General features: G+C 46.1%; 31 protein-coding genes. 5 read left to right on the top strand and 26 right to left on the bottom strand.

The genetic code is table 11. From position 1 onward, the window contains the following. The 17 genes from ONB37_17705 to ONB37_17785 all read right to left on the bottom strand — a co-directional run. The coding region (locus ONB37_17705; protein ID MDZ7401998.1) for a hypothetical protein at positions 1–853 on the bottom strand (853 nt) is incomplete at its 3' end. Between the two features lie 4 nt (positions 854–857). After that, the gene (locus tag ONB37_17710; protein MDZ7401999.1) at positions 858–2,324 is read right to left on the bottom strand and encodes an oligosaccharide flippase family protein; all 1,467 of its coding nucleotides are present in this window, start codon (positions 2,322–2,324) and stop codon (positions 858–860) included. 1,520 nt (positions 2,325–3,844) lie between these two features. After that, a complete protein-coding gene (locus tag ONB37_17715) occupies positions 3,845–4,996 on the bottom strand; it encodes a glycosyltransferase family 4 protein (GenBank protein MDZ7402000.1) in 1,152 nt (383 codons plus the stop codon). Then, positions 4,993–7,410 (bottom strand): FG-GAP-like repeat-containing protein, encoded by a 2,418-nt coding sequence (locus tag ONB37_17720; GenBank protein ID MDZ7402001.1) that lies wholly within the window; start codon positions 7,408–7,410, stop codon positions 4,993–4,995. The genes ONB37_17715 and ONB37_17720 overlap by 4 nt, the downstream gene beginning before the upstream one ends. A gap of 75 nt (positions 7,411–7,485) precedes the next feature. Further along, positions 7,486–8,271 carry a class I SAM-dependent methyltransferase gene (locus tag ONB37_17725; protein ID MDZ7402002.1) on the bottom strand — a complete coding sequence of 262 codons (786 nt, stop codon included), beginning with the start codon at positions 8,269–8,271 and terminating at the stop codon, positions 7,486–7,488. Positions 8,272–8,313: 42 nt separating this feature from the next. Then, positions 8,314–9,627: a glycosyltransferase family 4 protein gene (locus ONB37_17730; GenBank protein MDZ7402003.1), complete on the bottom strand. Its 1,314-nt coding sequence runs from the start codon at positions 9,625–9,627 to the stop codon at positions 8,314–8,316. A gap of 480 nt (positions 9,628–10,107) precedes the next feature. Further along, positions 10,108–10,443, bottom strand: coding sequence for a hypothetical protein (locus ONB37_17735; GenBank protein ID MDZ7402004.1), 336 nt, complete (start codon positions 10,441–10,443; stop codon positions 10,108–10,110). Further along, positions 10,440–10,748 (bottom strand): hypothetical protein, encoded by a 309-nt coding sequence (locus tag ONB37_17740; GenBank protein ID MDZ7402005.1) that lies wholly within the window; start codon positions 10,746–10,748, stop codon positions 10,440–10,442. Before ONB37_17740 ends, ONB37_17735 begins: the two co-directional genes overlap by 4 nt. Positions 10,749–10,768: 20 nt before the next feature. Beyond that, positions 10,769–11,914, bottom strand: coding sequence for a glycosyltransferase (locus tag ONB37_17745; protein ID MDZ7402006.1), 1,146 nt, complete (start codon positions 11,912–11,914; stop codon positions 10,769–10,771). Then, positions 11,911–13,014: a glycosyltransferase family 9 protein gene (locus ONB37_17750; GenBank protein ID MDZ7402007.1), complete on the bottom strand. Its 1,104-nt coding sequence runs from the start codon at positions 13,012–13,014 to the stop codon at positions 11,911–11,913. The genes ONB37_17745 and ONB37_17750 overlap by 4 nt, the downstream gene beginning before the upstream one ends. A 211-nt stretch (positions 13,015–13,225) precedes the next feature. Then, positions 13,226–13,453 (bottom strand): hypothetical protein, encoded by a 228-nt coding sequence (locus ONB37_17755; GenBank protein MDZ7402008.1) that lies wholly within the window; start codon positions 13,451–13,453, stop codon positions 13,226–13,228. Beyond that, on the bottom strand, positions 13,450–13,686 hold the full coding sequence (locus ONB37_17760) for a hypothetical protein (protein ID MDZ7402009.1): 237 nt from the start codon (positions 13,684–13,686) through the stop codon (positions 13,450–13,452). The genes ONB37_17755 and ONB37_17760 overlap by 4 nt, the downstream gene beginning before the upstream one ends. Before the next feature lie 210 nt (positions 13,687–13,896). Then, a complete protein-coding gene (locus ONB37_17765) occupies positions 13,897–14,865 on the bottom strand; it encodes a glycosyltransferase family 2 protein (protein ID MDZ7402010.1) in 969 nt (322 codons plus the stop codon). A gap of 119 nt (positions 14,866–14,984) precedes the next feature. Beyond that, positions 14,985–15,755 (bottom strand): DUF4292 domain-containing protein, encoded by a 771-nt coding sequence (locus tag ONB37_17770; GenBank protein MDZ7402011.1) that lies wholly within the window; start codon positions 15,753–15,755, stop codon positions 14,985–14,987. Positions 15,756–15,990: 235 nt separating this feature from the next. Next, positions 15,991–17,688 (bottom strand): tetratricopeptide repeat protein, encoded by a 1,698-nt coding sequence (locus ONB37_17775; GenBank protein ID MDZ7402012.1) that lies wholly within the window; start codon positions 17,686–17,688, stop codon positions 15,991–15,993. 351 nt (positions 17,689–18,039) lie between these two features. Next, complete coding sequence (gene nhaC, locus ONB37_17780) at positions 18,040–19,443, bottom strand: Na+/H+ antiporter NhaC (protein MDZ7402013.1); 1,404 nt, start codon at positions 19,441–19,443, stop codon at positions 18,040–18,042. Continuing rightward, positions 19,440–19,565, bottom strand: a complete 126-nt coding sequence (locus ONB37_17785) for a hypothetical protein (GenBank protein ID MDZ7402014.1) — start codon at positions 19,563–19,565, stop codon at positions 19,440–19,442. The genes nhaC and ONB37_17785 overlap by 4 nt, the downstream gene beginning before the upstream one ends. Positions 19,566–20,302: 737 nt before the next feature. Here ONB37_17785 and ONB37_17790 point away from each other — a divergent pair. The 5 genes from ONB37_17790 (at position 20,303) to ONB37_17810 (ending at position 30,950) form a co-directional block, all read left to right on the top strand. After that, entirely contained in the window at positions 20,303–22,912 is a 2,610-nt protein-coding gene (locus ONB37_17790; protein ID MDZ7402015.1) for a hypothetical protein, read from the top strand. Between the two features lie 47 nt (positions 22,913–22,959). Next, the gene (locus tag ONB37_17795) at positions 22,960–24,726 is read left to right on the top strand and encodes a CHAT domain-containing protein (protein MDZ7402016.1); all 1,767 of its coding nucleotides are present in this window, start codon (positions 22,960–22,962) and stop codon (positions 24,724–24,726) included. Between the two features lie 516 nt (positions 24,727–25,242). Continuing rightward, on the top strand, positions 25,243–25,683 hold the full coding sequence (locus tag ONB37_17800) for a (deoxy)nucleoside triphosphate pyrophosphohydrolase (protein MDZ7402017.1): 441 nt from the start codon (positions 25,243–25,245) through the stop codon (positions 25,681–25,683). 138 nt (positions 25,684–25,821) lie between these two features. Next, on the top strand, positions 25,822–28,464 hold the full coding sequence (locus ONB37_17805; protein ID MDZ7402018.1) for a tetratricopeptide repeat protein: 2,643 nt from the start codon (positions 25,822–25,824) through the stop codon (positions 28,462–28,464). Between the two features lie 341 nt (positions 28,465–28,805). Continuing rightward, complete coding sequence (locus tag ONB37_17810; protein ID MDZ7402019.1) at positions 28,806–30,950, top strand: VWA domain-containing protein; 2,145 nt, start codon at positions 28,806–28,808, stop codon at positions 30,948–30,950. On the opposite strand, the gene ONB37_17815 is transcribed toward ONB37_17810, so the two are convergent. From ONB37_17815 to ONB37_17855, 9 genes are all read right to left on the bottom strand, one after another. Next, positions 30,903–31,523, bottom strand: a complete 621-nt coding sequence (locus tag ONB37_17815) for a stage II sporulation protein M (GenBank protein ID MDZ7402020.1) — start codon at positions 31,521–31,523, stop codon at positions 30,903–30,905. The two genes, ONB37_17810 and ONB37_17815, sit on opposite strands and share 48 nt — an antisense overlap. A 176-nt stretch (positions 31,524–31,699) precedes the next feature. Beyond that, positions 31,700–33,010: a GWxTD domain-containing protein gene (locus ONB37_17820; protein MDZ7402021.1), complete on the bottom strand. Its 1,311-nt coding sequence runs from the start codon at positions 33,008–33,010 to the stop codon at positions 31,700–31,702. Between the two features lie 48 nt (positions 33,011–33,058). Next, on the bottom strand, positions 33,059–36,145 hold the full coding sequence (locus tag ONB37_17825; protein ID MDZ7402022.1) for a peptidase MA family metallohydrolase: 3,087 nt from the start codon (positions 36,143–36,145) through the stop codon (positions 33,059–33,061). A 245-nt stretch (positions 36,146–36,390) separates the two neighbouring features. Beyond that, positions 36,391–37,179, bottom strand: coding sequence for a tetratricopeptide repeat protein (locus tag ONB37_17830; GenBank protein MDZ7402023.1), 789 nt, complete (start codon positions 37,177–37,179; stop codon positions 36,391–36,393). 64 nt (positions 37,180–37,243) lie between these two features. Beyond that, positions 37,244–38,002 carry a hypothetical protein gene (locus ONB37_17835; GenBank protein MDZ7402024.1) on the bottom strand — a complete coding sequence of 253 codons (759 nt, stop codon included), beginning with the start codon at positions 38,000–38,002 and terminating at the stop codon, positions 37,244–37,246. Next, positions 37,999–38,574, bottom strand: coding sequence for a sigma-70 family RNA polymerase sigma factor (locus tag ONB37_17840; protein MDZ7402025.1), 576 nt, complete (start codon positions 38,572–38,574; stop codon positions 37,999–38,001). The genes ONB37_17835 and ONB37_17840 overlap by 4 nt, the downstream gene beginning before the upstream one ends. Before the next feature lie 977 nt (positions 38,575–39,551). Further along, positions 39,552–40,319 (bottom strand): ABC transporter ATP-binding protein, encoded by a 768-nt coding sequence (locus ONB37_17845; protein ID MDZ7402026.1) that lies wholly within the window; start codon positions 40,317–40,319, stop codon positions 39,552–39,554. 240 nt (positions 40,320–40,559) lie between these two features. Then, positions 40,560–41,456 (bottom strand): ABC transporter ATP-binding protein, encoded by an 897-nt coding sequence (locus ONB37_17850; protein ID MDZ7402027.1) that lies wholly within the window; start codon positions 41,454–41,456, stop codon positions 40,560–40,562. Positions 41,457–41,694: 238 nt separating this feature from the next. Further along, positions 41,695–42,555, bottom strand: a complete 861-nt coding sequence (locus tag ONB37_17855) for a branched-chain amino acid ABC transporter permease (GenBank protein MDZ7402028.1) — start codon at positions 42,553–42,555, stop codon at positions 41,695–41,697. Between the last annotated feature and the right edge of the window lies 1 nt (position 42,556).

The following is a 42,556-nucleotide window of genomic DNA, read 5'->3' on the forward strand; positions in this document are numbered from 1 at the left end:
CGCCGCCACGGATAGAGTAGTGGGAATATTCGTAGACCGAAAGATAGAGCACGGACGACAGCATCAATCCCGCCAGGACGGCTGCCGCCAACAGCGCCCCCGATTTCAAAATCGGCAGCGGCTTTCGGTTTTCTTTGAATTCCAGGATGGCCTGAAAAATAAAATAGATGCCGATCATTAGATAGGTGTAATAACAGACCTGAATGTGGGCCCGCAACAGTTGGAAGCCAATGACCAGCGCTGTGATCGCAAAGTAAAATAGATTTTTCTTTTCGAGTAATTGCTTCACCGACCAGAAGATGAGGGGGATCAGCACTACGGAATAGAATTTGGTGTTATGGCCGAAGGCGGTGAAGGCGATGAACTGCGGCAGGAAAGTGACCGCAATGGCCGAAAACAGACAGGCGTAGCGATTGAGGTTCAGCGACTTCAAAAGAAAATAGGTCAGAAATCCCAATAAAACATAATTCAGAATGATCACCATGAACGGCGTCAGTGGGATGATCTGGCTGATGCCCAGGAGGATATAATTGACGATGGTATCGACGATGTTGATCAGCGGTGCTGTGAGGCTGCCCAACGATGGCATGCCCGAAAAGATGTACGGATTCCAGAGGGGATAGATGCCTCGATTCAGCGCATCATTGATAAATGGTTTAAAACTTCGAGAATTGAGTGCGTCTGGCGCTAACAGGGTTTTCCCTTCAAATACGACCTGGTAATAGAAAATAAGCAATAGGATGAACAAAATGATTGCCGTGGCCCAATTGGGATGGCGGGTGAAGAAGCTCTCCTTCGGTTGTTTGGGAGCGGTTTTGACAGCAGCAAATTTTTTGGATTTCTTCTTGGCCATAAAATTATCTCCTTACTCGATTGATGGTCTCGGTTATAATTTTCTGATAGCCTGCAATTTCGGTTGCCCGAAAGAATTTGAATACATATAAAATCACTGGGTAACTCAACACCAGCATGAATTTCACAATGAGAGAAAGAACCGTCGATTCAAAGGTCAGCCTGTTGCCCAGCAGATAGAGCGCTGCACCGATGATGATAATTTTTATGATGCGAAGCCACTCGTAAGGTACAAAATGCAGCCGCTGGGAGACGAAGTACATGGTGATCAACGTGATGCAATAGGCGATGGTGGTGTTCACTGCCGCCGCCATCATACCGTATTGGGGGATGAAAATGATATTCAAGCCGATGTTGATGATCGCCCCCAGGCCGTAGATGATGGTGTAATAGAACGTTTTTACTTTCAGCAGGACGCCGATGTCGACGATCAAAAACAGCCCATAAAATATGTACGCCAGTGCCACCAATGGCACGGCCTTCACGCCGACCAAATACGCTGGAGTGCTGAACAACAGGATGATCTCCCTGGCGAACAGGGAGACAGCTAAAAAGAGCAGCGTTCCCAGTAGCAGAAAATAGGTAAACGCTCCCGCATAGATTTTATTGGCCTCGGGCTTGTGCTGAACGGAAAAGATGAACGGCAGCCAGGCAGTTCGGAACGGCGTTACCAGCAGCATGTTGATGATCATCCCGAACTTGTAGACGATATCGTACTGCCCAACCTCAGCGGCTGAGCCGTACCAGTTCAAGAGATAGCGATCGGCGATGGTGAGGGCGAAGCTGGCCACGGCACCAGGCACCATGGGCAGGCCGAAGTGCAGCAATTTGCCCAGCATCTCTTTTGAAAACGAAAAACCGATGGGCTTGAAAACCGTGATGGCCGCAATAACGAACACGCCGATGGCCGAATAGAGGCTGCTTTTGACCACGCCCAATACGCCCTGGTGCAACACCAGAATGTAGTACAGATTCAGGCCGACCAATAATATGAAATGAACGATATTCAATAGCGAATAGAAAACAGGCCGCTCGATGGCCCGAGCATACGCCAGGGCGAACTGCCGAAACAGATTGAACAAAACCGAACCGAAGATGAATTTCAAATAAATCGCCTGCTGCGCCGATTTGAAGATGAGCAGCGAAATAAATTCGGCCTGGATGAACAAAATGGCCAGGACGATGATCGTCACCGCACCCGAAAAAATGGTGGCTGTGGAGAAGACCGTCCGCCGCTCTGCCTCGGTGGCGCCCTCGTGGTAAAATTTGAATACCGCCGAGGCCAGTCCCAGCGTCAGCACCAGCAGCAGGGTCATCTCAGTGTAGTTGAGCAGCGCAATATCGCCGACCTGATCCGTGGGCAACTTTTTGGTGTACAGCGGAATCAGGAAAAAGGCGATGGCTTTGATGATGGCATCGCCCAGGCCATAGATCAGCGTTTGGCTGGATAGGCGTTTGAAATATTCGATCATGAAAAATTAGGCTTCAATTATAAAAGAGTCTACTCTAAAAAGGTCGGTTTTCACCGAAATTTGTATGAGCCAGTCATTGCGATCTGTCCGCCAGTTGGCGGGCGGAAAAGCGATCTCAACTGGCAGAAGGGATTGTACTCTGGCCAGCATCTTCGACTTCGCTTTGTTTCACTGCGCTTGGAACGACTTCGTCCCAAAATTGATTTTTAGATTGGACTCATAAATCTTATTCAAATTGGCTGCCTTCACGATCCGTTTGTCAATTAGTGGATCGCAAGGGTGCTAATTAGAGCTAAGGCTGAACATCCCCCTGGCCCCTTCAAAGGGGGGAATCGAACATCCCCCCTGGCCCCGCTTCAAAGGGGGGAATTCGAATGGCCCCCTAACCCGCTTCAATGGGGAGAATTCAAACATCCTCCTGAATCCATTGAGCATTTGCAAGGATATTCAAAATTTTCAGCGAGTGCAATATAATAAAAAATTGGTTCTTTTGCAAGCTAAACTCTTGTTCTTAGAACAATCGTCTTGAAATGGGTATGGTATCAAATGATGAAGGGTGAATTTTTAAAAGCCCAAGGAAGAGCCTTTCGTTGGGAGCTCAGAGGATGCGTGAAAACGTCTGCTGTTTCGGTTATTCCGAACGGATCCGTCTGCCATTCGGCGGATGGACGGAGGAGTGAGCAATCTTTATGTCTCAAAAACATCGTCCATTAACCAGTTTCTATGGCAAAATTCCTCCAAACGATAAAATGTCAGGCCGTCCGCCAGTTGGCAATTAAAGTTGACCTTGGTATCCCGAATGTTAGCATTTCATTTAACCTCATTCGCTTATTTCTTGCCTGGGTGTAGTTTTCGTTTTCGATCCTGGATAAGGTAATAAGGTTTTGGGGGTGGGGTTTTTTTAGGCTACTAAGGTTGATAAGGTTTTCCGTTGGCTCAATGAGCTTATTTTCTCAGATCAACCTTAGTAGCCAGGGCGAATCCCATCCAATGAACCTTATTACCTTATTTTCGATCTACTGAAAAACCAGATTTCAAAATAAGCCAATAGGGTTTCGGGATGGTTGGTTTACATTAGCAACTGAGGTCAATTAGGTTTTGTGTTGGCTCAATGAGCTTATTTTACCAGATCAACCTTAGTAGCCAGGGCGAATCCTATCAAATGGACCTTATTACCTTATTTTCGATCCACGGAAAAACCAGATTTCAAAATAAACTAATAAGGTTTTGGATTGGTTGGTTTTCATTAGCAACTGAGGTTAATAAGCTTTTGTGTTGGCTTAATGAGCTTATTTTCTCATATCAACCTTAGTAGCCAGGGCGAATCCCATCCAATGAACCTTATTGCCTTATTTTCGATCTGCGGAAAACCAGATTTCAAAATAAGCTAATAAGGTTTCGGGATGGTTGGTTTTCATTAGCTACTAGGGTTTCAAAAGCCAAATAAGGTTTTTATGATCGCTATTATTCAGTTGTGTTATTGCTTCCGCATTGCCACAGCGTTCCTAAACCTCCGAGGTTTAGGAACGCTTAGCGAGGCCAAGATACAGTTCTTCGATCCTTTTCATCCAGATGCGATGATCGGCTCGTTCGGTGACGAGCTGCCGATTCCGCTGGGCGATTTCCTGGCAGAGAGCGGGATTTTTGAGCAGGTGAACAATGGCCTGGGCGGTGGCGACTTCATCTCGGACGGGAACGATCATGCCATTTTCTTCGGGAACGATCCAATCCCGAAACACGGGCAGATCGCTGACCACGGGCACAGCACCGCAGGCCATGGCCTCGGTGAGCGAGCCTGGCATGCCCTCGGACGAAGTGACCGAGACGAAAATATCGGCCAGATGATAGTATTCGGCAATGCGCTGATTGGGCACGGCTCCGACCAGCAGCACTTCATTGGTAACTCCCAATTCCTGGATCAGCCGTTTCAGCGCCTGCTCCTGCTCCACGGTGCCACGATAGAGGAAGACAAATTTCACTGCTGGAAATTCTCTTTTGACCAAAGGGATGGATCTCACGATGATGTCCAGGTTGTACACTTTACCCAGCATGCGGGTGCTGAGTACCACCTTTTCATCTGTCAGTCCTAACTGGCGGCGCAGGGAGTCATTGCCTCGACGGAAGGGAAATCGGTCCAGCTCCAATCCGCCCTGGATAACCTGCACTTTGGTCTGGTCGATGCCGAAGGCGATAATCTTCTGGTTGAGATCATCGGAATTGGCGGTGATGAGATCGGCTCGGCGCAGGGCTTGGCGGGTGAGATAGCGATACATTGTCGAGCGATTTGGATCGACGTTGATATCCGAGCCCCAGGCGGTAAGCACCAGGGGATGAAAATTGGCCATAGCGCCGATCCAGCCGCAGGCGGAAATGTAATGGGCGTGCAGAATATCAAAATGAGAGCGATGCAGCAACGATCTGGTACGGAGGATGTTCTCGACGATCAGATATTTGGAATAGAACCCTCGCCAGCTTCGCAGGCGTTTCCTTGGCCATGAGTTTTTGCCACCATGAATTTGAACACCATCGAATGTGCCCGCAGGGACAGCCGCAAAAGTATCGGGATAAGGCACGAAATGCACCTCATGCCCAGCCTGCACAAAGTAGCGCAGCCAGCGCTGCACATGGATGGCAGCAGGATCGCCGAGGAATAGGAGTTTGAGAGGGGTCATTTTAGATACAGAACTTTTCGTACTTGTTCAAAATTTTGAGTTCGCATTCGGATCAAATAAACTCCAGATACGACCGATTGGCCTCTTTCATCACGTGCGTCCCAAGTGGCGATTTCGATGCCTGCATTCTTTTGGTCGTTAATGATATTCTTGACCAATCGCCCCATCAAATCATAGACATCAATGGTCACAGGCGATGTGTGCGGTATCTGGAATTCTATATGTGTAAAGCTATTGAATGGATTCGGATAAACATTAGAAATAGAGAATGACTCAGGTAAGGATGGTTCGTCCTGACCCAGAACATTTGTCCCAATAATGCTCAATGATAGGGTATCGTTGCTCGGATTTTCATCTTCCATCAAAGACGAGAAAAACTTGACGAAAAAGGGACCCTGTCCAGAAACATGCCAGCGACCGAATTCAATCTGCAATGTATCCTGAGCTGGGAGAGCGATTACAGTCTGAATGCCTCGATAAACAAGGGATTGCACATCATAAATTTCGCAGGTTACATCAAATAATGACTCTCCAAAATAGCCGCAATTTTCAATGGTGGCAATGGGAATGATGCTTGATTCAAAAAATGAGCTACTGGGGGAAATAATGCGAAGCATCTTTATATCGTGATTGTACGCAGCATAGACTTTCTTAGAAATTTGGTCATTTCTCGAGTTCAGATCATTGGCTAAAGAGACCATAAAACGAATTTCATATTCTGTTCCCCTTATCGGGCGCCATGGAGAAAAGGAAATCGCTATCTGGCTCAGGCTGGATAAGTGATCAACTGTTTTTATATCATTGTAAATGATTGTTCCAAGTGAATCAATTATGCATCTAACAGAGAAATTAGCTTCGTCGTTTTTTCCAATGTTTTTAATAACGACCTCAGGAATAATCGTGCCTGCGACAATCTGAGACGATGGATTCGTTATTCTCACGATCATCATATCATGTTGAAGCCTTTCCTCGTAAATTGTCAAAATTTGATTCGCTGACACATTGGTTGTATCCCATATAATTCCCGATGGCCAAAAAATAATCAGACTGTCTATTTTTTGCGCCTGGCCCAGGCCGAACTCTAATGGGAAACTGTCTTGGGAATAATAGCCCGCACCACCACTCGCCTCTCGAATTTGTTGTTGATTTTTGCTGATTATTTTTGCTCTGGCACCAATAGCACACTGATTGCTTAATGTTCCAATCAAGTGAAGGATAAGCCAATTGTTATGGTTGCCATTATTTTGATAGAGGTGAGTCCCTGTTGCTGTATAGGTTGTTGTTAGTAAATCCAGGTCGCCATCGTTATCATAGTCGCCAAAGCTGGCTGTATTGCCACAGGAATAATTGGTTATGCCCGATGTACCAATTGTTTCAACAAATTTTCCATTGCCCTGATTGTGGAATAGATATTCTCTGCCGCCCCAAGCGTTATAAAGATAAAGGTCCAAATAACCATCATTATCCAGATCGCCCCAGGCGCAGCCACATACCCCTTCAGCAAGGTCCAATCCCGAGTTGACGGTCGCATCGATAAAAGAAATTCCTTGCTGATTCTGAAAGAGGACGCCATGATTATAATTGTTTGCTACAAAAAGATCCAGAAACCCGTCGTTATTGTAGTCCCCCCAGGCACAGCCATATCCATTTCCTGAATCGAAAATACCGACTTGCTCGGTAACCTCTGTGAACGTTCCATCATGATTGTTTTTATATAATACATCCTCAGCCTGGTTATTTACAAAAAGATCGAGGAAGCCGTCATTGTTATAATCTCCCCAGGCCACGCCTCGACTCTTAGCGTAAGCATGTCCGTCGACACCTGCTGCAAAAGTGACATCAGAAAATGTCCCATCCCCATTGTTGCGATAAAGGATATTCGCTTGGCCGAGCTCAAAATTCACCACATAAATATCGACAAAGCCATCGTTGTTATAATCGCCCCAGGCACCAAAATAGCTGTTCAGATTGCAGCCTACTTTGGCTTGAACGGTAACATCTTCAAATGTGCCATTACCAAGATTCAAATAAAGGATATTGGGGAGATCTCGATTGCAAACATAGAGGTCGATAAAACCATCATTGTTGAAATCCGCCCATGAAACGCCAGTGGTCCACCCTCGAAATCCAACTCCAGCAGTCTGTGTAACATTCGAGAATGTGCCATTTTGATTATTCATGAATAACGCATTTTCGCCAAAACGATTCCCAAGATAAAAATCTAAAAATCCATCATTGTTGAAATCACCGAAAGCAGTTCCGCTATCCCATGGACCAGTTACTTTTGCCAACTCGGTGACTTCAGAAAAATTAATGAAAGAAGTTGGATTGGCTTGAGCGAGTAAAATTTCAAATTGCGCCAGCAATGATATGGTAAGCAGTAGCGCTGTGGCTAATATGTGATTCTTGCTCATGGCGAAACCCTCCTCAATTTCTCTAAAGGCCAGTAAAATTTATCGGAAGTTTACGCTTGAAGCATCTCAAATGATTTAATCTTTCTCTGCAACCCCAAAAAGATAAAGCCCCCACCGCTGTGAAGCTTTCGTGGAAGAAAGCGCATGAAATAGATTTGACGGAATATTGAGCTTACCCAGTGAATAAAAAATCAATGGCGACAATGTATAAAAGGTCGTGATTTCAATTTTTTTTAGACCAACTCGATCAAAAAGTCGGGCCAGGTAATCTGGACGCCAACGCTCTTCATAGCCATAATTGGTGGAAACAAAGCCTCGATTGGTAAACCGCATTTTAATGCGGGCTTTTTGTTTGTACCATTTAAATAGAATATCAGCGAACATCCAATCCCAACGCAAGCCATTGGGAACTGAGATGACTATTCTTCCCCCTGGCTTCAGAAATTCTGTCCAATATTTTAGCACTTCCTTATGATTCGGGAAATGTTCCAATAGACCAAATGAGATGATCCCATCAAATCGATTTTTATCAAAAGGCAATTCTGTTGCCGAATAGTTGAAGATAACATTTTTGTGACCCTTTTCATGCAAGAGATTTTGGGCTTTTTCGACAGCGACTTCAGAGGAATCTATGCCGATGCAATCAATTCCCTTTTGCAATAGATAGAGAACCCATTTGCCGATTCCACAGCCGATATCCAAAACCCGATCACCTTTATTGAGATACTTGTCAAGCACTCCCATCACATTTTGGGTATAGGCTCTTTCTGTATAAATTTCTAAGATTGATGGAGTCTTGCTTGCCTGCAAAGAATCCGCAATGTTGTATTCTAACCAAATGTCTTTTTTATCAGCATCCATGATTTTATGACTCTCTTGAATGACGACTGGCAAACATTTTTTCTATTGAATTTTCCCCCCAACCTCTCTCATTACCTCCCCCAACCTCCTCGTCAATTCCCGCCGATCGAACGACCGAACTTTGGTCTCGTCCAATTGAGCATTATTCAGCTCGTTTTTCTTCCATCGCAGATACAAATTTCTCAACGCTTCTTTGATCTGCTGGATATTCGATGGATGAACCACGATTCCCGCCTTCAGCTCACAGATCAGCTCGGCGGCGTCGCCCTCGGGGGCCAGGGCCAGAATGGGCTTGCGGGCGCCCAGATATTCGAACAATTTGCCCGTCAAAATGCCCTTGTTGGCTGGCGCATCATCGATAATCAACAGCAGGACATGGGAGGCCAACAGGTACTGAATGCTCTGCTGATGCGGCACATAAGGAATGATTTCGACCATGCCCTGGAAGGTCGGCTGGCGCAACATGTCCTCGATGAACCCGCCGATGCGGCCTACAAAGGTCAGTTGGAGCTGCTGCTGCAACTCGGGCAGCTCGGTCAGCAATTCGGCCAGGGCTTGCAGCAATGACTCGGGATTGCGATGGCCGTAGAGCGAGCCTGTGTAGGTGATGACCATTTTGTCGTTGGGCGGATAGGCTGAAACGCCCTCGAAGTCGGCGCCATCGTAGCCATTGGGCAGCAACAGCCAACGCCCATCCACCAGTTCGGGATGGCGGCCTCCCAGGTCCTGGGCAATGCCGCTGGATACGGTGAGGATGCGATCGGCGGATTTGAGCACCGAATGTTCCAGATAGCGGTCGAATTTATCAGGCCATTTGGGCCGTTTGGCCGAGGAGAGCCAGCCGACCCATGAGTCCCGAAAATCAGCCACCCAGGGCCTTCCCGTGAGCTTCTTCAGCCAATAGCCGATGAGGTGACAGGTATAGGGCGGCGCCGAGGAGTAGATGACATCGATCCCTTCGTGTTTGATCGCTTTGAGGCCCAATGCCACGGCGAACGGCAGCCAGCCCACACGGGCATCGGGGATGAAGAAACTGCCCCGAATCCATTCGGCCAGCCGCTCGCTGAATTTTTTCTTCTGCACAGCGTCCCGTGATAAAGTGGCGATGTCCACCGCCTCGTTCATCTGGCGGCCCGTGAGCTTGCGATAGAGCTGGTACGGCTCAGGGATGTAGCTGCGATAGACGGTCAGCTTCGGGGGCAGCTCGGCCAGCAACGATTCATCGTAAGCGGGATAGTCGGCATCACGGGCGGTGAGCACCACTGGCTCCCAGCCCACAGATGGGAGATATTTGACGAATTTCAGCGTCCGCTGTACGCCAGCCCCACCACTGGGCGGGAAGTAATAGGCGATCATCAGGACTTTATTTGGGGATGTCATAATTTTTAGGCGTTAATTTTTTTCTCCAACGGATAGAAACAATCCAACGGATGCTAATTCCCCACGGATGATAAGACAGCCACGGATTTTCTTTTTATGAAAATTATCCGTAGAAGACTTCTCATCTGTGAGAAACTTCATTTATCATTTTCTCGAATGGAGTAAAACAGGCTAATGGATGTTAATCTCTACGGTTCATAAAACACCCACCAATGTTTTTATTATGAAAATCATCCGTGGAGGTTGTATTATCCGTTGGGAAGATTTTGCTGCACTTTTTCAAACGGATTTTCATTTCCACGTATTATGAGATAGCTACGGATATTTTTTAATGAAATTCATCCGTAGGAGAAGCTGTAATGCAATTTGGCAAATTGCGTTACAGCCTTTGACCGCAGGCAATACATAAAGAATCAAAGGTTGAAAATCAACGTCATTTTTTTGCTGCCATCAGGCTCAGGGCGATATCTGATAATGCTGCTCAATCGCTTTGATAAATTCGGCAAATGTCATGGCGGTTGTGAGGGGGAGATGATTAGCGGGATTTTCGAATGGATGGATATGCCATCCACCTGTATTATCGGCGCCAAAAATGCGATTACCACTTTCGATCAGCGCATAAGCGATCCTATCGGATTGTCGATTATAAAAAATATCAATGAAGTTGCCGATCGTCAAAGGCACCCTTATGCTAATAGAGGCTAAACCAATCTGGCGAACGATGGGGACATCGCAAATCCGAGCAGCAGCAGCTACCTCAAATATGTGATGCTGAAATTCTCGGATTGTCATTGCAATTCCTCGAGCAGATGTTCCAAATTTTGACGTTCTAGCACGGCAGCTTCCCACTCCCAATAATCTTTCTCGACCTCGTACGAACGCTTATTCGGGATTTGATCCTTGTCCCAGGCAATTTTGAATTGATCGAAGGTCATCCGATAGCGCTCCTCAAACCTGGCAATTTGTTCAGAATAGTTTTTGAGTTTTAATTGGATCAAGTCCCTTGTTGCCAAAGGCAGCGCTACATCGATCCGCTCTTCCCCTGTCAAATGAGTTAATATTTTATGAATTGGTTTGCTGATAGTGACTTCGCTCATGACATTTGAATTCCTGATTGTTATTCGTTCGCAACTAAAGCTGGCGTTAGAAATTCCTCAATCGCCACCGCCAGCCGCTCCCAGGAAAATTGCTTCTTCTGCTCTTTGATATTTTCCGTGTAGGTCTCTTCTTTTTTCTCTTTAAAAAAACGAAGTATGGCCTGAGCCAGCGCCTGGACATCCTGGGCGGGAACCACCAGGCCTGTCACATCCTGCGCCACAGCTTCGGGCAGGCCCCCCACATCGGTGGTGATCACGGGCTTGTTGTAATTATAGGCGATCTGCACGATGCCGCTTTGCGTGGCGGAAACATAGGGTAGCACCACGACATTGGCCGCCGCAAAGTACAATCCCACTTCCTCGTTGGGGATATAGTCATCGAAAATTTGTACTGAATTCTGCAGCCCCAATTGCTCGATCTGGCGCAGATATTTGGTCTTGTCGTCGTAAAACTCGCCCGCCACCAGCAGCTTGATTGGCATCTGCTCTCGAATAATTGGCAGCGCTTCAACCAGAAGGCTCAGGCCCTTGTAGGCTCGGACATAGCCAAAAAATAGCAACACATGTTCGTCCAGGCCGATGCCCAGTTTCTGTCGGGCGGCTTCTGCGGTGTAATTCTGTTTAAAAATTTCATAAACGGGATGCGGCACCTCTTTGAAGTTCGCCTGGGGTCGGAAGCGCAGCAGATCAGATCGAACGATGCTCGATTGGACGATGAAATAATCCACAAAAGCCAATCCCAATCGATTCAGCAGAGTATCTCCCAATTTCCTCTCGTGCGGGACGATGTTGTCGCAAATGTACAGCACCCTCGTTCGAGTGAACAGTCGGGTTAAAAAAGCGATACTGGCATAAGCAGGCGCAAAGAACGGCAGCCAGTATTTGAAAATGATCAGATCAGGCTGCTGGCGACGGATCTCCAGAAACGTCCTGATCCAGCTCAACGGGCCGATCGAATCCAACAGCGGTTTACTCGGGATCGGCTCGACCTCCTTGCTCGAGTCCTGCTGGGTTTTGCCAGGGAAAAAAATGCTCGGATACTGGCGTTTGAACGAGATGATCTGCACCTCGTGGCCCCGTTGTCGCAGGGCTTTATAGAGCAGGGCGACGTAATGGGCAATCCCACCCCGCATTGGATAAGATGTTCCGAGGATGATGATCTTCATAATTGGCTCAAGAGACGCTCACATGTTGTTAGAACCGTTGGCACATAGATATGTTCCATGCTGTGGTGCGGGCATTCACGGGCGAAAAAGCAATCGCATTTGATGGCAGGCTCGAGGATTTCGCCCAGGCCGTACAGCTCAAACTCGTGCTTATTGAAAATATTATTGAACAGAACGATCTTTTTGCCCAGACCGATGGCGATATGGGTGGCCATGGTCACGGCGGTGACGATCAGATCGCATTGGTCCACCAGATTGATGAACTGCGGCAGCGGGAAATGCCCCAGATAAGTGGCGCCGCTCTGTTGAGCGATGCGGAGATTTTTCTCATGTTCCTCAGGGCCACCCAGGATCAGCACGCCGTTGCCCTGTGCTTTCAACTGGCGAGCCAGTTCGATCCAGTTCCTTTCGGGCCACAATCGGGAGGGCCAGCGACCGCCGCAGCCCGTGTTCAGCCCAACGATCGGTTTTGGCTCCGAAATGTTCCATTGATAATTGCGATCGGCAAAGTTGCTCAGAATATATTTCTCACCCTGAAATTCAAACCCGCAGATCTCGAAGATCTCCTGGGGATAGCTTTTGGTATTGGCTTTGTTGGCCGAATCGAACACGCCCGTGAGAAATTTGGCCTCAGCATTTTGATCCAATGGATAGCAGCGATTGAATTGGTTCAATCCAAACCCCTGCTTCTTTCGGGCAGCAATTTGATTGGCCAGGGCACAGGCCTCCCGATCCTTATCGAGATTGATCAGCAGATCGAACTGGGAGGCTTGCAAGGCGACGATATTTTTCAAATCGAACGACAGAATTTGATCGACCCAGTCCGCTGGCACCAGTTCGGGCGATTGGGTGAGCCAGGTGATATGTCTGGCGGGATAGACCTGCTTCAGCTTGCGCAGCAATGGTGTGGTGCGAATCACATCGCCTGCTGCTCCCAGCTTGATGATCAAAATTCGTTCTTTAATGGGATCGTAGTGCGGGCAAGTTTCGCAGATGACGTTCTCTCGCTTGTGCGGAAGGCAGGGTACATCGCCCTTGAAGTGGCGGCAATCCTGGTTGATTTTCAGGTCCTTAATTGGAGTCATGATGTTCGTGTTCAAGTTAAAGCTGCCAGATGAAAAAGTATTCCTCAAAATGTTCCAGTGGATCTAGCCCAAAATCAACATCCAACTTTGGTCTTGGGAGGCAAAATATCAATCAAATATCTAAAAAATGCATCTTTGTTTCAGACTAGGATCATGAACTTTTTCGGTCACACTACCAGGCGTTTGGGATTTCATAGAACCTCAAATAAGAAAGCATTTCCTTTAATCAAGCGTACGCTGCGGCTAATGCCTGCTCCGCCACATCAGGTAGATCAATGGACACAAACGAAGCTGCTGGATAAAGATAACCGTCTGGTTCTGATTTATCTTCATCAATAATCCGAATCATGCCATGCGCCTCTGCTTCGGGATCTGGTAGTTGACGGTAAACTTTGCCCACAATGAGGCTTGCTTGATTGCCTGAATTATTGATACAAAGTACATATTTATTCATCGTATCAACCTCTTGATCTTAAAATCTTTTTGTCCTATACCATGCGCTTCAAACCAATGAACCTCAGCCTCGCAAATGGTACCATCGGCAATTCGCACAGTCGCTTTGCCCTTCATCTTTCTCCAATGACCTTTACCGTATGTTCGCTCCAGATAACGCCTGATGTGCACCCCCCGTCCAGTTGCAATTGTCGTCACCTCTCTTATCTCGCCGACAATTTCAAATTGAGCCATGATGGTTGCTCCTATTAAATCGGACAATATGCAGGAGAATACAAAAAATCGAGAGATGCATTAATAATGGTTCCGTCCCACAAGATGGATCTTTAATATCGTCATTGCGACTCACCTATTGCCGAAGAGTAGGCATGTTTTGATGGCAATTAATGCGTTCTTCATAAAGCAACTGCCAAAACTTCTTCCAACCTTTTTGCAAATGACACGTTACTGTTTGCTCAAAATTCTTTTAATCGAATAATCCGCCTTTTTCTGCTGCGTCTCGGTAATCATCTCTCCCAGCAATCCGATGGACACGAACTGGATACCCACGATCACCAATAGGATGCCCAAAAACAGCAATGGCCGATTGCTCAAAATCCCTTTGGCCACGATCTTATCGATCGCCAGGTAGAGATTGATGATCATGCCGATGAGGAAGGTGATCAGACCGATACTGCCAAACAGATGCAAGGGCCGTTTGCGGAATTTATTCAGGAACACCACCGTGAACAGGTCGAGCAGGCCAGCGATGAAGCGAAACATGCCGAATTTGGTCTTGCCATATTTTCGGGGATGATGGCGAACGACCAGCTCGCCCACCCGATAGCCCTTCCAATGGGCTAGCACGGGGATGAATCGATGCAGTTGCCCATAGACCTGGATGTCTTTGACCACCTCGCTCCGATAAGCCTTTAGGCCGCAATTGAAATCATGGATTTTCAACCCCGATACCCAGCCAGTGACTTTGTTGAAAATCTTCGACGTATTCCGTTTAATAAATGGGTCGTAGCGCTTTTTCTTCCAGCCCGAGACCAGATCGTAGCCCTCGTTCAATTTATCGATCAGATGGGGGATTTCCTCGGGATCATCCTGCAGATCGGCATCCATGGTGATGACGTACTGTCCCCGAGCCGCCTCAAAGCCGCAGGCCAGGCCAGCGGATTTGCCGTAGTTTTTGCGGAATTGGAAGACATGGACCTGATCATCCCGCTGATGCAATTGCTCCAATGTTTGATCCGATCCATCGGTCGATCCATCGTCGACGAAGATAATCTCATAGCTAAAACGGTTTTGTTCCATCACCTGATGAATCTTGTCGTATAGTTCCACCAATGATTCTTGTTCATTGAACAGCGGAACAACAACAGAAATGGTGGGAGCTTTATCTGGCTGATACTTTTTCAAATTATCCATGTTTCACCTGGGCTTATTGCATTGCTGTGAAGCTGGACATTTTCCCCTCTAAAAATTGCCTCAAAAGGAAAGCTTTGGCAGCTCACTTGAGCTCGATCATCTGATCGGTCGGATCTGGCTCAAAGTTCGATCCAGCGCGCTTGCTCAGGAATTCTAAATGAGAAATCCTTTCTATCTAAATGGCAATTGGCCTCGCGAATTTTATAGAGCATGGTGATGCGCGTATTCTGTTGGGGCTGAAAAATTCGGATGAGCCGAGGCAATAGCAATCGGCCCTGTTGCTCAAATTGCTGGTACTCAATTTTCAGCAACACATTATCTTTTTGATCCGCCAATTGAAATTCAGTGATCACAAATTTCTCTGGATCTATCCAAAATTTTCGCTTCATCTGGTCCAGGGATGAGACAATGAGATATTTATTCCGATCAACAGCCAGCGAATCGCGGGTTTTCTCAGCCAAATGTTGCAAGCCCGATATCATCAGCGACAATTGATTCATCGGTACATCGATGGGTATCAGGTCCTGACCAGTATTGTGCTGTGGATCGCCATAATAAACCAGATTCTGAAGTGAATTGTAAATGAGAAATCGCTGCTGGTCGATGAATAAAAAACCATAACCGATTCCCATTGGGCCCTTAATAGTCAGCAAAAGCGAATCGGGTTGTTTGATCAGCAACCGGGAGGGGACGGTGAAATTGAGTTGCGGCGACTCAATGCTGAGTTCCACTTCGGCTCGGACAGAGCGAAATCGCAGGTTATTTTGTTCGATTCGATAGCGAAGCCCGGCGATCGTCACCCCATCCAGTGTTAATGATGGCTTTCTCTTCGATCCCGCACAGCTCAAAATCAAAAGCATCGCTAATAGAAAAAAAAGAGATCGTTTCACTTTCGCCTCTAACCTGATTTTAGCTTTTAGCGGCCAAACTTTTTAATATAATGTCGTTCAATCATCTTTACAATTAAACAAGCTCCGACATGTTTTCTGTAGACCGAAAATAAGTGCTTCCATTTCCTTTACTCGATTCGGCTGATTACTATCGACTGTTTGCTGAATACTGAAAAACTAAGTACTGATTACTGGACACTGATTATTTGCTTTCACTGGTCCTAAATCCCCCTCGTTATTGAATCCCCAATTTTTTTCGCACCTCAATCCGCTTCTCATCCAGTTCAAGCGCTCTTTTCCAGTAAAGGCGGGCATTTTCAAGGTCGTTCAATTTTTCATATACATCGCCAAGATGTTCCATAACCTCAGCCGAATTATCTCGATATTGAACAGCACGAGAAATATATTCTAGCGCTTTCTGGTAATCCCCCATTTTAAAGTAGATCCAGCCTAAGGTATCTAAATAGGCTCCATTTGTGGAATCGACTGCGACAGCTTGTTGGGCCATTGTTAATGCTTCTTGCAATTTGATCCCTCGGACCGAAAGGCTATAGCTATAATTGTTCATTAGGAGCGGATCGTTGGGTTTGGCCCGAAGCGCGATTTCATAGAGGCTATCAGACTTTTGATGCATTTTTTTCTCATCGTAGATCATGGCTAAGGTGCCTAAAGCATCGACAGCATAATTGGACTTCAGGGCGATGCTTTTTTCCAAATAAGGGACAGCTTCGTCAGATTTATGGCGCTGGTTGAGGACAGAGCCCAAAAAGAAATTAATATCAGGATGGTCTGGCAATGCATCGACAGCTTCACGAAAATGGGTCTCCGCCATCTCAGTCTGCTGGCTCCTTAGGTAGCTAAATCCGAGTAAAATCCAGCCACGTGGGAACTCCTTGTTCAATTCAACTGATTTTTTCAGCCATGGAATGGCGGCGTCCATTCGATTGGATTGGAAATAGATCGACCCGATACTGAAGTAGGCGCGAAAATCGTTCGGAAATCGTTTAACGATTTGTTCAAATTGCTCGATCGATCGAGCCGTGTCCCCCCTATCAAAATGAAGCTCGCCCAATCTCAAGTAATTTTCGATGCGCAGGCTATCCCGTGCAATTGTTTGTTCGATGGTCTGAATCGCTTCCTCCCAACGTTTCTGCTTCGCGTAAATCTCATTCAACTCCTCCAGGCAAGTGCCAAAACTCGCATCCCGATTCAAGCCACGTTGATACCAATCGATTGCCGCGGCTGTATCGGATCGCGTCAGATAATATTTCGCCATCCCAAGATAGGCACGCTCGTCCTCTGGATATTGTTGATAAAATTCTAAAAATTTTTTCTCGGATTTATCGAAAAGCTGGTTCTCAAGATAAATATTTGCCAGCCTCAAAAGCATCTCAGGATTCCCATAACCTAATTGCAGCAATTCTTCGTATTGGTTGGCCACCTTCAGATCTTTTTGTTGAGCCATATACAAGGCAATTAGGGCATACCTGGTTTCTATGTCAGAGGGATCTAACTGAAGAATCTTTCGATACACGATCTCAGCATCTTGAAATCGTTGCTGGGCATGATAAATGCTCGCCAAAGCGCGATACGAGTCTATCTGATTGGGGAATCGCCTGATCGCAGCTCTTAATATTTTTTCTGCACTCTCATATTTTTCCAATCGGATATAATTCTCAGCGACTTTATTGTAGATGGTAGCAGAAGACGAATCGTGCAACAACGCTTCGTTGAATTCTAACAGTGCGCTCCGAAAATCGCCAATCATTTCGCTGGTTGTCCCGCGAATGAAATGTCTCACGGCTTCCGGATTGGCAGAGACCGCTTTATACTGCTGCTCCACCGACTTTTTGGTTTGCATTCGCTGGATACCGGCGCAGGCAAGGAACCAAATCCCTATCAGGATCAAAGTTAAAAGGAACTTATTTCTCATTTTTGCTCCATCAATTTTTCCGCCATTTAATAGCGGGACTCCATCTGGTGGTTCTGCTAAAGACCACTTCAGTTTAACTTTTGATGAGATCGGAAGTTTCATCAACTGGAATTCAGCGGCGCTGGCAGGCAACCGCCAGCCCACATTGGCTACTTATGTTCCGATCTGTTCCATCAGCTATGATTAAAGACAGTTATGCTCAATCAATCATAGGTGGAAAATTCAGCTTGGCAAAAGCTGTATCAAATTTAAATTATTCACAAAAATTGTCGCCTGCTTCTGAAAGAAATTCGCTTTCGGCGCATGCCAATGTCTCTCAGCGCTTTGCACTTTTCCCGCCTCAGCTCAAGTTCATTCGTGCGAATTGGTCTGTTCAATTTTATGCATGGTGATGCCAGTGAACCCATAAAATATCGATACGAACGGATTAATAAGGTTCAAGAATGCGAATGGAAGATAAGCGAACGGATGAATCCCTAACGTAGCAAACATGAATGCGCCACATGTGTTCCATGGGACGAGCGGTGAACTGAGCGTGCCAGCGTCTTCCAGGCAACGGGATAGATTTTTGGGATGCAAGCCGCGCTTCTCAAACGCATCTTTGTACATCCGGCCTGGCACGACAATCGAAAGATATTGGTCTGGGGCGATGATATTCATGCTAAGGCAAGTGGTTATCGTTGCCGTCACCAACAGGCCGGTGTTCTTAGCCGCTTTCAGGATGGTTGCCGCAATTCGTTCCAACATTCGACTTTTCTCCATCACGCCGCCGAAGGATAGCGCACACATGATCAACGCCACAGTGGACAACATGCTCTCCATTCCCCCACGAGTCAATAGGGAATCGACCATCTCAAAGCCAGTTTTCGATTCATAACCGCTAAAAGCAACATGAATGACAGTGCCAACATCGCTTTTCTGAAAGATCAGCGCACAAACCCCACCCAGAATCGAACCAGCCAATAGCGCAGGCAACGCTGGCATCCGGGTGATCACCATGACGATTACCAAGCATGGAGGAATTAATAGTAGCGGATGCAAATTAAAATGTTCATTTAGGGTTGATAGGATGGTGGCCACGTTTTCAGCTTGAATCTCTGAGCCAGCATAACGGAGCCCAAGAAACGCATAAATGATCATGGCAATCGTCAGGCTAGGGGCAGTAGTATAGATCATATGCCGGACATGAGTGAATAAGTCGGTACCAGCCATTGCAGGTGCTAAGTTGGTGGTATCGGATAACGGCGACATTTTATCACCGAAGTAAGCGCCAGAAATAATCGCTCCAGCAACCATGGGCAAAGGGACGCCCAAGCCTCTTCCAACACCAATCAGTGCAATGCCGACTGTCCCAGCAGTGGACCAGGAACTGCCAGTGGCCAGTGAGACCAAGCAGCAGATCAAACAGGTCGTGACCAAAAAAATTGCTGGAGATAGCACTTTCAATCCCCAATAGATCATCGTGGGCACAATCCCGCTCAAAATCCATGTACCAATGAGCGTGCCGATGACCATCAGAATGAGACAGGCCTTGAGCGCTAATGAAATGCCATTGATCAGTCCTTCCTCAATTTCGCTCCAGCGAAACCCCAATCGCATCGCCATCAAGCCAGCAACGGCTGTCCCTCCGATCAATGGAATATGTGGAGTCGAGCCGAATTTGATAATTGAGAAGGCCAAAAAAAACATCAATAGGATCACCGGGATAAAAGCTTCGAAGAGAGTTGGGGAACGATGCTTTGTTGTAACGGTCATGAATCTGTTTCCCTGATCAAATTTTCAATGTTAGTTTGGTGGCTGATAATTTTAATGGCTAACAACCAAGCAGCAAATTTTCCATCAAAATTACCCTGTTTTTGAACAACAACTTTTCCCATTTTTGCTAACCTCCGCCAAACGAGCTTATGAACTTGGCTCCTCGAAACAAGCGCAAGAAGGCCAATACGATCGCATCGATCATTGTTCATATGGCTGCTCTCAGTTAATCCCCAAAATCTAGTGGCGCAGAGCTACATGGGACATTTGTTCTGCACATTTTTATCAGAATAGCTTTACCAGCGAATTCATGTTAACGGATGAAAGACAAAACTTGAGAGAATTCGGCTTTGCTATCGGTTCGATTAAACACCTTTGAACCATGCAAGCTATCCAGAAATTCACTCCCCCGATAGAACCTCCACTGATCTTAGAACGGGTACATTATAACAAATCTTAGCATAAAAGTAAAGCAAAAAATAGCCACATCCAACAATGTTTCTGGGTTTCCAAAAAGAATAATTGGGGATTAAATGGGTTGATTTCATTCATCGCAATTCGGGAAATCGAGCAGAATGGAATCCTATAACGGATTTGAACGACTATCTTTTTTTGCTTTTTCTTCAAAATAATCTTATTGTATTTTAAAGAAAAATTATTTACATTATGCGGCCAGTTTTCTAATGGGTTTCTGCTGAAAAATTCCAATAATCAGCCCAACTATCATGCTGTCCGCCAGCAGGCGGAGAGGGGCAATGTGAATTCATTGAATTCCGAATTTTACAATAGAAGCGAATGAGCCTCGTTGATGGATTCATAATAGAGAGTAATTATATGTAACGCAAGAGGGACTTTCACCATGGGCAGATCCAGATTCTTGATGTTGCTGTGTTTAATAATATTTCAGTTTCGCTTGAGTCGCGGTGATGAAATCCGATTTATTCAAGCCCCGAGAGATTCATTTATCCTCAAAAGCTATTCCTGGCAATCGCCAAATGAGTATCGTCCGCTGATCCCTCTCGATGGTGAGTGGGAATATCGAATCAAGGAAAAAGACGTGTTTCGCCCTGTCGTGCTGCCAGCCAGTTGCGATTATTATGGCGAAATCACATTCCGCAAGTATTTCGTTCCCGATTCGAGCTTTTCGGATCATTCTTTTCGGCTGATCTGTTATGGCATCAATTATTCCTGTCGAATTTTCATCAATGATAAATTTATCGGTAGCCATATCGGCGGTTATAATTCCTTTTCATTCGATGTCGCCGATGGGATCATCCATTTATTCAAAAAGAACTGTATCGAAATTAAAGTCGATACGCGGCTGAATAATAAAACTACTATCCCCCATCGCTACCAACCAGAGGCGATGAACAATACGCCCGGGATCTTTCGCTCGCTTTATTTGCTGGCAATCCCAGAACTCTCCATTGAAACGGTGGATCTGGAGTACCAATTGTCACCAGACTATTCCCAGAGCCAATTTGATTTGTCCTTTGTCATTAAAGATCGAATTGAAAATCGCCCAGAAAAAACACCATTGCTCCGGGCATTGGTCTATTCGATCGATTTGCGGGAAGAAAACGAAGATCGACCAATTTATCAGGAACGAAAAGATCTCGACATAAGCAATTATAGCTTAACCCGTACAGTCACCACGCAATTCAAATTGGCTCAACCAAAGCTTTGGTCACCGGATACACCGCATCGATACTGGCTGCGTATTCAACTGATTTCTCAAGGAAAAATCATTGACCAACATGATCAAAAACTGGGTTTGAAACGACTCGAAATTCAAAACGGCGATGTATTCCTCAATAGCCAGCGTCTTATTCTCCGCGGAGTGACCTGGGCTGAGGATTACGGGGCCAATGGAGCTATGTTCGATCGTGCCTCACTACTGGGCGACCTTGAGATGGTCAAACAACTTCATGCCAATGCCATTCGCGTGTTGCATCATCCACCCCATCCAGCGGTGGCATCATTGTGCGATAGCTTAGGGATTATGTTGCTCGAAGAGATCCCGGTGGAATGGCTGCCAGCAAAAAGATTTTCCTCTCCCCTGTTTACCGATCATTATGCCGATTATTTGCGGGAGACCATCGAAAGGGATAAAAACCATGTGTGCATTTTAGGCTGGGGGATCGGTGGGAATCTTTATTTGTCCGAAGCCAATTTCGCTCAACTGTTTGCAAAACTCAAAAGCAATGCGCCGACATTGCCAGGTCAAATTTTATATTTTTGGAGCTCTCCACCGCTATCCAGCAACCATGACGATTCAGCCGTATACCAGGTCCTTTCAGTCCTCGATATCAAGAAAGATCAGCTTCAATCGGAGCTTCAAAAATGGCTTCGGCAGCATCGTGACCAAGCTAAATTCGTGCTATCATTCGGAGCCCCTCTGAAAGCTCCCGCCACAAGCCAACAAACGGGGCTGAATGAAGAACAACAATTACTAAAAATCGCAGAGATATGGCAAACCATTTCCGCTCAGGAGGGGATCGACGGCTATTTTTACACAGCGCTAACCGATTATCTGGGGAATTTTCCATCGGCCCGCTATGAAAATAATATCATCAGCAATCTGAGGCCGTTCGGATTAGCAGATCAGCAACGCAAAAAGCGCGCTGCTTTTGAAACGCTCCGCAGATTGTATCAAGAAGGCAAGGTCAATTATAATTCGATCGCGGATATTAAAGCACAACCCCCAATCAGTTTCCCGATCACTGGTCTAACTATGGTTTTGATCTTCTTATTCATGACCAATACTCGGCGTTACTTTCGAGAGAATTTTCGCCGGGTGTTTGTCCATCCTCACGGCTTCTATGTGGACATCCGCGATGGCCGAAAAATTCCTGGCTCTCATACTTTCGCCATGGCGCTATTCTCATCTGTCGGGATTGGCCTCATCCTGGCCTCACTGCTGAGTTATTTTGGCAACGAGCTGCCAATAGACCATCTGTTGACCTTGGTCTTCCCAGGGGAGAATTTTAAGCGAAAAATCTGTTTCTTGAGCTGGCATCCTCACTCTGGCATTCTGGTTTTTTCTGGCCTCGGACTGGCTCTTTTTCTGCTGACTGGTTTTTATTTTAAATTGCTGGGCCTAATTACTGGCCGACGCTGCGCCATGAGCCAAGCGCTGATCATTCCATTCTGGTTCGGAGCAAACCTAATTCTCTTCGTGCCGTTGGGAATGATGCTATTCCGGTTGTTGCAATATCCAAATTTTGTGCTTCCGATATTTTTGGGGATCGCCCTCTTACTGCTTTGGTTCATATTCCGAATGATAAAAGCAATGCGAGTGATGTTTATCTGGCCGTTGGCTCGCGCTGCAATCGTTCTGATCATCACCACGGCCCTTGTGATTTTCAGCTTGCTTTTTTACTATCAGTCTCATACTGGATTGATCGATTATCTCGATCTTTATTACCAGCTTTATGCAAAACCGTGGCTCGCTGCCCATCTATTTTAGTAGAGTTCGTACAAGTGGCATGTGCCTTTAACTCAAAACGTGTAAAAATGATACCAATCGCTAATACAACCTGGCCCATCATGAAAATTCCAGTAACAGCCTGGTTTGTAATCTTCTTCATCGTCGCTGGGAATTGTCTCGGATCTATTGAATCGTCTGTCAGCACCCAAGAAGCTGCATTAGTCGATAGTATTAAGCTGTTTGAAGCGCAATGCTTTGATTCGATCCAAATTTCCATCGGGGATTATCACCGTGGATTGGCCTATTACGACGAGATGATCGAGCGCATGCTCATGCTCGCTCAACAATTTCCTGATAGCAATTATGTGGCGTTAGCCTATGATTGGCTCGAACGGAAAAAAAATCTCAAACTGTTGACCCTCCTTAGATCGGGCTATTGGCCAGTCTCTTCGCTCGATGGAGATCCGAACGAATCTCTTTCGATGGCGCTCGATCAGCTTCGGGTATCATCAAAGGTCGGTGCAATGCTATTGAACGCGATGAAACATCCGATCGCCATCGAAGCAATAATGGAAAAATGCATTGATGATAAACAGGCTATAATCAATTTCTGGGTGACCCAAGATCGAATCGTCGCTTTTGTGATGTCTTGCGACTCCTTGTCAGTCGTTCAGTGGCATTGCTCCAGAAGATTGGTAGAGAATAAGATAGACCTGTTAATGAAGCCATTTTATAATAGCTCTGATCCGTTCAGATTAGAATTTTCGGTCAAAACCGCTCATGATTTGTACAAACTATTGTTTCAACCATTAGAAGTTCGTTTGAAAAATGCAAAATCCATCTGCGTGATTCCAGATGAGATGTTCTTTGGATTGCCGTTCGAGCTCTTGCTGTGTAGTCTCCCTGCGCATAATTCGGTGAATGAACGAGCGCTCTATCAAGAATTAGGCAGCTTGGATTATTTGATCCGTCACTATGCCACAAGCTATAATTATTCGACGGCCCTGTTGGCGTTGATCACCGACTCTTATCGGAGCATGAAAACGCTGCGCCATCGTTTGCTCACCATGAGCGAGCCATTGGCCCCAAATAAATCTGGAATATGGGCATCAAAACCCCTTTTGCAGGTCAATTGGCGCAACGATTATGAAGTTGAGGAGATCAAACGCGTCTCTCGGTTGTTGTTTCGGCATGATAATCTGCGGCAGCAACAAGCGAACAAATCGTACTTTCTCACTGCAGGGCCCAATTATCGCTGGATTCATTTGACGCTCCCAGCGCCATTAGACAATTCCAATGTTTTCGAATCTGGAATTATTTTCAGTTGCGCGCCTGACGATTCTGTCGGTATCAGCGCATGGTTGACCTTAGAGGAGCTACTCCAGAGCAGTTTTTCTGCGGATTTGCTGACAATGGGAAATAGCCAATTGCTATCTTTCAGTAGTCATGGGAATCCAGGCGTCATTGCTTTGCCCCAGGTATTTTTGTTGGCTGGCGTTAGATCAGTGATTTTTCGGCTTTGGCCAGTCAACTGTTTGTCAACCAGCCAGTATCTGGCGAAATTTTATTGGGAGTTGAAATACAAGCGGCAGACTGCCAGCCAAGCTCTGCAAGAGGCAAAAATAGCTTCATTGAAAGAGACCTTCACGCTCGACAATCGCGAAATCTCACGTGCTCATCCATTTTTCTGGGCTGGCTTCCAGTTGGTTGGAAATCCGCAAATCAGTCCGCCGTCCCCTACCAAGCTTCCTCCCATGGCCGTGATCGGCCTGGTTTATGTGGTCGTCATTCTGGTCAGCCTGGTGATCACTCGAAAAACCATGCCTAAGCATAGAAAACTAATTTTCAAATGAGGCAAGATCAATCGGCTTCCCAATGAAGCCAATCGAGCTCCCAATAAAGATAAGATCGTCAGGTTTATGCGAATGGAATAAATGTTTCGCACAAGTTTGTCAATCCTGCAAATGCAGAGGGCTCTTTCGCTTCCTGTGTAAACAAGTTTCGAGCTAACCGCGATGGGGCGATCTGCCTCTACTGTAACGATTTGGCTTAAAAAATTTTTTGGAGATTGAATTTTTCTGCATCATTCTGACTGATAAGTTCGTCCAATTAACCTGCTGAACCAATTCAATGAGAAAAGATAATAACAGAGCTTTCGATCAGGGCATCGATCCGATTTTTTCAAAAACTGTTTTCCAATTCGATCAGCATATGGAATGAATCGCCAGACAATGGCGGCTTTTTCCATCCCACGGCCGATAGTGATTTTGCGGAAACGACGGTTCGTGGAATTTCGATAGACGTGGAGGAAAATTTTTCTGCAAATTTCAATTTGGGCATTAAATCAAAATTGAGTTTAAATTAGTAGTATGGGACAAACAACCGAGTTTAAACTGCCACACTACCATGTTACGGCTGGTTTGATCCATCACAACGGGAAAATCCTAATCACTCAGCGACAGTTTAATGACGCTTTTGGCGGATTATGGGAATTTCCTGGTGGTAAGCAACAGCCAAATGAAACGCTAGAGCAATGCCTGGTTCGAGAGATCGCCGAAGAACTGGATCTCCCTATTCGGGTGGGGCAAAAGCTAATGAAGGTCTCGCACCAGTATGATCAGTTGAAAATCACCTTGCATGTTTTTTGGTGCACTTGCCTGCACGATCATCCCCAAAGCCGTGGCGTCGCAGCATGGCGGTGGGTCGAAATTTCTGATTTGGGCCAATTCCAGTTTACTGCTGCCGATCTAAAAGTGATCGCGAAATTAAAGCGCCTTCAGGGCAAAATATCCCAATTGCAAGCTGATTGATCAATAAATTTTCTGCCGAATAGCCTAATATTAAAGCAAATGTTCAAATAAATTCGGAGGCTCTGACCATTACCAATCGGCAGTCCAATACGATGAAGTTCTGATCCAAAAGGAATCTTATTGAGAGAGGTGAAGGCTATGAGTAACGGGAATGGAGCGGAGGGTGGAAAACAACGGCATTTAAAAAAATTGCGGTTGTTTGTTGCTGCGCCGTCCGACATGAGCGCCGAGCGAGCTCGGTTGTCTTTGGTGGTGGAAGATCTAAAAGCGCTGGCCAATCACGTTGGCGTTGTATTGGATTTGGTTGATTGGCACCAGGTAGTGCCGGATCAGGGTCGGCCAGAGCAAATCATTTTGGATCAATTGCAGCCGGATAGTTGGGATGTTTTCATAGGTATTTTATGGCATCGGTTTGGAACACCACCGAAGCAACGCGATCCGCAAACGGGAAAAGAATATCTTTCTGGAACGGAAGAAGAATTTCAGGTCGCTTATCGACTGTGGCAACGGCATCATCGACCTCGCATTATGTTTTATTGGTGCAAACGGAGCCCAGCCTATGATGATGTCGATCCCATTCAATTGCAGCGCGTCAAGCAGTTTTTTGCTGGCTTTGCCCCAGCAGCCGACCATCCCGGTCTTTATCAGATATTTGATAGCGTGGAGTCATTCGAACGGTTGGTGCGCAAGCATTTGACAGATTTTTTATTGGAGTATGCCGAACAAGTGAATCAGCAAATGGTAACTCCACAGGAGCTGAGCACCTTTACCGCGCTGATGCCCAATACGTTGCCGCGTCGCGCTGCCTTTTTTGGACGAGAAAAAGAGATGGAAAAAGTGCTTCAGGCGCTCAGCCCAGAGGAACGCGGCTGGGGCGTCGTGATCGATGGGATTGGGGGCATCGGAAAAACCGCGCTGGCTGTAGAAGCAGCCTATCGCTCGAAAGAGCTGGGATTGTTCGATGCGTTCGTGTTTGTCAGTGCCAAACAAAAGCGATTGGAACCGAGCGGCATTGCCCCGGAGATGCGAGCGGCAACCACGCTTGATGAGTTTATTAATGAAACAGCTCGTGCTTTTGGCCAGCCCAACATCAGCAAATTGCCCAGCGAGCATAAAATTCAAATGCTATTCGATGTATTGCGTCGCACCCGAACATTATTAATCTATGATAATCTGGAGACCTTAACCAAGGAGGAACAAGAAGCGCTGGCCGATCAATTGCGGTTTTTGCCGCAGAGCTGCAAAGCCATTCTCACCAGTCGCCGTCGGGGCGGTGAAGGGGCGCTCTGGCTTCGATTAGAGGCACTGGATTGGGAGACCGCCCGAGCCATTATCGAGCATGAGTCAAGCCGCGAGGAACAATTGCGTCAGACGATTCAAATGGCGGGGGAAGCCCGCTGGCGCGAGTTACATCAGGAAACAGGCGGGTCGCCCTTAGCGCTTATCTGGACGTTGGGTTTGATGCGCGCTAAAGGATTGACGTTCGATCGAGCCATGGCCTTGCTTCGTCAAGGGGCTTCTCTTAAATCGCCGCTGCAAAAATTCATTTATAAAGAGGCACGCAAGGACCTCAGCGCCGGGGAAGTAGCGGCATTAAATGCACTTTCTTTCTTTATCCCCTCTGCCACATTCGAGGCGCTCATGGCGGTCGCCGATCTATCTCGCACTGCCTTGGAAACTGTCTTGGAGCGCCTGAACTCGCTGTCGTTGGTGAATCGCGAATTAGGCGCCGAGCGCTATAGCCTTCATCAACTCACCCGCAATTTCGTCCGGGATGAATTGATGGCCGAGCCAGATGTCGCTTTCGAAACTGGGATGCGGTTCGCTCGTTACTGGGTCGATTATGCCAAAAAGTTTGGCGGCTATGATAAAGATGCCTATCGAACTTTCGACCGATTGGAATTAGAATGGGCCAACCTCGAAGCAATCTCGGTCTGGCTCTGGGACACGGCTGAGATCAAGAACGATCGGGTTGGCAATAGCGATGCGGCTCGGTTGCTCGTTGAGCTCATTAGCGCTCTTTCCTTTTTCCTTTCTTACAGCGGCCGATGGGATGATTTCATTCGATTGAACGAACAAGCTTACTTAGCAGCCTCCGCATCCGAAACGTGGCGCAACGCTGGCTGGCGGGCGTTTGATGTCGCTTGGATGCATTACAAGCGCGGACGAACCAATCTGGCCTCAGAATGGTTAAAGAAATGTGTTAAAGCTTGGGAGCGAGGGGGCACAAAGGGCGATGAAGCATCTGCACTGCGTCTGGGTGGATTGATCGCCCAGCAAAATTGCGAATACGCTCAGGCAGAAGAACTGCTCAAAAGAGCGCTGGCCATTCGCCGCGATTTAGGTGCCCATCGCGAAGTCGCCTACGCTTTGAATAGCCTGGGCCAACTGGCGCGAGAACAAAAGAACTACGATGAGGCTGAAAACTACTATCAAGAAGCATTAACCATTGCTCGCGAGATCGATGATAAAGCAGCTCAAGCGATATTTCTGGGCAACCTGGGCGAATTGGCCATCGATCGCAAGCTCTGGCTTAATGCTCTCGAACTCTTTGAGCAGGCCCTGCCCCTGGCACAAAAGGTCGGCAGCATCGAATTGATCGCAGATTCTAAATTCGGTCTTGCTCGCTGCTGGCATGCCGAGAAGCGTGCAGAGCCCGATTTGGTGCAAAGCTTTGCCAGCGAAGCGTTGGGAATTTTCGAGCGACTCCAACATAAAGATCTGCTCAAAGTAAAAAAGTTCGTATCAAAATTAAGCGCAGCCAATCATAAAGCAAAATAATCATATTAACGAGCACTCGCTCTGTTGGATCGATATAAAAAAAATATACTCCACCACTCTGATTCGGTTCGGCAGATCCAAATCGTTCATCTAATTCGCTCATGGGCAATTGAACATGGGATTCAGCAGTATCGGTCATCAATCGTTTGTTGATGCCCTTGAATGCCAACGCCATGATTTCCGAATCGAAGTGCGACTGTTTGCTCAGCAGCTTGTAGCATTAGCTGAGCGACCAAGCTCCATTGCGCTTCACATTCTGGCTTTACATCCTTGGTGAATCGACTAAATTATCAATCCTTGATATGGAACAATTCAAACTAAATTTCTCAGGAAATGCGATTTTGCTTATCATTTTGATGGTCAGTTTGATCGGCTTGACTTGGTTCGTCTATCGATACACAGTTCCGCCTGTCCCAAGTTGGGTCCGCAGGCTGCTCAAGCTGCTAAGGATCGCCGCGTTATTGATTCTTAGTTTCCTTTTATTTGAACCAGTGATCAGCTTATCTTGGTACAAAGCTGAATCGCCAATTGTGGCAGTCCTCGTGGATACTTCTGCCAGCATGTCCCTTACGGATGAAGGCATCTCGCGCTCAGCCCGCGCACAATCGATCATTCGTTCGGAACTCTTTCAGAGAGTGGCCAAAGAGAATCACGTAGAATATTATCAGTTCTCTCATCAGCTTACTCCGTTAGATATTGAGCAAATGGACTCGATCAAATTTGACGGCAACGGAACCGACATCAGCGCGGCACTGCGCCAGTTGAAACAGAAGAATGTAGATCGGTATCTAAAGGCTGTGGTGCTGGTGAGCGATGGGATAAATAACCTCGGCGAAAATCCCGCGAGTGCAGCCGATGAATTCGATATTCCCATATTTCCGATTGGGATCGGACAGCCCACGGAGCAACGGGACGTACGCATCGCCAAAGTGACCACCAATCAAATCACCTATGCTGGCACTGAGGTGCCAGTTGAAGTCTCGGTACAAGCTGCTGGCTTTTCTGGTCAGAAAATTGAGATCCAATTGTGGATTCAGACGCAGGTGGTAGACAGCAAATGGTTAACCATTGATCATGATTTGTACGAAACCAGCGTACGGCTTTATTTCACTCCTGAGCAGCCAGGGCTTCAAAAGTATACTATCAAAATTCCTGCTTTGAATGATGAGTTAACAACGCTGAACAATCAGAACAGTTTTTATACCCAAGTCTTAAAGAGCAAATTAAAGCTTTTGCTGGTTGCTGGCAGTCCCGATCCCGATTTGAAATTTATTGTCCGGAACTTGAGCAGCGATCCCAACATCCAAATCGAGCAATGGGTGGTGAAAAAAGCGCCTTTGTTTTATCAAGGTGATTTTCCCAGCGATCCCAATCAATTGTTCGGATACGATGCGATCATTCTTCTGAATTACCCAGTGAAAAATAGTTCGCCTTATGTCCTGCAAACCATCAAAGCTGCGCTGGGGGCGCGGCAGATTCCGCTCCTGCTCTTAGCTGGCAACGCCCTGGACGCATCATTGCTGCTGCCTCTCCAGGATTATCTCCCTGTCACTTTTTTGAGTGGCGGAAGTGAAGAGCTCTTGGTCATGGCCCGCTTATCAATGACCGGGTCGAGCCACCCGATCGCTCGCATCGTGGATGATGAACTTGAAAATCAGCAATACTGGCAAAACCTTCCACCGATTTACCTATCAGCCATGCGAACCAAACTTCACCCAGGGAGCGAGGTAATCCTTGAAGTAGATCCGCAACAGAGCTTGCTGCGCGGTAATTTCCCTCAGCCTCCTCCGCTGATCGTAGCTCGAAAATTGGGTCAACAAAAATCCCTCACGTTTCTTGGGTATGGTTTCTGGCGTTGGGACCTGTTGATGTGGGGGATTGGGAGATCCAATGAGACGTTGAACAAATTATTGAGCAACAGTATCCGCTGGTTAATCACAAAAGAAGATACGAAACCGGTTCGGATTTTCCCTACCCAGACCATCTTCCGCGAGGGGCAAAAGGTGAGTTTTAACGCAGAGGTCTATTATGAAGATTATCGTCCGAGGGATGGCGTGGAGGTGAAAGTTTTCGTTCGAGGGGGCCAGCGCAGTTTCGATTTTTCGTTGAACGGCATTGGCACTGGCAAATATGAGGGCTCTCTCCCGGCTTTGCCAGCCGGTGATTATTCCTATCGGGGGACAGCGACCTTCAACAATCGGGAGCTCGGAACTGATCAGGGCAACTTCTCAGTTGAACCCTATAGCCAAGAATTCCTCCAAACCAAGCGGAATGATCGGCTTTTGCAACAATTGGCCCTCAAAACCGGTGGCAAATTCTTCACAGAAACAGACTATGATGAGTTGGTGGAGCGCCTCAAATTCCCAGTCCAGCGAACGCTCCAATCTGCGGAAGTTCAATTGTGGAACCGCGCGATCTGGCTGATCCTCGCTGTGGTATTATTGGGGCTCGAGTGGTTGCTGCGGAAACGAGCTGGAATGTTGTGATCTTTTCAACGAAACAGAAATGAGCGCTGCTTCCAACAGAGCAGCGATCCAGAGCAATGGCACGATGATCCGATAATAGATCCCCACGCTCTGCCAAAATACAAGCTGAGCGTCACCCCCTGAGGTGAGGATCTCGAGTCCCAGGCGAAAGCCCAACGCAAGGCTGAGCCAAGCTGCCGGTAGCTCGAAAACGACATGCGGCGCCAAGAACATCATGATCATTGCCTTCCATCCCCCTTCTTGATAGGCGATAACGCCGACATGAATACCAATCAAAATAGCAAAAACGCCTGGAAGCACGACCCCGAATCCTGACAAAACATTGAAACCCAGCGAGAATGTGTTGATCAGAAAAATCACCATAAAAAGTTTGAAAAATCCCGGATTCCGCGCTAAAAATTCTTTTAAAACACGCCGCATCCACTCAGGGTACCACAATAGCCAGCGAAACTGCTTTTTAACCACGACTACTGAAAGTATCAGCCCAGTTATAAAAAGCGCAATAGAGATGATGAATAACTCGATCTGAAACAGCGAGGCAAGCTGAGGAACAAATTTTATGATGGCATCCATTCAAATAATAGCGGCTATGAGTGGTTTAAACTTACCAAAACTGAAAATTCTGTTGTTTCAGATCATAATTCCATTCGCGATTAAGCTTTGTCTGGCAATATAAAAGAAAATTTTTTCCAGCAGCGGGAGATGGTCTCCCTGGCAGTTTTTAGGGTCTGCTATCGCGAAACCCATCATCACTCAATTCGGATCAATTGAAAATCGCCCATGCCGGTTTTATCCTGGAAGAAGAAGCGCTGATCCAATTTGCTATAATACCATATCTCATAAGGGAGGACATTCAGTTGTTCCTGATGCCGCTCCACTTCGGTCGGCGGCCCATATTTAATGTAAACGGCGCCACGATCGGTTTTCCAGCCCTCTTTGTCCAGCACATTGATGGTAAAAACGTTATTCGCAAATTCCACCCGTCGATAAAATTCCTGCTGCAGTTCATTGTACTCGGTCTCTGGAGTGGGATCGCGCTGTTTCCAGAACGCTTTTAGCCAGGCCGATTTCAGACTATCTGGAGATTGGAGCAGATTTTTGAATTCCTTTTCGGAAACATATTCTTTGAGCGTTTCAATTTTCGTTTGCAAATTTAATGAAGAGGGCTCATCATTGCTCCAGCGCATGGAAAATCGCGCCTGAGTTCGGTCATGCAAATTTTGCTGCTCGACTTTGACCTCCAGCATGAATCGGCCTGATGTCTTAATATGCTCCTTAAGATCGATCAAAATTGGAACCACCATTCGATCGGAAGAAAGTGATCGTTGATGCTCTGCCACTTTCTGATCATTCGCATTACGAATCAGATAGCTTAACTTTAGTTCGCCACCCATTGAGGCCGGGTAAATTTCGAAATAGGCCCAAAGCTCCTTCTGGGAATCGCTGAAATGGCGGGTCAAATTGGGACTGAACTGCCGAATATGATCTGAAGAATCAGCGATCACCTGATCGGCAAACACGATCTCACTGAGGGTAACCTTGCTGCGATCTGGTTTTGGAAGAATCAGCTCTTGTTCGCGATGCAGCGTCTTTTGTGTGTCGCGATCCGTCAAATCCAATGACAACTTGTAGCGTCCCGGATGCAACCGAAAATTCATTTGATGACGATTACTCAATTCCCGATCGTTGGTGGATTTGAAATCCGGAACCGTGATTTGATCGCCGACATTCTGTTCGACGACCAAATTGCCCTTATGGTCCAGGATCCGAACGGCTAAATCGTAACTTGCGGTGAAATGCGACTGCCGTTCTTTAACAAATTGCAGGATATCGTTAGCGAAGGCTACGGTTACGTCCAGGCGATAGTGAAATGAAGTTCCGATGCTATCTTCGAGGAAATAGTGGCTATCGTATAAAAATGGTGGTGGACCAAACATCTCTCGGGCTTGTGATGTTGCCACTGGCATCTGCTTCCCATCGATTTGGCCATGCAGCCCTGCCAAGCGACTCAAAACAATGACCATGACTAGAGCGGATTGGACGATTCGTCTATTTTGCATGAAAATTAAGCTCCCTCAGCGTTCGAATCTCATCAGTTCTTTCAGCGATCAGAATTCTGATCCCAATGATACATAATAAAATGGACCGTGGGTGTAGTTCACCAGGTCTGAGGACCAAGCGACATCAAAACGGAAGATAAAGAAGCCGAGATTCATTCGAGCTCCGATACCGTAGCCGAGAAAGATGTCCTTCAATGCGGGAAAACCTGAATCAGTTGCGATCGCTCCTCGGAATTTGTCGCCGAACCAGGCCGCACCAATATCAGTAAATAATGCCCCGCGAATATCTTGAAAACCCAATGGAATCGGCCAGCCCATGAGAAAATAGCGGATTAATGGAAATCGAAATTCCAAATTGTTTAACATGAAGCGATCGCCGTACCGCTCATAATAATAGCCTCCTCGCATCGGCACTTCAAATGAGCTGAAATAAATGTCATTGACATCAGCCACTCTCAGCCCGCCTCGGGTCTTATAATTCAACCAGCCTGAGGTTCCGCCAAGGAAAAAGGTATGGGGGTTTTTGCCCTCGCTGATTCCCGCTGCTAATCGATAGACAAAATTGTAATCCTTTCCCAGCCTGATGTATTTGCGATAATCCACCTTTGCAGTGACAAAATTATAGCTATTGGGACCAATGCCCGGGCTGTAATTCAAACCGAGCATGTAGCGATGCCCATTAATTGGCCCAGTATATCCCCAAAGCACCGTGTCTTTTATATAGTACAAACCAGCCAATAATAGCCTCACTTTTTCAGTGGGCAATTCCCATTGAATTAGATCGCGATCAATTCCGACCCATTGGAGGGTTCCGTCGATCCGACTGAACTTTGAAAATGGATGGGAAGCATACAGATTGAGACCGAAGAACCGATCGCGCGCCCAAGTGGGGAAAAAAGAATTATAGATGTAATAGAAATAGGTATAATGATAGCCACCAATTCCCCAATCAGTCTGCCGCGGCAAATAGAAATACATTAGCTCGTAGTTCGAATTTCTCAGATCATAAAATAGATTGGTATAAATGTCGATGCGATGATTCCCGAGAACGTCAGATAAGGCAATTTGCGTGAGTCCTTGGACTCCGTAAAATTGGCTATAACTGGCTGATCCGTAAAGGATGTCGGGAGAGAATTTCACCCGATATTTGCTGATACGATACTCACCATTTGGCGACTTATATTCTGCCGAGTCCAAAAACACAGATTTTTTGGTCGGCTCGATCTCGATTTTTCCTTCGGCAAATTTCTCGTCGAATACGAAATTTCGAAATAGGCTCTCGTCCAATTTGCTCACGTGATCGCTCTGTTGTTTGGACGCGGCAGCGTAATTGCGCTCGAGCTCATTGTGACCATGTTTCGCAATGAAATTGGTCTCCTCAAGCTTGATAGTGCCTGGCAGAATCTTCAGCGGGTTTTTTAACAAATAGATGTCATAACCAGCGTTATAAAACGACACAAATGCCAATTTGCTTTCGTCCCCGTGCCAGCTTAGGTTGAAAACACCAGTGATGACATTGGTGATGGGGTAATTGATGCCCGACTTCAAATCGTAGATGTAGATATTAAAAATACCAGAAGCATCGCTGATATATGCTAGTCGATCGCCTTTTGGTGAGAACACAGGTGATCCCTCCAGATTTGGTGTCGCGGTGATCCGTTCGATCTGACCGGTTTCCACATCTTTGAGATAAATGTCGAGGTTCCGCAGTCCCTGGTGATAAATTTTGAAATCGCTGGGCAGGTCATTGATGTTGACATATTGGCGACGATCGCTGACAAAGGCGATCTTCTTTCCATCAGGCGACCATTGTGGCTGCAGATCGCTGAACACATCGTCCGTCAGTTTTCGTAGCTCCCGGGTTTTTAAATTATAGCTGTAGATGTCGCCCTGCCCATGCTTGATCCCCATAAAAGCAATTTCATCGCCCAAAGGAGACCAACTGGGAGTAAATACACCATCCAAATCCAGCGCTATTTTTTGGACGATCTTCGCCTTTTTCACGTCTACAATATGGAGCACATCATCGCCCATAGATTTTGCAGCGAAGGCGATGAATTTGGAATCCGGCGACCAACTTATCCCAGCGCGAAGCCAATGCAATTCCTCCAAATCCCCTGACTGCTGGCCGCTCACCAATTTTTTGAGGATTTTCCCATCGATGGCGCTCATCAAATAAATATCGAAATATCCGGAACGATCGGAAAGGAAAGCGAGCTTATCCCCCTTTGGCGACAGTGCTGGACCGCTATTGACAAAATTGCGCCATTTGGTATGGTCGGTCATCCGCTTGGCGATCTCCTCCGGCTCGCTTCGATTGGCAATATCGGGCCAATATTCGCGCTTCAAATGTGTTTGCCACTTCTTTGTCAGGTCACGCGTGTCCAGTCCGATCGCCTGTTTCAAGCCTCGCTCTGTGCTTTTGGACAACTTGATTTTCCCCAACAACTCCCCGATCTTTTCTCCCCCGTATTTTTGTCCCATATAGTAAAGCAGCGACTGTCCCCCTTTGTACGCCATAAAACCATCGAGATAATCGATCTCCGGAACATAGCTATTCAATGTGGCATCACGCATGAACATATCGCTCTCTGTATCCCAGCCGCGGCTCTCATACTCGGCCAATCCCTCAATTAACCACAATGGCAGACGCAGCCGCGCCATCCCTGTGATGATCGATTGTACCCCTGCGCCATATACCATTTGAAGCATTACGGCATGGGTCAATTCATGATGGATCACATGTCGAAATCTTTCCCACTCCCCTTCGTAAGGAACCACCACGCGATTTTTAAAAAATTCAGTAAACCCGCCGACCGATTCCTCTGGCGGATTGAGATCGACATTGGTCTGCTGAAAATCATTATGGCTATTATGGGTGATGATCGTGATCCGATCGACCAGTTCATAACGCAAGTCTTTTTTTAGTTGTTGATAGCTGGCCTCAGCGATCTCCGCAGCAAATTCCGCGATCTTCTCCCCACCTTTCGTAAAATAAATATCGAAATGTTCCGATTGGATGAACTGCCACTCGAAATGCTCATATTGCACTTTATTCTTGCCAAAATACTGGGCAAATATTTGAGACTGGCTCAATAGCACCAGCACCAATAGCACAATAAGAAAATGCTTCATTCTCTTCTCCCTAAACTAGCCACTATTTTCCCCAAAACTTCAAGTAAAAATCTCGCTCACATCGAAGCGAAGTGAAAAAGCAACGATTGACCTGACCAACAGAAATTTCAAGACGAACTGGATTGTCAAAATGAGCCGCGGAACATTTACCCTCCCCAGAAGCAGAGGCGCTACAGCGCCAATAATAAACTTCTATTTCGACTATTTAACTGAAGGCCAGCGAAATTGTTCACACCTGTGCCCTGTCAGTTCATCCGACCTTTTCTGGAGGGTTCTATTTTTCTGGGTGAAACTGGTTGGGAGGGCTGCGGCTTATGACTTGGCTGCTTGAAACTTGGCTCAGATTGTTTTCGCACGCGCGCTGGTTGTCGATCCGACTTAAGTTTGGGCGGCTGTTTGAGATGACGTCCCTTCTCCTCCTCCGACAAGCTGCGACGCATTCCTCCTGTTAGCGATGATTCATCGGATGGAACCGCCATTTGGGGCGATTCAAACCGCTGCAATAATGCTTTTCCAACAAACCGCATGTCCTTATCGCCATTATTGGCCATCTCCCTAAGCACCGGTATCGCCCGTTCATCCCCTAATTTTCCCAAGCTAAGTGCAGCCTGATACTTCACATTCTTATCCGATGACTCCAAATGATCGATTAAAAATCGTTCATAGCTTTTGTGACCCTGTCGTACAAATTTTTCTGCCAATCCAATCTGGTGCATCGTTGCATCATCGGCCCAGGGACTATTCGGATAATTGTCCTTCAATTGTTGATAGGAAAAAAAAGCATCCTCATCCTTCCCCTGCTCTTCCAAAATGTACGCCGACCAAAACTCTGCATCATCGATGTACTTGCTGTTTGGAAAATTCTGCTTGAGCAGTCGATACCTCTCGAGCGCCTGATCCCATTCACGCCGAATCCGCAAATCCATCGCCTCATTGAACAACTTGAAATCATCATCCTGTGCCATTAACATTGGCATGTGCAGCATTAACACAACTGCCATTACCCAGATTGAAATGCTTTTTGAACTCATCATCGTCTCATCTCGCTCCGCTAATTTATTCGACTGAATCAAACTGGCTGATCCTGAGCTAACCGCATTAAATCCCCTCTTGATTCATCGCCTTGATTTGAAGCAGTAGTTTCGTATCTTTCACTTGTTGCTGGACAAGCGATAGGATCTCCACATCGCCGGTCATGCTCACATTCTCAAGCTCTAACAAAATTAGCTCAATGCGATTTAGCAGCTCATCAAGTTGCATGTCTTCGATCTCACGGGCCTGCTCGCGCAACAACAATGTCTTTTGTAAAAGATAGCGATATTGAGCAGATTGGATCAAATTAAAAATCAATTGCTGATCTTCCATTGGATCCAGGTTCTTCACATCCAACAAGATCATCTCTGTTTGTCGCAAATAGCTCTTTAATATCGGCGATTCATTTACCAGAATATCAATTGCATGATTCGCCTCCGATGGAGTAGCTTCTGGCCTTGCCAACCAGCTTTTTGATGTGCCAATAAAAAAGCCAATCAGAATCAACACCACAGCTTCTGCCAGCCGAACCCCGATTGAAGGTCTTTTGATCCAAATATCCACCATGCGATCCCACCATGCACGACTCGGATCAACGGTATCATACCGCTGAGCTAATGCGAAATGATAGTCGCGCAACAGCGCTTTATCAGGCTTCCTGCGACGATATTTCCCTACCACACGCTTCGTCTCAGCCAAATATTGAATGTGCTGCTGGCATAGATCGCAATGGCTCAAATGACGCTGATATTGTTCATGCAGCACGGGATCGAGCTCCTTGAAAAAGTAATCAACCGCAAGAGAACCTTGATCACATTTTTTCATCGTTCATCCTTCAATTGTTTGCGCAGCTTAAGAGTCGCCCTTAAAATATGTCCACGAACCGTGACTGGATCACATCCAATAATTGCCGCAATTTCATCAGTTGTCCGCTGATGAAAATATTTCAGTACGAAAGCAGCTCTCTGCTGCGGCGAGAGACTTTTGACCAGATCCGCAACTCGAGATTGCAAATCTCGATTCTCAATTTGTTTCTCAACGAGCTGATAGGGATCTTCGATATTTTCGACTATTAGCTTTGTTTGCTCTTGATTTTTTGATTGATCGACGAAAATCGACTTCCGCCGTTTCCGACTGCGCTGAAAATCGATCGCTGCATTGGTGGTAATCCGATAAATCCAGGTTGAAAAACTCGATTCATCTCGAAAATAGACGATATTCTGAAAAGCCTGAAGGAAAACATTCTGTGCAACATCCTGCGCGTCCGTATAATTCCCAATCAAATCATAAGCCAAATACAGGACTTTATTTTGATACCTTTTCACCAATTTCCCGAACGCATTCCGATCGCCTTGTTTGGCTTTTTGCACCAGCTTTGTATCGCTCTCCTTGATCATCTCTACTATATTGACGGATGAATAACTTCTATCGTTTAATTAATTTATTGGAAGACCACCGAAAGACCTCCAATGTTAAACTATTAGCTATTGTGCCAAAATATAGCTATTATTTCGAACAATGTCCTTGTTATAATCGCTATGAAATTTTCATCTGAAAGTAATTTCAGAATTAGTCGCATACCTAATGTTAAAATGAGCCCTTATCTTTACCTGAGAAATGATCGAGCGTCTTAGCCATTTTGCTGCTCCCCGCTCCTGGATGCAACAAACGCAAAACACAACCAGTGCTTTACCATTCAGCTCTTGTTACATTCGTTTCAATCTATGGACTTTTACCACAAAATGCAAGCATTTTCTCTACTTGATCGCGACGTAGCATTAACTGTCTTTTACCAACGAATCGAAAAATATTCAGACCAATACTCAGCTGAGATTTCATGTTCCCAGAAAAGTTTTACCATCGATCTCAGCTTTGGCCAATTCCGTGTTTGTCAAGCAATGCTCATTCAGAAGCACAAATTTGGAGTGTTGTTGTTTCTAAAAGCAAAACTACCCTAATTAAATTATCGCAAAATTCTTTGATCTATCAAGTTGTGTGAAATCGACCTATGCTACTTTCATCCATGTAAGGGAGAAACAGCATAACTTTCACCAAGCGGTTTTCTACTCCACCATTTTTGAACCGAAGATAAGGACAAAGGCCTGAGCAAACTTGCAGTACAGCCCCTGGCTGCCATTCAAAAGTGAGCCATCAAACAGGCATTGATCCGCAATAACCAGAAGCGAATGGCAACGGCACGGGAGTTGAATATTGACAAAGGGACGCTGCGGAGGATGATGGAACGAACGGTTGGGGATTCGGGAGTGATTGGGTTTTTAGGTAATTAGATGATTAGATAATTGGGTAATTGGGGGAATGCAAACATCGGCAAATGAATTATTATTTGGTCAAATTATAAAATAATATTGCTGTCTTACCCTCCCAAAAACGCCCTTTTCACCTCCTCATTTTCCAGTAAATTTTTCGCTTTATCCTCAAACGCAATTTTGCCGATTTCAAATACATATCCCCGATCCGCATATTCTAATGCCATTCGTGCATTCTGCTCCACTAATAAAATTGTTGTTCCATTTTTGTTGATCTCTTTGATCTTGTCAAAAACGATCTCTACGAAGTTGGGAGAAAGCCCCAATGAAGGTTCATCTAACAACAGCAGTTTCGGTTTTAGCATCAATGCCCTGCCAATGGCAAGCATCTGCTGTTCCCCCGTGCTCAAAGTGCCAGCCTTTTGTTTTCGCCTTTTCTTCAAAAATGGAAACAGTTCAAAAACATTCTCCATCCGTTCCTTCACCACCGAACCCCCAACTCCCAAGCTGCTAACTCCTGAACGCTTAACTCCCCAACTCCTAGCTCCCAAACTCCCTAACTCTATCGTGAACGCCCCCATTTCCAGATTCTCCACAACCGTCATTGTCGGAAAAACCCGTCTCCCTTCAGGCACCAGGCATAAACCTTTCTTCACCAACTGATACGGCTGTTTACCATTTATTCTCTCGCATTGAAATAAAATATCCCCAGACTGCGGAGTTAATAAACCACAAATCGCCTTCAGCGCTGTGGATTTGCCCGCACCATTTGGCCCGATCATAGCGACAATTTCGCCCTCGCTCACGCCAAGCGAGACTGAATCCAGAGCGAGTACCCTATCATAAAAAACGGTTATATCTTTCACCAGCAACATTTCGGCACTTTTCCGATTATCAGCCACATAAACTCCTTATGTCAAAACTCTAAATTGAGATCTGCAAAATTAAAATTTTATTGTCATTCCGAACAAAGCGCAGCGAAGGGAGGAATCTGTATTTCTCATGGTATCAATTGATTAACCAGATTTTTCGCTTCGCTCGAAATGACTTTTTTTCTTGTTTTGCAGAACTCTATAAAATCCCAAAACGCTCAAACACCCGAACTCTGCAACTCTCTAACTCCGCAACTCCTTAACTCTCTTCCCAAGATACGCCTCGATAACCTTCTCATCCTTCGTCACTTCCTCTGGTGTTCCCTCTGAGATCTTTTCACCGTGGTCCAATACAATAATATGGTCGGAAATTCCCGTAACCACATTCATATCATGTTCGATAAACAAAATGGTCTTGCCCCGCTTTTTTAATTCCCTGATCACTTCCATGATTTTGATTCTGGTATTGGGAAATACTCCTGCTGTTGGTTCATCCAGAAGGAATAGCTCAGCATCGGTGGCCAGGGCACGACCGATTTCCAACAGCCGCCGCTGACCATGCGACATATTTTGGGCAAGTTCATCTTTTTTATCCGAAAGCCCCACCAACTCCAGATATTCCAGCGCCTTTTCTCTGTTCCTTTGTTCTTCATTCTTCATCGCCTTTGATTGCAGCAGGCCTGAGATAAGGCTTTCGCCTTTCTCATATTGGGTAGCGAGCAACATATTTTCCATAACGGTAATCTGCGGAAAAAGCCTGATGTTCTGAAACGTGCGTGAAATCCCTGCTCGGGCGATTTTATAGGGGCTGAGTCTGGTGAGTTGCAGAGTTATAGAGTTTGGGAGTTGGAGAGTTGGGGAGTTCGGGTGTTGGAGAGTTTGGGAGTTAGAGAGTTCTGGAGATTGCACTTGTTTAAACAAAAAGATATTGCCGCTATTTGGTCTTAGAAAACCGCTGATCAGATTAAAAACCGTAGTCTTCCCTGAACCATTTGGCCCAATTAGCGCCGTAATGGAGTTGCGCTCAATATCACATGACAGCCCATCGACAGCTCGCACCCCATCAAATTCCTTCACCAGATTCTGAATTCGCAGTATAGTTCTCTCATTACTCTTTTTCAATTGAACTTTGTCCATCATTCTCCCAACTCATCAACTCTTATAGACATCTGCAAAATACGAAAACCCGTCATTCCGAACCGCCAGTTGGCGGTGAGGAATCTCATTACTCTTTAATATGACGGATTGTACTTTAACGAGTATTTTCAACTGCGTCACTTCGCTCCTCGCAATGACTCGTTTTTTGCTATTTTGTAGAAGTCTATTGAACTTTTAAACTCCCAAACTCCACAACTCCTAAACTCTAAAACTCTCAAACTTATTTAAACCGATACACCCCCATAATCCCCTGCGGCCTTTTAATCATTAAAATCACCAGCAATAGACCGTAAATCATCTGTCGCATGGGCGCTGCGATGGATGACGACATTCCCAGAAATCGGAGCAGTTCGGGCAAAATAAAAAGAACGGTTGCCCCCACAATTGATCCCCTGATGCTTCCCATACCGCCAAAAATAACCATGAGCAAAATCGTTATCGATTCCGTGACCGTGAAACTCGATGGATCGATAAAGGTGATGTAATGGGCATAAAGACTGCCTGCGATCCCTGCAAAGAAAGCGCCGATAACGAACACTAACAATTTATGCTTAATTACATTTTTTCCCAACGCCTCTGCCGCAATTTCGTCCTCTCGGATCGACCGCAATACCCTGCCAAATGGAGAATTGACGATCCTGTTGATGACAAATATGGTAACCATCACAAAAAATAACACCAGTATCAAATACATCCAGATTTTGGATAATTGAATGCCGAAAAATGAAAATCCAGGTATACCTGGCAATCCCATGGGACCTCTGGTAAACGCCACCCAATTTTTTGCTATGGAGTAAACAATGACTCCCAGCCCAAATGTTGCCAGCGCCAGATAATCACCTTTTAACCGTATAGCGGGATAGCCGATGACGATTCCCAGTAATGCCGCCATACAAGCCCCGATAACCAATCCGATCCAAGGAGAAATCCCCATATTTAATGCTAACAGGCTCGAAGTATAAGCGCCAATACAAGAAAAAGCAGCATGACCCATTGCAGGTAATCCTGTATAGCCGACAATTAGATTCAGGCTTAGCGTGAGAATGACGTATATGCCCGCCATGAGCAATATGTGTAACAGG

It is taken from the genome of candidate division KSB1 bacterium (genome assembly GCA_034506395.1).
Lineage (GTDB): Bacteria > Zhuqueibacterota > Zhuqueibacteria > Thermofontimicrobiales > Thermofontimicrobiaceae > Thermofontimicrobium.

Excerpts from the sequence above, each read along its gene's own strand:
- ONB37_17710 (MDZ7401999.1), bottom strand. The coding sequence starts at position 2,324 with ATGATCGAATATTTCAAACGCCTATCCAGCCAAACGCTGATCTATGGC.
- ONB37_17715 (MDZ7402000.1), bottom strand. The coding sequence starts at position 4,996 with ATGACCCCTCTCAAACTCCTATTCCTCGGCGATCCTGCTGCCATCCAT.
- ONB37_17720 (MDZ7402001.1), bottom strand. The coding sequence starts at position 7,410 with ATGAGCAAGAATCACATATTAGCCACAGCGCTACTGCTTACCATATCA.
- ONB37_17725 (MDZ7402002.1), bottom strand. The coding sequence starts at position 8,271 with ATGGATGCTGATAAAAAAGACATTTGGTTAGAATACAACATTGCGGAT.
- ONB37_17730 (MDZ7402003.1), bottom strand. The coding sequence starts at position 9,627 with ATGATCGCCTATTACTTCCCGCCCAGTGGTGGGGCTGGCGTACAGCGG.
- ONB37_17735 (MDZ7402004.1), bottom strand. The coding sequence starts at position 10,443 with ATGACAATCCGAGAATTTCAGCATCACATATTTGAGGTAGCTGCTGCT.
- ONB37_17740 (MDZ7402005.1), bottom strand. The coding sequence starts at position 10,748 with ATGAGCGAAGTCACTATCAGCAAACCAATTCATAAAATATTAACTCAT.
- ONB37_17745 (MDZ7402006.1), bottom strand. The coding sequence starts at position 11,914 with ATGAAGATCATCATCCTCGGAACATCTTATCCAATGCGGGGTGGGATT.
- ONB37_17755 (MDZ7402008.1), bottom strand. The coding sequence starts at position 13,453 with ATGAATAAATATGTACTTTGTATCAATAATTCAGGCAATCAAGCAAGC.
- ONB37_17760 (MDZ7402009.1), bottom strand. The coding sequence starts at position 13,686 with ATGGCTCAATTTGAAATTGTCGGCGAGATAAGAGAGGTGACGACAATT.
- ONB37_17765 (MDZ7402010.1), bottom strand. The coding sequence starts at position 14,865 with ATGGATAATTTGAAAAAGTATCAGCCAGATAAAGCTCCCACCATTTCT.
- ONB37_17775 (MDZ7402012.1), bottom strand. The coding sequence starts at position 17,688 with ATGAGAAATAAGTTCCTTTTAACTTTGATCCTGATAGGGATTTGGTTC.
- nhaC (MDZ7402013.1), bottom strand. The coding sequence starts at position 19,443 with ATGACCGTTACAACAAAGCATCGTTCCCCAACTCTCTTCGAAGCTTTT.
- ONB37_17785 (MDZ7402014.1), bottom strand. The coding sequence starts at position 19,565 with ATGGGAAAAGTTGTTGTTCAAAAACAGGGTAATTTTGATGGAAAATTT.
- ONB37_17790 (MDZ7402015.1), top strand. The coding sequence starts at position 20,303 with ATGGGCAGATCCAGATTCTTGATGTTGCTGTGTTTAATAATATTTCAG.
- ONB37_17795 (MDZ7402016.1), top strand. The coding sequence starts at position 22,960 with ATGATACCAATCGCTAATACAACCTGGCCCATCATGAAAATTCCAGTA.
- ONB37_17800 (MDZ7402017.1), top strand. The coding sequence starts at position 25,243 with ATGGGACAAACAACCGAGTTTAAACTGCCACACTACCATGTTACGGCT.
- ONB37_17805 (MDZ7402018.1), top strand. The coding sequence starts at position 25,822 with ATGAGTAACGGGAATGGAGCGGAGGGTGGAAAACAACGGCATTTAAAA.
- ONB37_17815 (MDZ7402020.1), bottom strand. The coding sequence starts at position 31,523 with ATGGATGCCATCATAAAATTTGTTCCTCAGCTTGCCTCGCTGTTTCAG.
- ONB37_17820 (MDZ7402021.1), bottom strand. The coding sequence starts at position 33,010 with ATGCAAAATAGACGAATCGTCCAATCCGCTCTAGTCATGGTCATTGTT.
- ONB37_17825 (MDZ7402022.1), bottom strand. The coding sequence starts at position 36,145 with ATGAAGCATTTTCTTATTGTGCTATTGGTGCTGGTGCTATTGAGCCAG.
- ONB37_17830 (MDZ7402023.1), bottom strand. The coding sequence starts at position 37,179 with ATGATGAGTTCAAAAAGCATTTCAATCTGGGTAATGGCAGTTGTGTTA.
- ONB37_17835 (MDZ7402024.1), bottom strand. The coding sequence starts at position 38,002 with ATGAAAAAATGTGATCAAGGTTCTCTTGCGGTTGATTACTTTTTCAAG.
- ONB37_17840 (MDZ7402025.1), bottom strand. The coding sequence starts at position 38,574 with ATGATCAAGGAGAGCGATACAAAGCTGGTGCAAAAAGCCAAACAAGGC.
- ONB37_17845 (MDZ7402026.1), bottom strand. The coding sequence starts at position 40,319 with ATGTTGCTGGTGAAAGATATAACCGTTTTTTATGATAGGGTACTCGCT.
- ONB37_17850 (MDZ7402027.1), bottom strand. The coding sequence starts at position 41,456 with ATGATGGACAAAGTTCAATTGAAAAAGAGTAATGAGAGAACTATACTG.